The sequence below is a fragment of the Rhizobium sp. RU20A genome (assembly GCF_900155885.1).
Classification (GTDB): Bacteria; Pseudomonadota; Alphaproteobacteria; order Rhizobiales; family Rhizobiaceae; genus RU20A.
This window is the reverse complement of record NZ_FTMB01000007.1, coordinates 166566-212998: the sequence shown is the minus strand read 5'-3', so window position 1 is coordinate 212998 and position 46433 is coordinate 166566. Positions and strand designations below refer to the sequence as shown.

Annotated in this window: 38 protein-coding genes, 1 pseudogene and 1 CRISPR repeat array (1 of these 40 only partly in view); of the genes and pseudogenes, 12 read left to right on the top strand and 27 right to left on the bottom strand. The window is 63.7% G+C overall.

The features are described 5' to 3' along the window. Positions 1-667: 667 nt before the first annotated feature. Entirely contained in the window at positions 668-1213 is a 546-nt protein-coding gene (locus F3H41_RS16820; RefSeq protein ID WP_188129507.1) for an NYN domain-containing protein, read from the top strand. A gap of 79 nt (positions 1214-1292) precedes the next feature. After that, positions 1293-1478 (top strand): annotated as a pseudogene (locus tag F3H41_RS16815) (transposase); the annotation flags it as partial. 54 nt (positions 1479-1532) lie between these two features. On the opposite strand, the gene istB reads toward F3H41_RS16815, so the two are convergent. The 7 genes from istB to F3H41_RS16780 form a co-directional block, all read right to left on the bottom strand. Further along, positions 1533-2345 (bottom strand): IS21-like element helper ATPase IstB, encoded by an 813-nt coding sequence (gene istB, locus F3H41_RS16810; RefSeq protein ID WP_149739835.1) that lies wholly within the window; start codon positions 2343-2345, stop codon positions 1533-1535. Further along, positions 2335-3861, bottom strand: coding sequence for an IS21 family transposase (istA, locus tag F3H41_RS16805; protein WP_149739834.1), 1527 nt, complete (start codon positions 3859-3861; stop codon positions 2335-2337). The genes istB and istA overlap by 11 nt, the downstream gene beginning before the upstream one ends. A 192-nt stretch (positions 3862-4053) precedes the next feature. After that, positions 4054-4644 carry a hypothetical protein gene (locus F3H41_RS16800; RefSeq protein WP_149739833.1) on the bottom strand — a complete coding sequence of 197 codons (591 nt, stop codon included), beginning with the start codon at positions 4642-4644 and terminating at the stop codon, positions 4054-4056. Between the two features lie 26 nt (positions 4645-4670). Then, on the bottom strand, positions 4671-5432 hold the full coding sequence (locus F3H41_RS16795; protein WP_149739832.1) for a hypothetical protein: 762 nt from the start codon (positions 5430-5432) through the stop codon (positions 4671-4673). Then, complete coding sequence (locus F3H41_RS16790; protein ID WP_149739831.1) at positions 5429-5875, bottom strand: DUF2293 domain-containing protein; 447 nt, start codon at positions 5873-5875, stop codon at positions 5429-5431. Before F3H41_RS16790 ends, F3H41_RS16795 begins: the two co-directional genes overlap by 4 nt. Before the next feature lie 842 nt (positions 5876-6717). Next, positions 6718-7161 (bottom strand): hypothetical protein, encoded by a 444-nt coding sequence (locus F3H41_RS16785; protein ID WP_149739830.1) that lies wholly within the window; start codon positions 7159-7161, stop codon positions 6718-6720. Between the two features lie 227 nt (positions 7162-7388). Then, positions 7389-7766 carry a hypothetical protein gene (locus F3H41_RS16780; RefSeq protein WP_149739829.1) on the bottom strand — a complete coding sequence of 126 codons (378 nt, stop codon included), beginning with the start codon at positions 7764-7766 and terminating at the stop codon, positions 7389-7391. A gap of 175 nt (positions 7767-7941) precedes the next feature. Here F3H41_RS16780 and F3H41_RS16775 point away from each other — a divergent pair, with 175 nt between their 5' ends. Both F3H41_RS16775 and F3H41_RS16770 read left to right on the top strand, forming a co-directional pair. Continuing rightward, entirely contained in the window at positions 7942-9168 is a 1227-nt protein-coding gene (locus F3H41_RS16775) for a hypothetical protein (protein ID WP_149739828.1), read from the top strand. A 726-nt stretch (positions 9169-9894) separates the two neighbouring features. Further along, positions 9895-10788: a hypothetical protein gene (locus F3H41_RS16770; protein ID WP_149739827.1), complete on the top strand. Its 894-nt coding sequence runs from the start codon at positions 9895-9897 to the stop codon at positions 10786-10788. An 87-nt stretch (positions 10789-10875) separates the two neighbouring features. Here the strand turns inward: F3H41_RS16770 and F3H41_RS16765 are convergent, their stop codons facing one another. From F3H41_RS16765 to cas3, 9 genes are all read right to left on the bottom strand, one after another. Beyond that, the gene (locus F3H41_RS16765; RefSeq protein WP_210246669.1) at positions 10876-11130 is read right to left on the bottom strand and encodes a hypothetical protein; all 255 of its coding nucleotides are present in this window, start codon (positions 11128-11130) and stop codon (positions 10876-10878) included. Positions 11131-11146: 16 nt separating this feature from the next. Next, positions 11147-12517: a CRISPR direct-repeat array (repeat unit 29 nt; unit sequence GGGTCTATCCCCACGCCTGTGGGGGATCC). Between the two features lie 44 nt (positions 12518-12561). After that, positions 12562-12879 carry a type I-E CRISPR-associated endoribonuclease Cas2e gene (gene cas2e, locus F3H41_RS16760; RefSeq protein WP_149739826.1) on the bottom strand — a complete coding sequence of 106 codons (318 nt, stop codon included), beginning with the start codon at positions 12877-12879 and terminating at the stop codon, positions 12562-12564. Beyond that, positions 12879-13859 (bottom strand): type I-E CRISPR-associated endonuclease Cas1e, encoded by a 981-nt coding sequence (gene cas1e / locus F3H41_RS16755; protein ID WP_149739825.1) that lies wholly within the window; start codon positions 13857-13859, stop codon positions 12879-12881. Before cas1e ends, cas2e begins: the two co-directional genes overlap by 1 nt. 1 nt (position 13860) lies before the next feature. Then, positions 13861-14679 (bottom strand): type I-E CRISPR-associated protein Cas6/Cse3/CasE, encoded by an 819-nt coding sequence (locus F3H41_RS16750; protein ID WP_149739824.1) that lies wholly within the window; start codon positions 14677-14679, stop codon positions 13861-13863. Further along, complete coding sequence (gene cas5e, locus F3H41_RS16745) at positions 14676-15485, bottom strand: type I-E CRISPR-associated protein Cas5/CasD (RefSeq protein WP_149739823.1); 810 nt, start codon at positions 15483-15485, stop codon at positions 14676-14678. The genes F3H41_RS16750 and cas5e overlap by 4 nt, the downstream gene beginning before the upstream one ends. Beyond that, complete coding sequence (gene cas7e, locus F3H41_RS16740) at positions 15478-16605, bottom strand: type I-E CRISPR-associated protein Cas7/Cse4/CasC (RefSeq protein WP_149739822.1); 1128 nt, start codon at positions 16603-16605, stop codon at positions 15478-15480. The genes cas5e and cas7e overlap by 8 nt, the downstream gene beginning before the upstream one ends. Further along, positions 16602-17153, bottom strand: coding sequence for a hypothetical protein (locus tag F3H41_RS16735; protein WP_149739821.1), 552 nt, complete (start codon positions 17151-17153; stop codon positions 16602-16604). The genes cas7e and F3H41_RS16735 overlap by 4 nt, the downstream gene beginning before the upstream one ends. Next, positions 17146-18753, bottom strand: coding sequence for a CRISPR-associated protein Cse1 (locus F3H41_RS16730; protein WP_149739820.1), 1608 nt, complete (start codon positions 18751-18753; stop codon positions 17146-17148). The genes F3H41_RS16735 and F3H41_RS16730 overlap by 8 nt, the downstream gene beginning before the upstream one ends. 3 nt (positions 18754-18756) lie before the next feature. Next, positions 18757-21324: a CRISPR-associated helicase Cas3' gene (gene cas3 / locus F3H41_RS16725; protein WP_210246668.1), complete on the bottom strand. Its 2568-nt coding sequence runs from the start codon at positions 21322-21324 to the stop codon at positions 18757-18759. 325 nt (positions 21325-21649) lie between these two features. Here cas3 and F3H41_RS16720 point away from each other — a divergent pair, with 325 nt between their 5' ends. Continuing rightward, positions 21650-22519 (top strand): DUF3037 domain-containing protein, encoded by an 870-nt coding sequence (locus tag F3H41_RS16720; RefSeq protein ID WP_244616248.1) that lies wholly within the window; start codon positions 21650-21652, stop codon positions 22517-22519. A gap of 69 nt (positions 22520-22588) precedes the next feature. Here the strand turns inward: F3H41_RS16720 and F3H41_RS16715 are convergent, their stop codons facing one another. Next, positions 22589-24457: a DUF6538 domain-containing protein gene (locus F3H41_RS16715; RefSeq protein ID WP_149739817.1), complete on the bottom strand. Its 1869-nt coding sequence runs from the start codon at positions 24455-24457 to the stop codon at positions 22589-22591. Positions 24458-24766: 309 nt separating this feature from the next. On the opposite strand from F3H41_RS16715, the gene F3H41_RS16710 reads away from it, so the two are divergent. Both F3H41_RS16710 and F3H41_RS16705 read left to right on the top strand, forming a co-directional pair. Further along, entirely contained in the window at positions 24767-26278 is a 1512-nt protein-coding gene (locus F3H41_RS16710; RefSeq protein ID WP_149739816.1) for an FAD-dependent oxidoreductase, read from the top strand. Then, complete coding sequence (locus F3H41_RS16705; protein WP_149739815.1) at positions 26275-26892, top strand: CDP-alcohol phosphatidyltransferase family protein; 618 nt, start codon at positions 26275-26277, stop codon at positions 26890-26892. Before F3H41_RS16710 ends, F3H41_RS16705 begins: the two co-directional genes overlap by 4 nt. Positions 26893-26930: 38 nt before the next feature. Here the strand turns inward: F3H41_RS16705 and F3H41_RS16700 are convergent, their stop codons facing one another. Then, positions 26931-27539 (bottom strand): sigma-70 family RNA polymerase sigma factor, encoded by a 609-nt coding sequence (locus F3H41_RS16700; RefSeq protein WP_149739814.1) that lies wholly within the window; start codon positions 27537-27539, stop codon positions 26931-26933. A 229-nt stretch (positions 27540-27768) separates the two neighbouring features. On the opposite strand from F3H41_RS16700, the gene F3H41_RS16695 reads away from it, so the two are divergent. Then, on the top strand, positions 27769-28515 hold the full coding sequence (locus F3H41_RS16695) for a TVP38/TMEM64 family protein (RefSeq protein ID WP_149739813.1): 747 nt from the start codon (positions 27769-27771) through the stop codon (positions 28513-28515). 116 nt (positions 28516-28631) lie between these two features. Here the strand turns inward: F3H41_RS16695 and F3H41_RS21610 are convergent, their stop codons facing one another. Beyond that, positions 28632-28964 carry a hypothetical protein gene (locus tag F3H41_RS21610; protein WP_244616244.1) on the bottom strand — a complete coding sequence of 111 codons (333 nt, stop codon included), beginning with the start codon at positions 28962-28964 and terminating at the stop codon, positions 28632-28634. Between F3H41_RS21610 and F3H41_RS16685 the strand changes: the two genes are divergently transcribed. From F3H41_RS16685 to F3H41_RS16670, 4 genes are read left to right on the top strand one after another with little or no spacing between them, the layout of a single operon-like run. After that, complete coding sequence (locus F3H41_RS16685; protein ID WP_149739811.1) at positions 28954-30183, top strand: ABC transporter substrate-binding protein; 1230 nt, start codon at positions 28954-28956, stop codon at positions 30181-30183. The genes F3H41_RS21610 and F3H41_RS16685 overlap by 11 nt on opposite strands. Positions 30184-30200: 17 nt before the next feature. Further along, entirely contained in the window at positions 30201-31910 is a 1710-nt protein-coding gene (locus F3H41_RS16680) for an ABC transporter permease subunit (protein WP_149739810.1), read from the top strand. A 3-nt stretch (positions 31911-31913) separates the two neighbouring features. Further along, a complete protein-coding gene (locus F3H41_RS16675) occupies positions 31914-32585 on the top strand; it encodes an ATP-binding cassette domain-containing protein (protein WP_149739809.1) in 672 nt (223 codons plus the stop codon). Further along, positions 32578-33723 carry an FAD-dependent oxidoreductase gene (locus tag F3H41_RS16670; RefSeq protein WP_149739808.1) on the top strand — a complete coding sequence of 382 codons (1146 nt, stop codon included), beginning with the start codon at positions 32578-32580 and terminating at the stop codon, positions 33721-33723. The genes F3H41_RS16675 and F3H41_RS16670 overlap by 8 nt, the downstream gene beginning before the upstream one ends. 43 nt (positions 33724-33766) lie before the next feature. On the opposite strand, the gene F3H41_RS16665 is transcribed toward F3H41_RS16670, so the two are convergent. The 8 genes from F3H41_RS16665 to F3H41_RS16630 form a co-directional block, all read right to left on the bottom strand. Continuing rightward, a complete protein-coding gene (locus F3H41_RS16665) occupies positions 33767-34561 on the bottom strand; it encodes an ABC transporter permease (protein WP_149739807.1) in 795 nt (264 codons plus the stop codon). Continuing rightward, the gene (locus F3H41_RS16660) at positions 34558-35415 is read right to left on the bottom strand and encodes an ABC transporter permease (protein ID WP_149739806.1); all 858 of its coding nucleotides are present in this window, start codon (positions 35413-35415) and stop codon (positions 34558-34560) included. The genes F3H41_RS16665 and F3H41_RS16660 overlap by 4 nt, the downstream gene beginning before the upstream one ends. A gap of 228 nt (positions 35416-35643) precedes the next feature. After that, entirely contained in the window at positions 35644-36828 is a 1185-nt protein-coding gene (locus tag F3H41_RS16655) for an extracellular solute-binding protein (protein WP_149739805.1), read from the bottom strand. A 29-nt stretch (positions 36829-36857) separates the two neighbouring features. Next, positions 36858-37946: an ABC transporter ATP-binding protein gene (locus F3H41_RS16650; protein ID WP_149739804.1), complete on the bottom strand. Its 1089-nt coding sequence runs from the start codon at positions 37944-37946 to the stop codon at positions 36858-36860. A 1-nt stretch (position 37947) separates the two neighbouring features. Then, the gene (locus tag F3H41_RS16645; protein WP_149739803.1) at positions 37948-40023 is read right to left on the bottom strand and encodes a hydantoinase/oxoprolinase family protein; all 2076 of its coding nucleotides are present in this window, start codon (positions 40021-40023) and stop codon (positions 37948-37950) included. Then, entirely contained in the window at positions 40020-41708 is a 1689-nt protein-coding gene (locus tag F3H41_RS16640) for a hydantoinase B/oxoprolinase family protein (RefSeq protein WP_149739802.1), read from the bottom strand. The genes F3H41_RS16645 and F3H41_RS16640 overlap by 4 nt, the downstream gene beginning before the upstream one ends. 113 nt (positions 41709-41821) lie before the next feature. Further along, entirely contained in the window at positions 41822-44509 is a 2688-nt protein-coding gene (locus F3H41_RS16635) for a LuxR C-terminal-related transcriptional regulator (RefSeq protein WP_149739801.1), read from the bottom strand. 255 nt (positions 44510-44764) lie between these two features. After that, positions 44765-46433, bottom strand: partial view of a beta-galactosidase gene (locus F3H41_RS16630; RefSeq protein ID WP_149739800.1) — the 3' portion only. It continues 266 nt past the right edge of the window; only the last 1669 of its 1935 coding nucleotides appear in the window; its start codon lies beyond the right edge, outside the window — the gene reads right to left on this strand; the stop codon is at positions 44765-44767.

The window sequence follows — 46433 nt, the reverse complement described above, 5'->3', positions numbered from 1 at the left end:
GTGGTGAAGTGGGCGACCACGCCACAGACCGTCGCCAAGCGCTCGCTGGAAGCGCTGAAGGACAACATTGGCAGCAACACGCAGATTTACACGGTTCTCAACCAGCAGGACATGGCAAGCTTCTCGAAGAGCAACGTGTATTCGGAATATTACAACAGTTGACTCCCGCCGTCGGCAAATATGCATTTGTTAAATGTGCGCGGACACAACCAACCATGTTAACTATCAATTTTTGCGAGGAAATATAATTTATTAATTATGATTTTTTATTTTTTTAACAAAAATGTAGAGAATAACGGCAGAAATAGACAAAGGCCATAATACAATAGCCAATAAAGCTGGGATGTACTTTGCTCTGCAAACTTCATCATCCCTACTAAAGGCGACGGAGCAAAATAAGAACAGGAAACCTCCAATTGCCCACAGATAAAATATAATGTCAATTTTTGTCATATATTCCTCTCCAACATAAGGAGTTAAATTTAAATTATAAATATTAAAAATTTTTTATTGCAGGGTTATGCTGATTTTAGGAATTTACATAACGTGGCTTTAACGAATTTTTATCCGACCATTAATATGTTTGCTCAAGAGACGAGGCGATAGCAAACCTACGTTCTGTATCTTCATGCTGGACTGTAATATTCCGATTTTGAAAGGTCGTGCTATGTTTGACAATAGAGAAAAAGTCATTGTTTTTATTGATGGCGCACATTTCTACTTTGTAGCTAAAAGTCTAGATTTTGAGATTGATTTTCAAAAAGTATTGGCGTATTTTAAAAGTGAAGCTTACCTTGTTCGAGCAAATTATTACACGGCAATCGCCGAGGATCAAGAGTTCATCGGTTTGCGGCCCTTGGTGGACTGGCTCGACTACAATGGGTATCGAGTGGTCACGAAAGCCTATAAAGATCTGACCGACCCCTCGGGAAAAAAGAGAGTCAGGTCAAGCATGGAAATGGAATTAGCCTGCGATTTGTTCGAACAGATTGATACTGCGGATCATCTGATCATTATTGCGGGTGATAGCGATTTGGCGAGGCTTGTCCAGACGGCGCAACTTAAAGGGAAAAAAGTAACAGTAATGTCGACTCTGACTGGTCAGTTAGCATCTATTTCTGACGAGCTTCGTCGGAAGGCCGACCAGTTTGTTGATTTGAGTGGATTTAAGGAGAAATTTAGTCGATCTGGTCATTCAAAAAATAGAAGCTGATATCGATTCTCATGATCTCTTAAATAGTTTGCGATTTCGCTCTTCGTTTGATTCAGTGTATTGCACGAATGGAGCTGCGATGAGCGAATTTCTTTTATTATTCGAGGTGCAAATGCGCCGGATCGAACCCTATTTTCCGCTGTCACACGGTGTTCCGCGCGTTTATGACCGGCTAATCCTGAATGGCATCATCTTTGTCTCGCGCAATGCTTTGCGATGGCGCGACGCGCCGAGCGAATACAGTCTGCACAAGACGATCTATAATTGTTGATTTCCACTGAGAGCTGACCCGGTGTTTCCACCGAGAATTGACCCGCTTTTAGGTATCGTTCGTGTTTTTGGTCGGGGTCAAGTTCCTGCGTTTCTCCTTCGTTGTTTTGGGCTGATGAGCTGAGCTGTTTTTGAAGCGGAAGCTGTCGTTTCCTGTTTCGAGGATGTGGCAGTGGTGGGTAAGCCGGTCGAGCAGCGCGGTCGTCATCTTGGCGTCGCCGAAGACGCTGGCCCATTCGCTGAAGCTCAGGTTGGTCGTGATGATGACGCTGGTGTGCTCGTAAAGCTTGCTCAGCAAGTGGAAGAGCAGTGCGCCGCCTGAGGCGCTGAACGGCAAGTAGCCAAGCTCGTCGAGAATGACGAGATCGGAGTGTGTCAGACGGTTGGCGATCTGGCCTGGACGACCCTGAGCCTTCTCCTGTTCCAGAGCGTTGACCAGTTCCACGGTCGAGAAGAACCGGACCCGCTTATGGTGATGCTCGATGGCCTGCACACCGATCGCAGTAGCGATGTGCGTCTTGCCCGTGCCGGGACCGCCGACCAGGACGATGTTGTTGGCGTCGTCGAGAAAGTCGCAGCGATGGAGCTGCTGCACGAGGGCCTCGTTGATCTCGCTGCTGGCGAAGTCGAAGCCATTCAGATCACGATAGGCCGGGAAGCGCGCGGTTTTGAGCTGATAGGCCGTCGATCGGACCTCTCGTTCCGCGATCTCCGCCTTGAGGAGCTGGGACAGAATAGGAATGGCAGCCTCGAACGCCGGCGATCCCTGCTCGGTCAAATCGGCGACGGCATGGGCCATGCCGTGCATCTTCAACTGTCGCAATATGATGACGATCGCGCCGCTTGCCGGGTTATGACGCATGGCGAACCTCCGTCTTTCTCAAGGTATCGTATCGTTCGACATTGGCCTTGGGCTCATTGGTGAGCGTCAGTGCCTGAGGCGCGTCGAGGATTGGCGGCGTGAAGGATTTACCGTCGACGAGGCGATGCAGCAGGTTCAGCACATGCGTCTTGGTCGGAACGCCAGACTTCAGCGCCATGTCGACGGCTGAGAGCACTGCCTGTTCATCGTGCTGGAGAACGAGCGCCAGGATATCGACCATCTCGCGGTCGCCGCCGGGCTTCTTGAGCAGATATTGCTGCAAGGTCCGGAAGGCTTCGGGAAGCTCGACGAACGGTGCGCCGTTGCGAAGAGCTCCCGGCTTTCGCTGCACGACCGCCAGATAATGCCGCCAGTCGTAGATGGTCTGCCCCGGCCGGTCATGGGAACGATCGATGATGCGACGATGCTCACAAACGATCTGACCTTCTGCGGCGACCACGACACGATCCGGATAGACCCGAAGGCTTACCGGACGATTGGCGAAGGATGCAGGCACGCTATAGCGATTGCGCTCCAGATGCACGAGGCAGGTGGGCGTGACCCGCTTCGTATATTCGACGAACCCGTCGAACGGCCTGGAAACGGGCATGAGAGCTGGTTCTTCCTCGGCCCAAATGTCGGCAATGGTGCCGCGCATCTGACCATGCGGCGTCTTTGCCCAGAACTCCTTGCATCGAACCTCGAGCCAGTCGTTCAATGCCTCCAGCGAGGGAACACGAGGAACGGGTTGAAAGAAGCGATGCCGTGCGTCCTGCACATTCTTCTCGACCTGTCCCTTCTCCCAGCCGGACGCCGGATTGCAGAACTCGGGCTCGAACACGTAATGGCTGGCCATCGCCATGAAGCGGACGTTGACGTCGCGCTCCTTGCCACGGCCGACCTTGTCGATCGCCGTGCGCATGTTGTCGTAGATGCCGCGACCGGGAATGCCACCGAAGACGCGGAAGGCATGATTGTGGGCATCAAACAGCATCTCGTGCGTCTGCAGGAGATAGGCCCGGACGATAAACGCCCTGGAGTAGCTCAGCTTCGTGTGAGCGATCTGGAGCTTGGTGCGTTCATTGCCGATGATCGCCCAGTCTTCCGACCAATCGAACTGGAAGGCCTCGCCTGGCTCGAACGCCAAGGGGACAAACGTGCCACGGCCGGTCGTCTGCAGTTCCCGTTGTCGGTCATCGCGCCATTCCCGAGCAAATGCCGCCACGCGATTGTAGGACCCCTCGTAGCCCAAGCTGACCAAGTCAGCATGCAACTGCTTCATCGTCCGCTTCTGCTTGCGGCCCTTCTTGGATTCCGTCTTCAGCCAGGCCGATAACCGATCCGCAAAGGGGTCAAGCTTGCTCGGTCTTTCCGGAACCTGGAACTTCGGCTCTACGCCGTCAGCGCAAAGATATTTGCGAATGGTGTTCCGGGATAAGCCGGTTCTGCGGCAAATCTCCCGGATCGATAGATGCTCTCGAAAATGCCAGCGCCGGATCACGCTCAGTAACGCCATGTCGATCACTCCAGAGCCCCCGCTGAAAACACGCAGGGGACGGTTGAAACATGGGTCAATTCTCAATGGAAATATCAGGCTGCGCCGGGTCAGCTCTCAGTGGAAATCAACATGTACGCAACATGACGAGCGAGATGGTCCTCGCGCAGCGTCCGGGATTTGCGGCGCCGATGGCATCTGCGCCTAGGCGGCTCAGTCCTTCTGGGCGAGCATCGCGCGGACCATATTGCGGGCGAACCGCGTGGGTGGCGGGACCGCGCCAGCGGCCGCCGCACGGATCACCTTCAGCCAGGTTTCCTCTGCCGGCGTCAGCGCAGACGGCAGCGCCCGTTCGATCAGCGCGATGGCATCATCACTGAAGAACTGACGCAGCGCAGGCAGCATCAGCCTGTCCGCCTCGCAGCCAAGGAAGGCAGCGGCGTCGTCCACGCGATCGAGCGGAAGCTTTGCCTCGTCTTCGATGACGCGTGCCAGGACGGTGGCAATGCCGGTCTGATTGGCGGCGGGGGAGGCAAGGTCGATACCCGCCGCGGCGGCAGCTTCGAGGATCGCGTTACGCAAATCGATGTTGTTCATGTGTGTCTCTTTTCGTCTGTTGTCGATGTCTGATTTATAGCGTTGCTCACGTGGGATCGTTGCGGCGCGCGCAGGGGAGCGCAGCACGTGCGGCAGGTTTCCGACGCAGGATCGATGGCGCCAGGCCGCCTTGAGGGCGGGGTCAGGCGGCAATGGGGAATGGCTGCGTTTGACGGGACCGAGCGTATGCCGGCTTCTCAGGGGCATCCGGTTGCACCGCCCGGTGACAGGCTCTATTTCGGCGTCTCTGCAAGGATCTTTGCGACAACCTCGCTGCCGGCCCTCCCGTGGAATTGCTCGATCGCCAGCACCAGGAGATCCGTGCGGGGCATCCTCAAGAGCGGTGCCAGGTCAGCAACCATCTCGATCGGCAGGAGGCTGGTTCCGGCGACCACGGCCTTGAGTAGCTCGATCGTTTCCTCCCGCACGTCATCCCGAAGGCTCGGCTCGAACTCCCTGTCGTCGAGTGCAAGCCGGATTAGCAAGCGAAGGTGGAGGTTGACTGAACTGACCACCGGCGGCAGCAGCCCGCCCTCGGTGGTGGGCATGCCAAACAATGCCCGTATCCAGTGCGCCATCTGTTTCGCCGACCAGGCCATGAGATTCCATGGGGCCAATGGTGCCGGGAGTGCACCTGATTGACTGCCAGCATCATCGGCTCGCTCGCGGGCGCGCCTGTGGGCCTGTAGAAGGCGCAGCTCCTCTTCCGTCGGCGTCAATGCCTCAAAATGGGCGGCATCCTCCGGGTTCATGGCGGACGCCGCGGCGAGAAGCATAAGCTGCCCGGGTTCGATCTCCAGGCATTCGGCAAGACGCGGCACATGCCGTGGATGTAGCGGTGCGTCGCCCCGGAGCAGTTGCATCATGGCCGGACCTGGCGTGTAGCCGCTGAGCGTTCTAAGTTCCGCACCGGTCAAATCCATCTCGCTCATGCGCAGCCGCAGGATGGACACCAGTTTGCAGCGCGCCGGGTGGGGTGGGCGGGATGACCTCATTGCTGGTCCTCCTCATGACGGCTGTCCATGGGCGATGTCACCAGCCCATCCCGGAGGTCTTGCTCGATTAGCGTGCCGGTGTCCTGGCACTCGTCTGTCGAGGGGGTCGCATCTGCGGGACGTCGTGCTTGCGTGTTCGACGCCTTGGAGCGCCGCTTCTTTCGCTTTTTGCGCTTCCACGTCTTCAGCATTGCTGCAACACGCGGCTGGACGCGGCGCAGTGCTTCTTCGCGGTCCACGCCGGTGAGCAGGAGGGTCTCGTATTCGGTGAGGTTATGCCGCAGATAGGTCTGCAGGGTGATGCCGACAGCCATGCCGAGGCTGGCGTTGCGCCACTCCCGCTCACTGATGGAAGTCGCGAAGTAGTTGACGGCGAATTCCGGGCAACCAGGGTGTTCTTTCCTGAGATGCTGGGCGACGTCTTCGAAACTGTATCTGACCATGATGTGCTCCCGCGTGTTGCATGGAGCCCACTAACGATCACACTGATGGTCACTTAAGCAAACGCTTAAGTGTCTGTTTTCTGTGGGTAAGTCGGCGTTTGCGAAAATAATTTTCGCGTATGTGCTCCGGACGCAACAGATGGAGCCGTCCTGGTCGTGGACACGACGTCCTAGGTTTTCCGAGGAATGTCGATGGGGATGCCTTTTGGCGCCACCGACTTCCGGGGCGCGGAACCTCCCATGTGAAGCCCGAACAACCTATGGGCGACAATCCCAGTTGACGTTCCCGTTGACACTGTCAACTTACGCTCAGGTCATTCTCGCCGTTCGTCAACATTTCTCGCTTAGGCCGTTGACATATATTGATCGAGCGGACCAGCAAAGGCAACGAAATGTTGTCGGAGCTTTCCAAGAAGTTGTCGTTTTGATGTGGAAATCGCTGTTTTTCCGATGCTGTCAACTTTCGTGAGGGCTCGTAGGGTGGGAGATACCGCAAGCAATATCAAGCTTTCCGGAGGGAGCGGTAGGACAACCGGCAGTGTATCCGCTTGTCGGCGTTCGCCAGGTCGAGCATCTTCGGAAACCCTTGCTGGCCAGCGTCGAAAACATATTCGATCAGTGGTCTTTCGTGTGTGGCCGAGGGCCGTAAGAGAGCCTCTGGAAGAGCGCTTCGTGTTGTCACTGGACCGATCCACTCGCATCACCGGAATACATGGAGCGCTCGACAGTGGAGGACAGGCGGAGCGCCGGCGCCTTGTTTGCCGCACCTGGTTCACACGGAACCTGCCATGCCGGCTCCAGGCTGAAGGGGTGCGGCGAAGGACCGCCGCACCCGCTTTCGGTCACCTCATCGAGAGGGGCTCGACAAGTTCGTTGAGCGCACGACGGATCGTGTCGACCTCCTGCTTACGGGCGATATCGTCATCCATCGTCTCAAGGTGGAAGCGCAGCCGGTCAAGGAGAGCGATGGCTGAGCCACGGTTACCGCGCAGCCGCTGCTGCGCGGCGGTGAGTTCATCCCAGTCGTCATAGTCGATCAGCATATTCCCCTGGCTGTCCCGGTCGACCTCGTAACCCTTCGAATCGCAGTCGGGGTAATGGGAGGCGACCTCCCGGAAAAACGCCGCGCTCTTCGGGTCGTCGTTTTCGACGTCGCGTGCGAGGGTCAGGTAAAGCTCGCGCTTCGGAAGCGTCAGGCCGTGTGTGCCGGTCTTGGCAAGGATCTCCTGCGGGTAGTCGAAGCAATAGCAGCCCGAGTTTCCACCGACATTCTCAAAATCACTCATATTCGTCTCCTTCAATGAAGGTCCGGCGAAAAGCCGGGCCTATATGATCAGGAGGCGTGTTTCGATCGCGTGCATTTCTTCGTTCCTTTTCTTATACTTACTTTATAGCGCGTTCTCGTCCGCGATGCAGAAGATTGTCGGCGCCGCAGCCATTTTTTTTCATCCTCAGCGTGGCTTGCGCTCACGCGGCCGGGCTGCGGCCACCCTGACGACCGGGGTGATCGTCCTCACCGCCAGCCTGGCCCGGCATGCCTGTCCATAAGGGCGATGACATGCTCCGAGGCGGCCTCGTCTTCCGGTGCAACTTGCCCATCCAGCAGGTAGTCCAGGAAGCCGTAGGACACCTTGCGGCAGGTCAGCCCGAGACGATCTGCTACCTCAGGCGCGAAGATGAACGCGCATTCCTCGGCATCCGGAGCGATGAAGTCATCACCGGCTTCATACCTCCAGAACGGATCATTGTCGTTTGCGGCGGTGATCATCAGTCTCTCATTATTCATTGGCTGCATCTGTTCGTTTCCTCTTGCTAAGGGCTGCCGGGGTGGCAGCGTCCTTTCCAGGCCGGAGAGGATGCCGTGAGCCGTTGCGCGGCCGATGAGATGCATGAAGTCGTCATTGCGGACCTCCGTTTTTATTCATGACTTCTGTTATAGCGACGGCGTCGTGGAGATGCTGATGTGACGTAAAAAAAATCCGCTCGAGCCATGGACATTCTTCCGGCGGTGGTGGAACAGCCGGACGAGCGGCCTGGTGACGGCTCGCGTCGAACCGGACAAAAAGATGATCGCCACTCACACTGTCATTCTTCATCGGGACCGGGAGCTTCGCGATCCCGTGACGCTGGAATACGTCGAGGAGACTCTCAGGGGCTCACAGAGGCGTTTGCTCGGCCGGACTGTTGTCCGGCCGCTGATTGAGCTTGGCGCTTACCGGTGGGCTTCTGTGGTCGATTGGATCGATGTCGAGTTTGAACTTGGCCGGCCGTCGCAGCACTGGCACCTGAACGACCGGATCGAGGCGCTCACTGGCCGGAAGGAATATCCGGAGGCGCTGGACGTCGGGCCTGGTGGAACAGCGACGCGCTACCGCTTGCGGGTGCAGGAGCCTGACTTCGGGCAGCTTAGGGGCGTGTTGACGGATATCCGGTCCGAGTATGGATTTGCCGCGCCGGCGCTCGTGGTCGGTATCGAGGTGTGCATTGACGCCTATCCGCTGCGACCAAGCGAGGAGGCAAGGGCGCGGCTCCACGGTGTCCTGGTCAGGCACTTCTTTCCGACGACGTCCTTTCTTAAGGAGCCCGAGCAGTGGCCGCGGGCCTTTCCTGGCCGGAGGCGCGGCAGGAAGATCGACTACATCGTCGCGCGTCGGGAGGGCGATCCGGAAGGTGATTTCATGGCCCGTATGACGCCGGGACACGATCGACCGCCGTTCTACGATGCAACAGTGTATGTCGGACGAAAAGACGATCCACTGGCCTCCTGGCGCATTCAAAACAAGGTCATCGACAAGCAGAATCTCAAGGCGGGAACGCAGCAGATCCTGAGCGAGGCGGAGAAGCGGATCCGGATCGAAGTCTCCCTTGGCCCTGAGGGTTGCCGGAAGGCTGGATTGGGGACGTTCGATGCTCTCGGCGCCTTCAGGTTCACGCGAATGCAGAAGATGTTCTTCCAGTTCATGAAGCCGACGTTCGCAGCGAAGAGGATCAAGTCCAGGGAAACATTCATGCCTGCGATCCGGAATGCCGTTGATGATCTCGGACGGCAGCGCTTCCTGAATGCCGGTGTGCTCGGTGTCCAGATCCGGGAGGACGCGAGGGATGAGATGGCGCGCCTCCATCGCCCACGGTTGAGGAACTGGCATCTGAAGCGTGGCTCCGGGATACCCGGAAGGTCGAGAACGGGCGCCGGAGCATACGGAAGGCTGGTTGCCTATCAAGAGCTGGCGCGGGCCGTCGAGCGTGCTCTTGCCGGCCTGCAGAGGCGGATAGAGGCTGAGATGAAACGGTAAGCGGCGGCCGCGACCTGTCTATGTCCGGGGATGCCACAAGCATGAGGAGCCATCGGAGGAGGAGCCGATGTTGCAACAGCTTTAAAGCTGTTGCAAGCAATGGACCACCACTTTGCAGACCTTGCCTGGTGTAGCGACAAGTTGCTCGTGCTTGCTGCCGGCTGCAACAGCTTTAAAGCGCTGGCCCATTGCTTGCTGCTGGCCGCAACAGCTTTAAAGCGCTGGCCCATCGCTTGCTGCTTATGGCTTGTGGTCGCTGGCAGTGGGTAGGGACAGGTCGTGGTTGGCGGCGCCGGCTACCGCTGGCTTCCGATCGCTTCTGGGTATTGTCAGTTGTAGCAGTGTGTAGGGGAAGAGGGGCAGGTAGGGGAGGAAGCGCGTAAGAAGCAAGTTATCAGGCGGACAAGGCACGACCTGGACGCAGGGCCGGGAAATAAGCGAGTTGCTGCCGCCGCCGCGTCGATGGCGTTCGGGAAAAACCTGCACAGGACGTGTGTCGAGCAGCGCCTGGCGCCTGCCGCAAGACTGGAGACGCCTTTCACAGGCGCCGCGCCCGGAACGCGCTGAACAATCCTGCGGTAACGAATCAATGACTTGGAGGAAATCTACGGCGGGGCTGTTGATATTCATGTTGGCGTGTGAGCAATGGGACGTCCCTGCAGCAGGGACAGCGTCATGGTGCCGCTTCGTCCCTGTCTAACGGATGGACAGAACCAGGAGGACGAAATGAACCCAGTCGATTTTGAAGTCATGCTCGCGGTTGATCGCGCGCTCGCAGCTTTCGATTTTTCAATGGTCGCTTCTGATGAAGGCCCGACGTGCCCGAGGGTCGAGATCACTGTGCCGCACGTCTCGCTGGCGGCCCGCGAATGCGAAGCCTTTTACCTTTCGTTGAATCCTGACACGGCCGCCGATCTGAAGGCAACGGCCGCCCGCATCAAGGCGCGCGAGGCAACTGTCCGTGCCGGCATCATTCAGACCGGCCTTGAACTGATCCAGATCAAGGACAGCCTTCCTGGCCAGTTCGATCGGTGGCTGAAGCTGGAGTTCGACATGTCGAAGTCGACGGCCTGGAACTACATCAACGTCGCCGAGAAGTTCGCCGCCGCCCCGAAAGTCGTCGAGATCCTGCCGCCTGCCACGGTTTACAAGCTCGCGGCCAAGGCAACGCCGGACGCAGTCCGAACCGCGGTGGTTGACGAAATCAACGCGGGTGCGGTGCCGACGAAGAAGGAAGTTGAGACGCGGATCCGAAGGGCGAGGGGCGGCGGGTCAACGGGTGGTGTTGCAACTGAACGTGAAGCCGACGAGCGAACGGAGGCGCAGGAGAAATTGCGGACGCCGGTGCCTTCCGATCATTGCGGCAACTCGTCTTCGACCGTCCCAAGTCAGACGACACCAAGCAAGGTCACAGGCGACAAGACGACGGCGGAGCCTGGCGGGGGTGCGGCGAGCCGTGAAGCAGGCGCTTTGTCGCCGACGCAAGCAGCCGTTTCCGCCGCTGACTTTCTCCGGCGACAGCTTGGCGGTGAGTTTACTGTTCTCCGGTCATTCATCGAAAGCGCTGATATGGACCAGTTTCGGCTGGAAATGCTGAAGGTCGAACATTCGCCTGGCTGACCAGGCCGAGCGCGGCGCATTTCCATCTGTGTACGTTATCTCAGATGCCTGCGCCGCGCGTGTCCCATCGACCCCATCGGAGTTCTTTCATGCCCGCCTTACGACATCCATCAGTCTTGCGTAATCGGTGACGACGTCGTAGCTGACCTTGTCGGCGGCGGCGAAACTCCTGATCTTCTCGAAGAAGCGCCGTGCACATTCGATTTTCTTGTTTTCGAGATCGCGCAGCTTGAGGGACGACAAGGTGCCTTTCGTCTCCGCCACGAAGTAGATGTGGTGGACCGATCCTTGCCGGAACGAGATGGCCCAGTCGGGGTTGTAGTCGCCGACGGGCGCCAGCATTTCCTGCACCCGTGGCGGGTCTATCCCCACGCCTGTGGGGGATCCTACGGACCACGGAAGCGCAGGTGCTCAGAAAGGAGTCTATCCCCACGCCTGTGGGGGATCCATTCCCAACATCAGCGACAATGCCTCCCAGGAGGGTCTATCCCCACGCCTGTGGGGGATCCTACGCCTCGTGGTGCGTGAAGCATGGCTTCATGGGTCTATCCCCACGCCTGTGGGGGATCCGGCGAAGAGCGCGGAACGCTCGATTATTGGAGGGGTCTATCCCCACGCCTGTGGGGGATCCAGGTTGGCCGAAGCACGCTGCGGCCGGAGATGGGGTCTATCCCCACGCCTGTGGGGGATCCCGCTGCGGGACAAGCCTGTCAGCCGGCGTGCAGGGTCTATCCCCACGCCTGTGGGGGATCCCGGAAGATGAGGTAACGATGCTCGGCCCGCTGGGGTCTATCCCCACGCCTGTGGGGGATCCGGGCAATAGAGGGCGAGGAGCTGGCGCTGGGCGGGTCTATCCCCACGCCTGTGGGGGATCCCGAGAGGTCGCACATATGGCACGCCCGGCCGCGGGTCTATCCCCACGCCTGTGGGGGATCCGTCCACTGTGCGCCGTGGTAGTAGCGCCGGGCGGGTCTATCCCCACGCCTGTGGGGGATCCTCATGACCAGTTTCACCATGTCATTTCTCCAGGGGTCTATCCCCACGCCTGTGGGGGATCCATATCCGCCGCGTAGGCAGCAGCCCCTCGCGAGGGTCTATCCCCACGCCTGTGGGGGATCCGCGCTCAATGAAGCCAGACTTCTCCGATGCTCGGGTCTATCCCCACGCCTGTGGGGGATCCTTCTGGCAACCATCTATGAAAACGAGCCGCGGGGGTCTATCCCCACGCCTGTGGGGGATCCATACTAAACACGCACCCAAGCGCATATCGATAAGGTCTATCCCCACGCCTGTGGGGGATCCTCCCAGCGTAGGGTGGTGGTCTTGCGAATATGGGGTCTATCCCCACGCCTGTGGGGGATCCGAAGCGCCGGCCGTCTTGAGCGAGGTCCACACGGGTCTATCCCCACGCCTGTGGGGGATCCAGGCGGAGGTTGGTGCGGTACTCGCCGTGCTCGGGTCTATCCCCACGCCTGTGGGGGATCCCTGAGCACCGGCAATCGCGACAGGGTCGGGCTGGGTCTATCCCCACGCCTGTGGGGGATCCGCAGCGCCCTTGCCAACGCGTCGTGGGTACGTGGGTCTATCCCCACGCCTGTGGGGGATCCAATCGAAATGCCGATCATGTTTCACCTCTCGGGGGTCTATCCCCACGCCTGTGGGGGATCCATTTCAGCACGCTGAGTCTCGGTGTCGGATTCGGGTCTATCCCCACGCCTGTGGGGGATCCTCTGCCTCTTAAATAGCTGAAAACTCTGCGATGTCAAAGAGCGGTCAACGGTTGGTGTCACCGTTGGCAAGGGGGCGGCGGACGAGGAGCATGGCGTCGTGGGGCACGATCTGCCGGGGTGGTTCGCCGAGGGTTGAGAGACCGAGGCCGCCATTGGCGGCGCTGTCGGCGTAAGTCATCACGATGCTGCCGCGCTGGAACTGGCCGTGCCAGTCTGAGAGCACGGACCAGATACGGCCGCGCACTCCGGCGCTCATGCGCGGATGGGCATAGACGCCGGCGGAAAGCTCCAGCATGGCCGAGCCGAGAAAGCCGCGATAGCGGTCCTCCACGTCGCGCGTCAGGATGACCACCATCGGCATCAGTCGATATCCTCCGATCCTGCGGTGTCGGGGTCCTCGTCGCTGGCTTGCTTCGTCCTCACGCTTCGGCTGCCGGCGGCGCGTCCAGCGCTCGAAGCGCCTTGGGTGTCGTCCTCTTCCGCGTCCGGACCCACCAGGCGCTTGATCCGGTCGATCATGGAGGCGATGACATCCTGCTGGCGAAAGAGCCGGGCCGCGCGCCGGCGCGTCAGGCGCTCCACGGGCTCCCCCGTCTTCACTGCTTCCCTGGCGGCGCCGAAGGCGATGTCGAGTGTCACGTCGTGCCGATAGAGATCGGCGACATCGAGCACGAAGGACTGGCCGGAATCCTCGTGCACGAAGCCGAGTTGCGGAATGGTGGCGGTGCTGGCGACGGCCACGGCAGCGGCGGCGCGCATGGCGCTGGCCGCGTGGTTGATCGCCTGGTTGGGAAGATCGCCGGCATTCGGGTTGGTCCGGTCGTAGTTTCGGCCCTTCCAGGGCACGCCGTGCCGCTCGGCGGCGAGCTGGTAGCTGCGCTTGATGCGGGCGCCCTCCTGGCCGCGCAGCACCTCGATGTCGCGGGTGCGCACGATCTCGTCGAAGCGGATCGCATACATGGCGCGCGCCACCTCCATGCGGGCTTTCGGGTCGGCCCAGCGGCGAACCTGTTCGCGCGCCAGAGCGGAGGTGTCCGGCATCAGCGGCGGGGCGGTGTAGAAGCGCACCGCCCCTTCGCCGATCGCCGCCAGCGCGCAGCCATGCCGGGCAAGAAGCCTCAGAGCATCATGCGTGACGCTGGAGCCCGGGCCGAGAAGGATGATCGACAGGCCCTGATGCGGGATCTGGTAGTTGCCGGGCGCAAGCTCTCCGCCTCCGGCCGTCACGAAGCGCAGGCACCCGTCCTCCACCTCCAGCCGCCCGCGGTCGAGCCAGACGAGACCGTGCCGGTCGGTGTGGGGAATGCGCGCCTTTTCCAGGCCGAGACGGCCGACCAGCATGTCAGGCGCTCCCGGGTCGCAGCAGCAGCATGCCGTAGCCATAGGCGGTGTGCCGTCCCACGCCGCGCGCCAGCAGCCGTGAGAAAGCCGCGCCGTCGGTGACCGTCAGTTCGCCGTGGAAGGTTGCATCCGGCCCTTCGGAACTGGCTTCGCCGCCCTCCTGATCGTGCCTGCGGGTGCGCACGCGGGCAAAACCGACCATGCGGGTGCGGGCGACATCGAGCGTTGCGGCGCCCGACAGGCGCTCCGCCAGCCAGTCGCGATAGACCGCCTCGCGGGAAAGGCCATCGTCCTCGGGATCATCGGGCATCCCGTCCGGAAAGCGGCGCAGCCGCGCCACGAGGAAGGCGTCGACCTCGGCCCCCTTGCGCATGGCGCCACTTACCGCCTTGCCCTTGAGATGCAGTCGATGCTCCTCCCGGCTCCATCCTTCCAGCGGCTTCAAGAGACGGCGCATGGGCCGCGCGCGCAGGTCGAAGGCCAGCCGCCGGCCCTCCCGCCAGGTCTCCGGCATGGTGCGCAGCGCCAGATGCGCGGTGCCAAGCGCCTGCAAGAGTTCGGGCGCGGCAATGTCCAGCGCCTCGCGAAGCGCGTCCTCCGTCGCTGTGCTGTAGGCATAGAGCGTCGCGTTGCGGGCGCCGGGCGCCGGCATCAGGCGGAAGGGTTGCAGCGCGCCCTTGCCGAAGGCCTCGCTGAGAAGGTGGTGCAGCGCGCGACCCTCATCATCGCCGGTGCCCCGCAAGGCCGCCAGACGGCGCAGGCTCTGGAGATCGACGGGAAGGCTGATCAGGGTGAGGGGGGGCTTGGTCTCCTCGCTCATACGGCCGGCCCTCCGGCCATCACCACGCCCTCGACAACGGGGCGCGCCCCGCCATGCAGGCCGGAGCGCCAGTTGCGCAGATCCGGCAGGTCGTGAATGTGGTGGACGGCCGCGCCATCGTCCGGCCCTTCGCCGAGCGGCCAGAAGGCGCGTAGCGGCGCGGGCGTTTCTGAAGCCGCAGCGGTCCGTTTCGATGATACCCGGATCGCAGGCGAGGCGGGCCAGGGCACGCGTGCGAGCGCCTCATAGGCATCCGGGGCCTCGACGAACCAGTCTTCCCGCCGCGCCGGCAGCAGCGGACGCGAGGGCAGGCAGGTCTTGCGGCCGATGAACAGGGGCCGGGCCGGCCGGTGGAGCGCGGTGGCCAGGGTGTCGAGGTCGGGAGTGGCACCTTCGCCGTGGTCGCCTGCGGGCGGCGCAAGGGTCACGGCCATGACCACGCGCGCATCCATATGGTAGTCGCGCCGGCGGCGGTGCGGCGCGCCGTAGCTCGCCCCGTCGCGCCCCTCGACGATGCCCCAGGTCGTCCAGCCGCGATCCTTCTTGTCGAGCTGCGCATTCTGCATGTCCGTCAGAAGTCCGGTGGGGCTCTCCCGGTCGAGACGCGCCGCGAAGATCAGCCGGTCCTGCAGCGCCTGATGCCTGTCGCAGTCGGTGCGCTGCCAGCCGAGCGCATTGGCGAACAAGCCGGTCAGCATGGAGGCGGCCGGAAAGTCGCGGGTCACGCCCACATGGTCGATCGCCACGCCGCCGAAGGCGATCAGCGGCGCTTCGATCTCGAGGATCAGCCAGCGGCGATCAGGCATCGGGGGCATCCTTCACGGTCTTCGCAGCCCAAGTCGCGAGATCGGCGAGCGACGCCGGGGTCATGTCGGGCAGGGCGCCCCGGGTGCAGAGATGTTGCCGGTCCTCGCCGGTGGCATAGGCCTGGTCGAAGGCTTTGAGCTGTGCGGCGAGAGCATTGAGCGCCACCGGAAAGCTGTGGGGCAGGGCCTCCCGAAAGGCAGCCGCCAGCGAACGCGGCTGCCGGTCGCCGGCCTCCACCAGCAGGAGTTCGGCACGGCCATAGGGCGCGGTCGAGCCGAGCTTGGCGCCGGGCGAAACTTCCGCGATCAGGTAAAGCAGGTTGTGCACGACGCGACCAGCCAACTCGCGATCCTCGCCGCAGTTCTGAATCAGGCCGGGCAGGTCGATCACGACATAGCCGTAATAGAGGCCGGAGGTCAGCTCCGTCTCCTGGATCGTGTCGGCGCCGTTGGCGTCTTCCTCGCGCTTCAGGTCGTCGACGGCGGTGAAGTAATCGTCCTCGCTTTCGGCCGGATGCACGGTGAAGGCATGGGCGACATGCACGGGCGCATCGATATTTGCCTCGGGATCGGAGGTCACCATGCGGCCGAAGAGGGCCGCCGTCAGGCCGCCCGGCAGCTTGCTGTTTTCGCTCATAGCCTTGAAGGTCTTGTCCTTAGCCCACTCGTCCACGGCCTTCTCGGCCGCCTTCGCATCGCCGGCCGCGGCCGCGATCGCCTCGGCGCCGGCTGCGAGGAAGGCAAGCTCGGGTGCGCCGAGCAGCAGGGTCTGCCGGCTCTGCTTGCCCTTGTCGCCGCTCTTGCCATAGACGAGCCGCTGGAAGGCCGGCTCCAGCGCATTTACGATCTCGTCGGCATACCGGCCGCGCAAGGGGCGGATCACCTTTTCCGTCACCAGTTCGCGCGAGCGGAAACTGTCGACATAGCCGGCGAGCGTCTGCAGGGAATGCGGGTCCTTCTCGGCCAGGCGCCAGTGCCGCTTCAGGCTCTGCGAGGAAATGCGCGTGCGCGTCGTGCCGCCATAGACGAGCCGCTTGGCCTGCCCCGTATCGTCACGGTTGAGCAGCGCCGCCGTATAGGCATGAAGCGTGTGGATCTGCAGGAAACGGGGCGTGGTCATTTTGTCTCTCCCTTTTTCGCGGCATAGGCGGCGCGATCGAATGCGTCGTAATAGGTGTTGGCAAGGCGGCGCAGCGGCCAGACATCGTCGATCAACAGGAGGTTACGGATGTCGTCGCAGTTCACGCCGTTGCTCATGTTGGCGAACAGGAAGCGGGCGATGCGTTCCAGCGCCTCGCCACGCCAGTCGAAGGGCAGGGCCATGAAGCTGGCCAGCCGCTTTTCCGAAAAGCCGGCCTCGGCAAGCACCTTGCCGAGCGGCTGGTCGAGCCTGTGAAAGGGCGCGCGCGAGCGCACCTCGCCGCGCGGCGTCAGGAGCGCGAGGATCTTCACGAACTGTATGCCGCGGGCATCGCCTGACACGGGATGCTGCTTTTCCGTCGCCAATTGCCAGAAGGCGATCTCGCCGGGCCCCAGCGGGTCCATGCGGCGCAGACGCGCAACCGAGCCGGGGTCAAGCCGCATCAGGGCGCCGACAAGAGCGGCGGTCGTCGTCTTCGGGCTCGCATCCGTGCGGTCCTCATCCGTTGCTTGGGACGTTTCAGCCATGATCGGCCACCTCCTTCTGGTCCTGACGTTCAAACAGGTGCGGGTAACCTTCCCGCAGCTCCCGGGACAGGAGGGCGCGGCGCGCCCTGACGTCGGCGCGGTGCCGGTAAAGGGAATGGCAGGGCATATCGGGCAGCGACTGCTCGAAGAGTGCCTGCGTGCTTGCCCAGAGCTCCCTGGCAAAGGCGGTCTTTGCTGCCGTCCGCGCCGCCTCGTCCTGTGCCTCCGCCGCGAAGCGTCGCCAGAGATGGTCGAAGAAAATCGTATCGGCAAAGCGTCCCAACTGGTTGCGCGCCGCGCGCGTCAGTCTGTAGCTGTCGCGACTGATGCGTTCGGCCTCGCCGGAGGCGGCCGCAAGCACCAGCGCATAGCCGAGCGCCTTGTCAAACGAGCGGATCGTCGCGACCTGCTCCTGCGCAAGACGGCGAAGCGTTTCCTGGGAGACGGCATCGCCCCATTCGGCGGTGAGCCGCCGCCCCTCGATGGGGACAATGCGGGAGCGGTAGCCGCCGGTCTTGGAATTGCCGCGCGCCAGCGCCTGCGCCACTATCGCCAGCGGCGTATCCGCCCCCTCGAAACGGGCGCGCCGCGCCAGAAGCGGCAGCGTCCACTCGCCGGAAAACAACAGCCGCGTCAGCATCTCGTAATCGAAATCGCCCTCGTCGCCGATTGTCAGGCTCTTGCCTTCGGTCGTGTGCGCCGGTGCCCAGGGGTCCTCCAGATTGCCCTTGTTCATCTTGGCCGCGATCCGCGTCTCGCGCGAGGTGCCCTTGGTCGCGCGGAGGCGGCCATCACGGATATCGAGCCGCACGCGCCGGCACACTTCGATGAACCAGATGTCGAGCTGTTGAAGCGTCAGTTGCGCGCCCTCCGGCCAAGGCTCCAGCCATGTCAGCCCGATCCCGTCATCGGCATAGGGCAGGCTTGTTTCATCCAGAACCCGGTCGCGCGTCTCCAGCAGCACCCGCAGGTCGCGGCGAAACCATGCTCCGGGCCTCACCCGCATCGCCCTGCCTTTACCGGGCGACAGCGGCGCCAGCGTGACCATCGCCCGGGAAGAAGAGCCGCCGTTCATCCGCACGACACCTTGATTACCCGCCCCGCCATAGCCTTCGCCCGTTTGCAGCGAGACGAGCGCATAGATCCAGTCTTCGGCGGCACCCGCGCGGGCGATCATCTGCTTCAGATCGTGATTGCGCGAGGTGATCAGGAGGTCGAGCCCGTCGGCCGTCTCCACCGGATTGGCAAGCGTCACGCCCTCGGGAATGGCCGGCTGAAGAAAGGCCGGCTTCGATGTATCCTCGACAACGAGGCACCACGGCTCGTCGCGCGCAAAGCCCGGCGTCAGCCCGCGCAGCAGCGCCGCCCAGTCCGCCTCGTTCTCGGGAATGTCGCTACGCCCGGCCCGGTGAAGGGCAAGGCCCGCAAGCTGCACCAGAAACATATGCCAGCTCGCCGCCTGATGCGGCCGCAGCGCCACAAACCCATCGACCCCGTCACGCGCCAGCGCCGCGAGCACCCCTGGCAGGGTCAGCCGCGCCGGTGGAGAGATGGTGAGGAGGGGATCGCTGAGGAGATTCGTATCTTTTGTCCCGGTCATCCTTTATCCCGCCCGTTCCAGCCCACGCCGCCCATACACAAACCCCGCCTCCATCACCGAAAACCGTACCGTCTCGCCGTCGCTCTCCGCCGGCACCGGGTCTTTCGAAAACACGCCTCCCCAGTGGGCGGGCAGGGTGATGCCGGTGACGGGGGCGCCGAAGGGGCCGGTGACCGGGAGGGTGAAGGTGATTAGCGCCCCTTCCGCGCCGAGACGGGTACGGACCGTCATCTCCTCGTCGGCGAAAGGTTTTAGCTCCATGAAGTCATCCGTGACGGGAAGCCGCACATGCCTGGCCCCCTGGGCATCCGCGATGTCGCGGCCATACTCCGTACTGCGGTAGGCGGGCCAGCGGCCTCCCAGCTCGGCGTCCAGCGCATCCAGCCTGTCGTTATGCAGCGCGCTTTCCACCAGCAGCCGGTTCATGTCGGGGATCGCCCAGGCAGGATGGGACAGAACGAGCCGCCGCGTCAGTTCCGCCGCATGCAGGTTGCGATAGACCCCGCCGCCGTCGCGAAAGGCCCCGAGCCCGTTGTCGAAGGATGGTGCCGTCAGCCGGTCCAGCCCGCCCTCCGGCGTCAGGACCATGCAGCGCGCCACCTCGAAACCCGCCGGGCGCGGCAGCACATGCCGATGCAGGCGGCCGATGCGTTGGAGCAGCACATCCACCGGGCAGAGGTCGGTGATGAGGAGATCCGCATCGATATCCAGGCTCTGTTCGAGTGTCTGGGTTCCCACCACGATCGACCCGCCGACCGGGCGATACATCTCTTTGGGACTGAGCGCCGCCTCGACCGCCGCGTCCAGCAGCGCGCGATCCTCGGCGGCAAAGCGCGAATGGTGCAGCGCCGGGCCATCCGCCACTTGCAGCAGCCGATCCCCGGCACCGAGCGTTTCGATCGCATCGAATGTCTCGAGCGCAGCGCGCACCGTGTTGCGGATCACGAGCACCTTGGCGCCCGCCCGTGCTGCGGCGACCGCAGGGATGGCCGCTTCGGCGCCGGACCACCCGGCGACGAGCGTCATCGCCACATCTTTTTGCCGCTGGTCGGCCGTCCCGACGCTCCTGACCCCGCCCTTGTGCCCCCAGACGGCCGGGTAGGGCGCGGCGACGGCGGTGTCGAAGTCCGGCGCGCGCCGGGTGCGGCGGTCGGTGCCGAGCCAGAGCGCCCGCGCTTCCGCCGCCAGCGTCGCAGACATCAGCATGGCGTGCCCGCCGCGCGACAGGTGAAGATTGAGAAGATGGCTCTGGATGTTTGTCATATAGGCGTCGGACGCATGAACCTCGTCGATCACCAGCAGTGCCCGCGACAGGGCGGCCGCGCGCAGATGCGCGTGTTTCACCTGCAGCGCCGCGAGCATGGCCTGGTCCACCGTGCCGACCGCCACGGTCGCCGCCAGCATACGCCGCCCGCTTTCCGCCGCCCAGCGCGCAAGGCGTAGGGGCTCGTCGGGATCGTCGTCCCACAGCACGCGAAAGCCCGGCAGGCGCTGGCCTGAAACCGTGCCGGCCTTGAGATAGCCCGGTACGGCCAGCGCCGCCTCCGGCGCCCCGGCGCCCATCAGGCGAACGAGCGCATCATTCACCCGTTGATGGATCTGCCGGGCTGCGGCCCGGGTCGGCAGCGCGAAATAGAGACTGTCCACCAGCCCGGCCTCGAAAAGCTGCGCGAAGCGATAGAGCGCAGCCTCCGTCTTTCCCGAGCCCGTCTCGGCTTCCAGAATGAGAAGCGGATCGTCGAGCGGCCATGCCGCGGTCACCGTCTGAGCCGGGCGCGGGGGATGTCCGCCGGAAACCGTCTCGAAACACACTTTCCCGGCCATGGCGGCGCGAAACCGGCTGGCATCGAGGCCAATGTCCGCCACGGCCAGCGCCGCCTGATGGCGGGCATGATCCATATAGGCCGCATCCGCCTCGGCCACGTAGGGAAAAACCGCTTCCGTCGAGCCCAGCCAATCGGCCAGCGACACGAGCCCGCAGAATAGATGCTGGAAGGATGGCGCCGACGGCAGCGGGTCGCCGCCGGGCGCGAAGGCCGCGTCAAACCAGCCTCGCATCAACCCGCCCAGGGCCTGTGCCGCTGCAAGTGGATCGTAGCCCGCCGCCGCCACGCTCGCCCATCCCTCTCGGTCCCTACCGGTGAAGGTGAAGGGACGACCGTGATGGGCAAATGCTGCCTGCCGCAGGCCCGGGGCGACGCCCCAGGCCTTGAGCGCGGAAACATGCAGCGCCTTGGCATAAGCCCAGTCGGCAACGCCGTCAAAAAGTGCAGCGCCTTCCGCCACGTGCCCGCGCGGACAAATGCCCGGCCAGCCGGCGCCCGGCGGCAGGGCGCGGACCTGAAAGCCCGGATGCAGTTTACCGCAATCATGCAGGAAAACGACCATCGCCAGCCGCGCCACATCCTGTTCCGTCAAGGCCCGCCCGGCCGCCGTTTCCAGCCGCCGCCGCACCACTGGCAGCCCGCTGAGCGTGTCGAAACAGGCTGCGACATCGGCACAGTGATGCGCCAGATGGTGGCTGCCATTCTCCCCCAGTTTGCCCCAGGGTAACGTTAGTACTGCCGACAACGACTCTCCCCTCGTCTGCTGCAACCAAGGAGAATTATTTGCTGCTGATTCGCAACTTTAAAGCCGCTTTTATAGGTATAATTTTGTGTGCCTTTTTAAAACTGCGGGCCTGCATCAGGCTAAAATGCGGGACAGATTACACAGTCGACTGAAACGCAAAGCTGAGGTCCACTGTTGGCGAAGGCGGATTACACGCTGCCAAACCGACACGCGTATGTTAGCGTGGTGCAGTATTTGACTCGCGATACCCCGAAAGTTCGTTTATACGATCATGGTGAAATTTTCGAGTGTCGTAAGATTAAGGTTTGGATTTTAATATTTGAAGATGAAAAAGCATGCGGTGAGCTATGCGATTATCCGCTTCCAGCCTCATGTTGAAACGGAAGAATTCGCCAATGTCGGAATCGTCCTAGTCGCACCGCGTCTGGGCTATCTAGATTTCCGGATCGAAACCAAGCGTCTTGCCCGCCTGACGAAATTTTTCGACAGCATGGACGCGAGAATGGTCCGTGGTGTGCTGAGAAGCTACAACACCGAGTTGACGCGGATCCGTGATCTCGCTGGGCATAAGGGCGACGGGCAGGGGCGGTTCGAGTTCGAATTGCGCGACAATGCGGAGCATCTATTCCATGCCCTCACCAAGGACCGCGAGGGCATGATCCGGTTCAGCGATGTTCGTTTCGCGATGACCGACAGCCCGACGACAAAGCTTCAGGACCTCTTCGACTATTACGTACGGCGCAATTTCGCGGGCGCCGTTTATCGTGAGGGCCTCCTGGAGAAGCATGTTCGGGGTCTGCTGAAGATGCGCGATCTCGGCCAGAACTTTAAGCCCATGTCGTTCAGCGACGGGCTCTACTCGGCCAAATTTCCCTTTGTGGAAGTCGTTGGCGAGAAGCCGCTCAAAGTTCTCAAGCCGATCTTTCTCGGGCAGGACGAACCGACCCGCATCCTCGATCACGGCAATAAGTGGTTGTTCACGATCCAGCGCTTGAAAGACAGGCTACCGCCCGACGTCGTTATGGCGGTCGAGGGGCCAACTGATAACGGTAAGCCCAGACAGGCCTTCCGCCAGGCCGTGAAACTCTTTCAGGACCACAAGATCCGCGTGATCGATGTGCAGAATGAGGACGAACTGATCAAGGTGGCCGAAGGGACGCCTACCGGCCGAGCGCCCGCCCCACTCTTGGTTTAAATGTGGCGCTGAATGCGGGCTCCGTGGCGGGGACAGTAGAGTGAGCGCAAGACCTTATTGCTGAAATCCTCAAGCCGGCGCCTTGCTTTTCGCCGGCGTGCCACGCTTGTCATCGACTGTCGCGACCCCAACCAGGTGCTCCAGATCCAACCCCGGATAGGCGATCGCGTTCACCAGCTCCGCGCGCTTGTCGAGCATCCCCTGGCTTAAGACGCCGTAGCCGCGCGTCACCCGGCTGCCGTTTCCATGGCCGAAGATGAAGTTGAAGTCGTCATCGAGGTAGCCGGCGCGGCGCAAAGCGTCGAAGGCCCCGTGGCGAAAGGAATAGAGCGACAGTCCCTTTCCATCTTTGATGCCGATTTTTTCAAGATACCGCCCGAAGGCGCGGCTGAAGTCGGCCATCATCTGACCCCGCACGTTACGTACAGCCAGCGGGAAGAGGCGCGTGTGTCCCGCGGCTTTGATGTCTGCGATGTAGTCGAGAAGGCCGAGCCGGATGAGTTCACGATGGATTGGCACCTGTCGTCGGGAACTGGCGGTCTTCAGCGTTTTCCGCTCCTCGGCAGTGTCATCGTCATCATCGGTTTCGGTGATGTCCATGAACCAGATCTCTTCCATCTGCCGGATGTCTGACAGCATGAGCTGGGCGACTTCGGCAGGCCGGGCCCCGGAGTAGAGCATGATCAACGGCACCCAGTAGCGGTGATCCCGGATCCTGATCGATCCCGGCTTGTGCCAGAAGCGCGGTGCCTCATCGCCTTCGCAGCCCGTGAACAGCGGAGACCGGAAGAGAAGATTGAGCTGGTCGGTGTTGAAGGGAAACACCTTCTTGCGCTTGTCCTTGGCGAGCGCCATGCCTTCGGTCGGATTGGCGTCAACGTAGCCGTGCGCGACGAGCCAGCTGCAAAAGGCGCCAAGGCTGGCCAGGTGGCGGTTCACGGTGCGTGGCGTGATCACCGGTTTGCCGACCTCCGCATTGTGCTTGACGATCTGGGCGATCTTCATGCCCACAAACGCCTTGGTCTCTGCCGCCTTGACCGGATACTCCATGAGCAGCGCTTTCCACTCGCGTACGGCGCGCTTGTCGATTTTTGAGGCGGGGTAGGTGGTTCCGACATGGTCGACGAAGAGCCCGACATCCCGCCGGGCCTGAGCAAGAGTATCGAGGGTAATGCGGCGCGGGTTCTCGCGGGCGTAGACGTCGAAGAGCTCCATGATGGATTGGCCCGGCGCTGCCGTTTCGCGCGGCGCAGCGAAGGCAGGCTTGACGATCGGGTCCGTCGGGCGACCGGAATAATCGCCGACGTCCCGTTCCAGCGTGCGTTCAAGAACCTGAATGTCCGCTCGCATCAGGAGCTCCTCGAGCTCCCGGAAGGGCGCAGAGTCGTCCTCGACCAAGAGGCGATGGCGTCGGATAAAACCGCGGACAGCCTCCTTGATCAACACGAACCGCCCGTTCGCCAGGTCGCGGCGCAACGCTGCCAGACGACGGGAGCGGAGATTTGCGTCATCCTGCCGGGCTCGCTTCAGGAGCTCAAGATCGGCATATCCGTTGATCATGCTGACCATGTCGTCCGAGCGGATTTCGCCGTTGTCGATGCGTTGCCAGACCCGGGCAGCTTCGCGCTCGAAATCTGCATCGGTCGGCATCGCGCGCCGTCGTTCGGCGTCCTCCTGGAGCTTCGCTTCGTAATGCTCCCAGACGGCGACGGCCTTGTCCCGATTGGTCAGATGGCGCCGGGCCAGCATGTCCTCAAACGTCGCGTCCCATTTCTGAAGCTCGGCGTTCAGTCGGCGCTTCGCGGTCGCCTCGTCCTTCGTCCGCAGCGAGATTTTCTTGTCCTCGCTCGGGAAGTGGTCGCGAAGGTCGGCCGGGATGTAGATGCGGGCATAGTAGGTGCCGCCTTCGCGTCGAATGAGGTTGGATCGTCGTGTCATGAGAGGCTCCCGGAACAGCTTACCGGAACAGTAAACCGGAACACCTCTAGACCAGAAAGCTATTTTATGGCAATAGGTTGTGGCGTTTCAAGGGCTTGAATAAGTTTGGATTATGTTCCTGGCGCCCCAGCCATCGTCTCACAATCTCCACGCTGTCTCTGCGTGATGGCATGCGCGGGGAGCAACGGGACGATCGTCGCCGGCAAAAGGTCCCTGGCGACTATTTTTCTCTCCACGTGTAACGGATCGGGTATTCGATCGTACTATATGCATACGGCCGCATGGGGCGGAGTATGGGAAGGAGCCCGCATGGCATCGACCGATCAGGAGCCCGCAGCGGTCAGCCGTGACTGGACGCGGCCGAAGCGGTTCGACCGGAATCTGATCGTCATCGGTGGCGGATCGGCCGGTTTGGTGTCGGCCTATATCGCGGCGGCGGCCAAGGCGAAGGTGACGCTGGTCGAGGCGAACGCGATGGGGGGCGACTGCCTGAATTTCGGTTGCGTGCCGTCCAAGGCGCTGATCAAGAGCGCCAGGATCGTCCACCAGATGCGCCATGCCGATCGATACGGCCTGGAGCCGGTCGAGCCCACCGTGCCGTTCTCCGCCGTGATGGAGCGGGTACACCGGGTGATCGCCGACATCGCGCCGCATGACAGCGTCGAGCGTTACAGGGCGCTGGGGGTCGACGTCCTTCAAGGCTATGCGAAGCTGATCGACCCGTGGACGGTGGAAATTGCCCTGAACGACGGGGCAAGCCTGCGCCTGACCACGCGCGCGATCATCATCGCGACCGGCGCGCAACCCGTCGTGCCGCCGATCCCCGGCATCGAGGCGGTCGGCTATCTCACCTCCGATACGATGTGGGAGCGATTGCGCGACCGGGCGCAGGCGCCGCGGCGGCTGGTGGTGCTGGGCGGCGGGCCGATCGGCTGCGAACTGGCGCAGGCCTTTGCCCGGCTCGGCTCCGAGGTCACCCAGATCGAGATGGCGCCGCGCCTGATGATGCGCGAAGACGAGGATGCGGCGCGCCTGGTCGAGGCTTCGCTGAAGGCCGACGGTGTCACGGTCCTGACGGATCACAAGGCGGTGGCCTGCGGGGTCGAGGCCGGCGAAAAGTGGATCGATGTCGATCATGCCGGCGAGAGGCGGCGGATTGCCTTTGACGACATGATCGCGGCCGTCGGGCGCGCGCCGCGCCTCAAGGGCTTCGGGCTGGAGGAGCTGGGCATCAAGGTCGATCGCGTGGTCGAGACCAATGCGTATCTGCAGACGCTGCACCCGAACATCCTGGCCGCCGGTGACGTGGCCGGTCCCTACCAGTTTACCCATGTGGCGGCACATCAGGCCTGGTTTGCCACCATCAATGCCCTCTTCGGCGATCTCAAGCGCTTCAAGGTCGATTATTCGCTCATTCCCTGGGCCACGTTCACCGATCCGGAAGTGGCCCGTGTCGGCCTTTCGGAGGCCGAGGCCCGGCAGAAGAACATTCCCCACGAGGTGACGCGCTACGGGATCGATGATCTCGACCGGGCGATCGCCGACGGGGCCGACCGGGGCTTCGTCAAGGTGCTGACCGTGCCTGGCAAGGACAGGATCCTCGGTGCGACGATTGTCGGCGAGCATGCGGCCGACCTGCTGGCCGAATTCGTCTTCGCCATGAAGCACGGGCATGGCCTCGGCAAGGTGCTCGGCACGATCCACATCTATCCAACGCTTGCCGAAGCCAACAAGATGGTTGCCGGCCAGTGGCGGCGCAACCACATCAATGCCGTCCTCCTGTCGCTGCTCGAACGCTTCCAGACCTGGAGACGCGGATGATCGATGCGCGCCTCCTGCCGCTGCAACGCGTCCTCCTCCAGCCGCTCGCCCGGTTCCTGGCCGATCGCGGCGTCCGGGCAGACATGATCAGCCTGACGGGGTTCGTCGCCGGCCTTTGTGCCTTCATCGCCCTGTGCCTCGGGCAATGGCCGGCCGCACTTATCCTCATCCTCCTCAATCGCCTTTTCGACGGTCTTGACGGCGCTGTCGCGCGGATCGCGGGGCCGACGGATCGCGGTGCCTATCTCGACATCGCCTTCGACATGGTTTTCTACGCGCTCATCCCGCTCGGTTTTGCGCTCCAGGCACCCGAAACCCACGCGCTGCCTGCCGCGGTGCTGATCGTGTCTTTCGTCGGGACGGGCTCTTCCTTTCTCGCCTTCTCCGCCGTTGCGGCAAAACGGGGCAGCAAGGCCGCCGATTTTCCGACCAAAGGCATCTATTACGCCGGGGGCCTGGCGGAAGGCTTCGAGACCATCGCCGTCTTCGTCGCCATGTGCCTGTTTCCGGCGCAGTTTCCGGTGATCGCCTACGGATTCGCAGCGCTCTGCGCCGTCACCACGCTCATCCGCTGGCGGCAGGGATGGATCGCCTTTTCCGGGGGTGAGCGATGACGCGGCAGAGCATCGCACCCCTTCCGAACCGCGCCGGTTCAAACATCCGTGGCGAGCCGATCGAGCGCGTTGCGCACGGTCACACGGGCCCTATGCAGAAGCACGCGCATGTTGCCTTCGCTGATGTCGAGAAGCGCGCAGACCTCCCTGGGGTCGAGGTCCTGGTGAGCGCGCAGGATCAGCACCGCGCGCTGCGCCACTGGCAGCGCCTCCATCGCCGCCTCGACGTGCTGAAGGATGCTGCGTCCCTCGACATGTCGATCCGGCGTCAACGCGTCCCACAGGTCGGGCATCTGGCGCCAGCGTCCGCGCCCGTCGAAGGCCTCGGCAAGGCCGTCGCCATCGCCCGCATCGTCGAAGAAGACGATGCGACCGTCGCGCTTGGCCCGGCTGCGGGCATTGTTGACGAGGATGGCGTGGATCCAGCTCGCCAGAGAGCTTCGTGCCTCGAAGAGCTCGATCCGGCTGATCACCGAAATCCAGGTGTCCTGGACCACGTCTTCGGCCGCGGCACGGTTGCGGACGATCGCTCTCGCAAAGCGGATCATGCCGGCATTGTGGCGTCGAAACAGCTGCTCGAAGGCTGTCCGATCCCCTTCGACCAGACGCTGCAGCAGAGCCTGCTCATCCCGTTCCGCTCTGCCCACAGCCCCTCCGATCGGTGTTCGCGCGGTATCAACGGAACAATCCTGGCGGAAGTCCAGCGCGATTTCAGCGGTTCAAGCCATCGTGACCCTGAAACCGGCGCAAGCGGCGCGCTGAGGGCGCGCTGGAAATCCCCTGCAAAGGCCGAACGCGCGCGACATCTCCAAAGGGCCGCCGCCAGTTTCTCTGTCCATGACGGGTTCCCCAACGATGTCTGACGAAAACAGCAGCATGCCCACGTCCGGCAAGACCGCCTCTTCGCGCGCGCGTCTTGTGCGGTTCGCCCCTGTCGGGATCGTCGTGCTGGGCCTTGCGCTGGGTTACGCCCTCGGCCTGCAGGACTATCTCAGTCTCGGCTATCTCGCCGAGCAAAGACAGTCGCTGAGGGCAATGGTGGATGCCAACAGGGTCTGGTCCGCTGCCGTGTTCGTCGGGGTCTACATCCTTGCCGTCGCCTTCTCGTTTCCGGCCGCCTCCGTGCTGACGATCTTCGGGGGCTTCCTGTTCGGCTGGCTGCTGGGCGGCGCGCTCGTCGCCGTTGCGGCGACCGTCGGGGCGTCCATCCTGTTCCTGGCGACCCGCTCCGCGTTCGGCAGTTTCCTGCGCCAGAGGGTCGACGGGAAAGTGAAATCGCTTGCCGAGGGCTTCCGCAAAAATGCCTTCGGCTATCTCTTCGTCATTCGCCTCGCGCCCGTCTTCCCCTTCTTCGTGGTCAATATCGCCGCCGCGCTCTTCGACATCAGCCTCGGCCGCTTCGTCGCTGCCACCTTTTTCGGGATCTTGCCCGGCACATTCGCCTATGCCTATCTCGGTCAGGGCGTGGACAGCGTGCTGGTCGCCGCCCGGGCCGCCGGACGCGAGGCACATCTGTCGGATCTGGTGACGCCGCAGATCACGCTCGCATTCTTTGCGCTCGCCATCGTGGCCCTGATCCCGACCATTGTCCGGCAGGTCCGCCAGCGCGGGAGTGACGTTTGACCGCATGCCACCACCCCGCCCCATCTCGAATCCGCAGCAAAAAGCGCACCACGCTGTAACGGATCGTGCCGGAAGCAGTCCTGTCACAGAGGTCCAGAAAAAGGATTGATCCGATGTTAAAGTGCCGGGAAGTCGCAGCGCGCGCCAGCCGTCTGATCGACGGTGAACTCGGACCATGGCAACGGTTCCGCATGGAATTGCACCTCGCCATGTGCCGCCGCTGCCGCAATTTCGTCGAACAGATGAAAAGGACGCGCGACCTGACGCGGATGACGGTATCGCCGGAAGATCAAGAGATGAGCGCCGAAATCGAGGCCGCCCTTGCGCAGCGCCGATCGCGGTCGACGGGCAGAAGCTGAGCATCCGGGACGGTCGATCACAGGAATACGGGCGCCGGGCAGTGGCTCGCTCCGCTCCGAACACGGGAGACGAAACAGCATGCGTTTCATGAAAGCCATCCTGGCAGCAGGGCTCATCGCCGGAATATCCGGCCTTCAGGCGATAGCGGCGGATGCCGTGCCGAAGGACTGGCCGGCGATCGAGAAGGCCGCCTCCGGCCAGACGGTCTACTTCAACGCCTGGGGCGGATCGGAAAACATCAACGCCTATCTCGAATGGGTGGGCGGCGAAATGCAGGCCCGCTACGGGGTCACGGTGGTGCAGGTGAAGCTCGACGATACGGCCAGCGCCGTGGCGAAGGTCATCGCCGAGAAGGCCGCCGGCAAGAATGCGGGCGGCTCCGTCGATCTCATCTGGATCAATGGCGAGAACTTCGTCTCGATGAAGCAGCAGGGCCTGCTGATGACGCCCGGCTGGGCGACGTCGCTTCCCAATTGGCGCTATGTCGACGTCGAGAACCAACCGACCATTCTCACCGACTTCACCGAACCGACCGAAGGGCTGGAGAGCCCGTGGGGCGGGGCAAAGATGGTCTTCTTCTACGACAGCGCGCGCACGGATGCGGCATCCCTGCCGGACAATGCCGTGCAGCTTCTTGACTGGGCGAAGGCGCATCCCGGTCGGTTCTCCTATCCCGCCCCGCCGGATTTTGTCGGTTCGTCCTTCCTCAAGCAGGTCCTCAGCGAGGTGATCGACGATCCCGCAAGGCTCGCAAGGCCTGTCGATGAACAACGCTTCGAGCGCGACGTCGAGCCGTTGTTTGCCTATCTCGACCAGTTGCATGCCGTTGCCTGGCGCTCTGGCAAGGCCTTCCCGCAGAACTATCCGGACATGAAGCAGAAGCTCGCCGACGGCGAACTCGACATCATCTTCGCCTTCAATCCGGCTGAGGCATCGGCGGGGATCAGGGCGGGCGAGCTTCCCGACACCGTCCGGTCCTTCACCTTTTCGGGTGGCACGCTCGGAAACACGCATTTCGTGGCAATCCCCTACAATGCCAATGCCAGGGAAGGGGCGCTGCTGACGGCCAATTTCCTCCTGTCGCCGGAAGCCCAGCTGCGCAAGCAGGACCCGGCCCATTGGGGGGATCCGACCGTCCTTGCCATGTCGAAGCTGCCGCAAGCCGATCGTGCGGCTTTCGCGGCCCTTGATCTCGGCGTCGCGACCCTCACCCCGGACAAGCTCGGTCCGGTGATTGCCGAGCCGCATGCAAGCTGGATGGAGCGGATCGAGGCCGAATGGCGCCGGCGCTACGCCAGCGGCAATTGACCATGGCGGGCAGGCGGATGAACCGCGCAGCCGGGCAGGACGCCGTCGCGATCCTTGCGAGGGTGGCCGTTGTCCTGACCTTGGCCTTCCTGCTGCTGCCCATCGCCTTCGGCCTGCTGGGAACGGTGCTGCCCGCCTTCGGCTACCTGCCGGCGCTGGGCGGCACCACCTTCGGCCTCGAGATTTTCCGCGCCCTCTTCGCGACGCCGGGTCTTGCCGCGGCGATCCTGCTGAGTTTCGTGACCGGGCTCGTGGCCACGGCCCTTTCGCTCGGCCTGACGCTCGTGTTCGTCGCGGGTTTTGCCGGAACGCCCGTCATGGCCCGCCTCCAGCATCTGCTCTCCCCGCTGCTTGCCGTGCCACATGCGGCGGCAGCCTTCGGGCTGACCTTCCTGATCGCCCCATCCGGCTATCTGATCCGCCTTGTCGCGCCGCTGTCGGGCATCGACCGTCCGCCGGATATCCTCATCCTCAACGATCCCCTGGGTCTCTCGATGATCGCCGGCCTTGTCATCAAGGAAACCCCGTTTCTGTTCCTGGTGACGCTCGCCGCCCTGCCGCAGGTCGACCTCGCCTCCGCCCGCCGCCTTGCGGCATCCTTCGGCTACGGCCCCATCGCGGGCTTTGTCTATCTGCTCTGGCCGGCGCTCTACCGGCAGATCCGCTTTGCCGTCTACGCCGTCATCGCCTATTCGACCGCGGTGGTGGATGTCGCCCTGATCCTCGGCCCCAATCTTCCCGGCACGCTGGCGACACGGCTGGTGCAGTGGATGAACGATCCCGACCTTTCGGCGCGGTTCCTGGCCTCGGCAGGCGCGGTGCTGCAACTTACGGTGACGCTGTCCGTTCTCATCCTTTGGAGGGGAGCGGAACGAGCGGGCGGGCGCCTGCTGCGGTTCTGCCGGGACGGCGGGTTCCGGTTCGCGCACGACGGCGCCCTCAGCATCCTCTCCCTGATCTCGGTTGGCGCCATCGGCGGTACCTTCTTTGCCGGCATCGGCCTTCTGGCCCTCTGGTCGGTGGCCGGTCTGTGGCAGTTTCCCGATCTCCTGCCGCAGTCCCTGACCCTTCGGAGCTGGATGAGCGCCCTGCCGCGCATCCGTGATCCCCTGCTGACAACACTCGCCATCGGTCTCATCTCGACGCTGGCAGCCGTCCTGCTGTCGATCGGCTGCCTCGAGCGCGAAACGGCAACGGGGCGAAGCGGCGGCGAGCGAAGCCTGCTGCTTCTCTACCTGCCGCTCATCGTGCCGCAGATCACCTTCGTCTTCGGACTGCAACTGCTGGTCATCGGCAGCGGCAGCCAGAACCGCTTCCTTGCCCTCGTCATGGTGCATCTGGTCTTCGTCCTGCCCTATGTCTATCTCTCCCTTGCAGAGCCGTGGCGGGCGCTCGACCGGCGCTACGAGACCATCGCCACGGCGCTGGGAAGGACGCGCCTCATGGTCCTTTTGTCGATCCGGCTGCCGATGCTGCTGCGCCCCATCATGACGGCGGCCGCCGTTGGCTTTGCCGTCTCGCTTGGTCAATATCTGCCGACGCTGCTGATCGGGGAGGGGCGCATCGAGACGATCACCACCGAGGCCGTCGCCCTTGCTTCGGGAAACAACCGGCGGGTGATCGGCGTCTATGCGATGGTGCAGACGCTGCTGCCCTTCCTCGCGTTCACCTTTGCTGCGCTGCTGCCGGCCTTCCTTCACCGCAACCGGCGCGACATGGGGCTCTGATCGATGCTTGACGACAACGAAGCCGCAGGGCTGACCCTAGAGGCGGTCGATATCAGACTTGGGGACCGGAGGCTGATCGCGATCTCGCACAGCATCGCTCCGGGCGAGGTGCTGACCGTCATGGGCCCCTCCGGCTCCGGCAAGTCGACCTTGCTCTCCTTCATCGGCGGCTTCCTCGATCCGGCCTTCACCGCGCGGGGAGGGGTTTGTGCCGCCGGTGTCGACCTGCTCGCGCTGCCACCGGCCGAAAGGCGGGCCGGCATTCTGTTTCAGGATCCCTTGCTGTTCCCGCATATGTCGGTCGGTGCCAATGTGGCCTTCGCCATCCCGCCCGATATTGGGGACCGGCGCGAGCGTCGGCGCATGGCGGCCGACATTCTCGCCGACATGGATCTTGCCGGGTTCGACGATCGCGATCCGGCTACACTGTCGGGTGGACAGAAGGCGCGTGTTGCGCTGGCCCGCGTGCTGGTCTCGCGACCCCGCGTGCTGCTGCTCGACGAGCCATTTTCCAAACTGGACATGGCGTTGCGCGTGCAGATGCGCAGCCTGGTTTTCGGAAGGGCCCGGGCCGCCCGGCTGCCCGTCATCCTGGTCACCCATGACGATGCCGATGCCGAGGCGGCCGGCGATGCCGTGCATCGCATCGTGACGGACGGAGGCGGGAATGGCTGAGGCGACGGACATGCCGATCCTTCTCGTCGGCGGCGGTCACGCGCATGTCGAGGTTGTCAGGCGCCTCGGGCGCGGTCCTGTCGGCCGCAAGATCATCCTCATCTCACCCGCGCGACACGCGCCCTATTCCGGCATGCTGCCCGGCTATGTGAGCGGCCGGTATGGTTTTGCGGATTTCCATATCGATCTCGATGCCCTGTGCGCCCGCTGCAACGTCACCTTCCTGGCCACCTCCGCCGGCGGGATCGATCCGGACAGGCGCCAGGTCAGCCTCGCGGACGGGCAGGTTCTCGACTATTGCCTGCTGTCGATCGATATCGGCTCCACGCCGCAGCTGCCCGCCGATGTGTCGGGCGGACTTTCGGTCAAGCCGATCGCCAGCTTCACGCAGCGCCTCGCACACCTCGATGCGCGCGTCGCGCAAAGCACGGGACGGCTCCGGCTGGCCGTCGTCGGTCAGGGCGTCGCCGGGGTGGAGATGGCCTTTGCCCTGCAAAGGCGCTTCGGCGCAGGCCGGGTCGACATGCTGCTGGTCGGGCGCGCCGACGCGGTCATTGCCGAGCGCAGCCGCCTTGCCCGCGCGATGGTGCGGCGGGAACTGGCGCGCGCCGGCATAGCCCATCATCAAGGTTTTGACGTCATCGGCTTCGACGCCGGAACGCTGCTTGCCCGCGACGGGCGGACCTTGTCCGTCGACGACGTGGTCTGGACGACCTCGAGCGGGGCACCGGCCTGGCTTGGCGGGACGGGTCTTGCGCTCGATGCGGGCGGTTTCATCCGCGTCGACCAGGCCTTGCGGTCGGTCTCCCATCCCGATGTTTTCGCCGCCGGTGACGTCGCCAGCCTGCCCGATCCACGCCCCAAGGCCGGCGTCTTCGCCGTACGGCAGGGGCCGGTGCTGGCCGACAACCTCCGCCGCTGCCTCGCCGGAGAAGATCCGCGTCCCTTTCGGCCCCAACGCCAATGGCTGGCATTGATCGCGCTGGCCAACGGACGGGCCATCGCCGACAAGTGGTGCCTGGCCGCCTCGGGACGCTGGGTCGCCAGGTGGAAGCACTGGAACGACAGCCGGTTTGTCCGGCTGTATCAGGATCCGGACGGGCAGTTGAGCGGATCGGCGGGAAACAAGCAGCGATGAGAGCCTGAGCGCCCGCAACACGCATCGCGATCGCCGCCGCCGTTCACTGTGCTCTGGCGCGCCCGACCTTCTGCAGCACACCGACGACGATCAGCACGGAGAGCAGGAAAATCGCGCCGGAAATGGCGTAGATCACCGGTGAGGCGCCGGAATTCATCTTGCCGAAGAGCACGACGGGCAGGGTGTTCTGTCGGCCGGACAGATAAAAGGCGCGGGTGAATTCGTTGAGCGACAGCAGAAAGGCGAAAATGAAGGCGCTTGTCAGGCCCGGCCGGATCAGCGGCAGGGTGATGTCGCGAAACTGCCGCCAGCGGCTGGCGCCGAGGTCGTCGGCCGCCATCAGATAGGACGATTTGACCGCCGAAAAGCTCGTGAGGATGACGATGAACGCAAAGGGCATGGCCCAGAGCAGATGCCCCGCGATAACGGTCATGGCCGAACTCTTCACGCCCGACTGCGTGAAGATTGCCGACAGCGCCAGCCCCTGGATGACGCCGGGCACGAACATCGGCAGCACCATGGCGAGGAACCAGACGCTGCGCGCCCGCTTCAGCTCGAAGTAGGACAGCGCTGCCAGAAGCGAGAGCAGCGTTGCCAGGATTGCCGTGAAAAAGGCGATGATGAGCGATTGCCAGAGCGCCTTGATCAAGGCGGTTTCATGGGGCAGCGCCGCATACCAGCGCAGCGTCAGGTCCGAAAAACCGGGCACGCCCGGCTGCAGCGAGGCGTTGAAGGAGATGGCGACGAGATAGAGCGGCGGCGCGTAGATCACCAGAAGCGCGAGGATCGCAAGCGTCCAGATGAAGAGGCGGTTGAAAAGACCTTCATTGACCATCATTCCGCATCCTCCCCGAAGAGGCCGGACAGCTTGAAGAAGGCATTTCCGATCAGCACCATGCAGAAGATCGTGATGAGCATGACCACCGAAATGGCGAAGGCGAGCGGATAGTTGGCCACGCGCATCACGTCGTTGATCATGACCGAGACGATCGACGCGCCGGCGCCGCCCAGCATCTGCACCTCGGTCGAGGAGCCTGCCACCATCACGAAGACGAAGAGAAAGCCGGCAAAGAGGCCCGCATAGGTGAGCGGCACGAGGATGGTGAAGAAGGCACGCCAGAAGCCGGCGCCGAGATCGCGCGCCGCCGCCATCAGTTCCGGCGGGATACGCCGCATGGAGAGCAGCAGCGGAAAGACGGCAAAGGGCAGGTAGGAGGCGATGAAGCCGATGAAGACGGCGAAATTGCTGAAGAGCAGCCAGTCGAGCGGCGCGCTGGTGATGTGCAGCGCCTGCAGCGTTTCATTGATGACACCGGTCCGCCCCAGCACCAGCCGCCAGGAAAAGGAGCGGATGAGGTAGGAGGTGAAGAAGGGGATCGTCATCAGCGCCAGGAGCAGCATCTGGACGCGCGGTCCGGCCATGACGTGAATGGCATAGGACAGGGGGTAGGCGAGCAGCACACACAGGAGCGCAGCCCCGAAGGATTTGGCCAGCGTCGAGAGGATCACCGTCCAGCGGCCGGCGTCCAGGATGCCGGCATAGCCGGCAAGGCTTAGATCCGGCTTGATCCAGTATGTGGCGGGATCCCAGGTCCAGAAGCTCCAGAGAACGACCAGCGCCAGCGGAACGACGCCGATGAGGGCGACGACGGCAAGTGGGGGCGCGATGAGGAGCGTTCGTCGGAAGGGCATGGCAGGTGTCCCGTGCTAGTGGAATGAATTTGACATTTGATACCCAACTGCAGCGAACTCGCGGATCAAATGTCAAATTCAAAAATTCCACTAGAATCAAATAGTTGCTAGTGGTCTTTTGAGATTTTGACATTTGCTCTCAAGGGCGCCGCGGACGGTAGCAAATGTCAAAATCAGACCACTAGGTGGCTTGGCGGGCGACGGAAACCGCCGCCCGCTGTCGTTCATTCAGGCATTGCGCAGCTTCTGCCACCATTCCTCATAGAGCTGGAAATTGTCCGGCCGGGTGTTCTGCCAGTACACCTTGCCGGCAAACTTGGCCTGCACGTGACTTGCGAGCTTTTCGACCTCGTCCGCCTTGTATTCGTCGGGATGGGCCTTGGCGTATTCGAGGTTCTTGTCGGTCGGGACCATGTAGCCGCGCGTGGCGCCCAGTTCGCAGCCGTAGAAGCCGCCGAGCAGCCCGTTGACGAAAGCGTGGGCCGCATCGGACGTGCCGCGATCGACCGCGCCCTTCAGGAGCACCGTATTGTTGCCCCAGCCCTCATAGCCTTCCACAGGGGCGGCGTATTCGACCTGAAGCCCGCGCTTGCGGCCCTCATAGACGATCGGCTCCCAGCCGGTCATGGCGTCCACTTCTTCGTTGGCAACGAGCTGCACGCCCTGTTCCCAGCCGTTCCAGAAGGTGCGGAACTGGCCGTCCGTCTTGTGCTTGATGAGGAATTCCATGACGAGGCCGAGTTCGGACTCGCTGAGGTTGCCGGGATCCTTGATCGGCTGGTTCTCGGCTTCCTTCAGATACATGGCCGTGAAGATCGCGCTGTTGATCCACGCATCCTCCATGGCGACGCGGCCCTTGAGCTTGGGATCGAAGATGACGCCGTAGCTGTCGACCTTGCCGAGCTTGTCGGGGCGGTAGATGATGGAGTCGGCATTCACGACGGTGGGAATGCCGATCTGTTTGCCGTCGAGCTGCAAATAGGGAATGTCCTTCGCCCACTGCCAGACGCTGGCATAGTTCGGGATCTTGGAAAGGTCCCAGGCGGCGATGTGACCCTGCCGGGCCAGTTCCTTTTCCGCGCCGCCCTGGAAGCCGCCGACGTCGAAAAGATCGTTGGCATTGCCGGCGGCCAGACGCGCAACGACCGGGCCGATATCATTGCCGTTGTCGGTGAACTCGGGCGTGACGCCCGTCAGTTCGGCGAATGTCTGCCACTTGTCGGCGATGTCGAGCGTCGCCGTCGCCCAGAAGGCGACGGACATCTCCTGTGCCATGGCCCGGCCGCCGAAGCCGAGGCTTCCGAGGCCGAGTGCCGCGCCGCCAAGCCCCACCCCGCCAAGCCCCATGAGCTTGAGCATGTCGCGGCGGCTTGCATTGCTGGAGAGAGGGTTCGATGTCTGCTGTCGTTGCATGGTTTCATTCCCCTTTTTGATCCGCCGCGTTATGCGACCGCGGTCGGTATGGTCGAATTCGGAATTGCCATGGCCGCGCCCTCGGCCAGCGCGAGCGATACGGTGCTGCCCACGGCACTTCGGGCAGCCGGTGCGTCGCTCGGCACGGAAAGCACGACCTCCTGCCCGTCGGCGAAGCCGAGCCTGAGATCCGTGGTCAGGCCGCGGAAGGTCACGTCCCGCAGCGTCAGCGTCAGATCCCCCGGCCCGTCGGGCACGCTGACGGAGAGCCGGTCCGGACGAAGGGCGACCACGAGGTCAGCGCCGCCGGCCGGAACGATGCCGGCGAGCGGAACCGGCTGGCCGGCGACGATGGCGAGGGAACCCGCCGCCGCCGTTTCGATCCGCTCGGGCTTCAGCAGCGTTTCGATACCGATGAAGCGGGCAACGAAGGCATTGGCAGGCCGCTCGAAGAAGCGGGCGGGTGCATCGACCTGTTCGATCCGCCCGCGATGCATCACGGCCATGCGGTCCGAAAGGCTCAAGGCCTCGTCCTGGTTGTGCGTGACGAGAATGAAGGTCGTGCCGGTCCGTTTGTGCAGTCGACCGAATTCGTCGCGCATCTGCTGGCGCAGCCGTTCGTCAAGACCGGTCAACGGCTCGTCGAGGAGCAGGATGCCTGGCTCCATCACGAGCGCACGGGCAAGCGCAACGCGCTGGCGCTGGCCGCCGGACATCATGCCGATCTTTCGCGGGCCGAAGCCGCCGAGTTCGACGAGATCGAGGGCATCCTCGACCTTCTTCGTGAGAACCGCACCGCTGAGGCCACGCAGTTTGAGGCCATAGCCGATATTCTCGGCCACCGTCATATGCGGAAACAGGGCAAGGTTCTGGAAGACCGTGTTGACGGGACGGCGGTTGGCGGGCACGTCGAGCACGCTCTTGCCGTCAAAGGCGATATCGCCCGTGGTGGGCCGGTCAAAGCCGCCGATGAGCTTCAACAGCGTGCTCTTGCCGCACCCGGACGAGCCGAGCAGCGTGAAAAATTCGCCGGCGGCGATGGAAAGATCGATGCCGCCAAGACCGGCGACGGGCCCGAACATGCGCGTGACGCCTTTGATGTCGATGGCGATCGCCATGTCAGCGGCCCTCCTGTCCGGTGGCGGCGGGCGTATCGCGCAGAACCATGATGCCTTCGGCTGTCACCGTCATGGTCTGTCCGATCTGGACGAGGCTCGTCGTGGTCGGTTCTTCGACAAGGGCGGGGCCGGCTATTTCCTCCTCGAGCGGCAGACGGTCGCGCTCATAGACCGGGCAGTCGCGCCAGCCGATCTGTGACCCGAAATAGACGGTGCGCTGGCCCTTTTGTGCGGCTTCGAGGGACTTTCCATCCCGGTCGAGCGCCGGCAGCGTAATGACAGGGCCGTTCAGAACGGCTTCGAGATGCAGCGTCGTGATCTCGATGGCGGCGGAGGGCAGGCGGAAGGTGTAGGCCTTCTCGTGGGCGGCATGGAACCGTTCCGAGAAGGTCTCGACCGTATCGGCCGGTTCGAAATCGGCCACGACCCCGTGTTCCTGCCCGCGATAGCGCGCTTCCAGCCGATGGGTCAGGCGGATCGGCGCCGCATCGCCCTTGCCGAAATAGGCGACGGCCTGCCGTCCGAGGGTCGCAAAACGGCGCTGCGCCTCGGGGAGGGCGGTAGGCGAGAGGGCGGAAAACCAGGTGGCGCGGAAGTCGGCACGCGGCTCGGCAGCCAGCATGCCCCAGGCGGAGAAGATGCCGGAATGCGGGGGAACGATGGTCGCCTTGACCGAGAGTTCGCGCCCGAGCCGGGCGGCAAGCGCCGGCCCCGCGCCGCCGCTGATGACGAAGACGGCGTCGCGCGGATCGTGGCCGCGCTGCACGGTCACGAGCTTCAGCGCGTTGATCATGCTGGCATGGGCGATTTCGACGATGGCGAGGGCGGCATCCTCGACGCTCATCCCGAGACGGTCGCCGACCGTGCGGATGGCGGCGGCGGCCTTTTCTTTGTCGAGCTGCATGGAGCCGCCAGCAAAGCTCTTCGGATCGAAGATGCCGAGCGTCAGCAGCGCATCGGTGATCGTCGGCTGCGTACCGCCGCGGCCGTAGCACGCGGGGCCCGGCGTTGAGCCGGCGCTCTGCGGACCGACGCGCAGCGCGCCGCGCTCGTCCATCCAGGCGATCGACCCGCCGCCCGAACCGATCTCCACGATATCCACGACCGGGACCTGAACCGGATAGCCCGGCGCGATGCGGGAGTGTTCCAGCTTGTATTCGACGTTGAGCGTCGGCCGGCCGTCGTGGATCAGCGAGCATTTCGCCGTCGTGCCGCCGACATCGAGATGCAGCACTTCGCCCTCGCCGAGGGCAAGACCGATGCGCGCCGCGCCCGCCACGCCGCCGGCCGGGCCGGATTCGACCAGTGTCAGCGGGCTGGCGGTCGCCTGATCGAAGGTGGAGATGCCGCCATTCGACTGCATGGCGTAATAGGGGCAGGTCAGATCACGCCGGGCCAGCGCCGCCTCCAACCGCTCGAAGTAGCGGCGGATGATCGGCTGCACATAGGCATTGAGGACGACCGTGTTGGACCGCTCATATTCCCGCCATTGCCGCGAGACCTCATGGCTGGCGCAGACGGTCGCCTCCGGCAGCGCTTCGGCGACCAGCCGGGCGCAGCGCTCTTCATGGGCGGGATTGGCATAGGCATGCAGGAAGAGAATGGCGACGGCCTCGATCTTCTCGGCCTTGCAAGCGGCGATGATGGCGGCGACATCCTCTTCGTGAAGCGGGGTGACCACCTCGCCGGCCGCAGTCAGGCGCTCGCGCACCTCGAAGCGCAGACGGCGCGGCACGAAGGGTTCGGGGCTGTGGAATTGCAGATTGTAGAGGTCCGGCCGGTTGCCGCGACCGATCTCCAAGACGTCGCGGAAGCCGGCCGTGGTGATAAGGGCGGTGCGAACGCCCTTGCGCTCGGTGATCGCATTGATGACCGTGGTCCCGCCATGGGCGAAGAAGGTCACATTGCGCGTGGCGAGGCCATCGGCCGCTTCCGAGGCGGCGATGGCGTTCAGCACGCCTTCCGACTGGTCGTGGACCGTCGTCAGGCTTTTGGCGGTAAAGAGCGCGCCATTGCGTTCGTCATAGCCGACAAGATCGGTAAAAGTGCCGCCGACATCGGTTGCGAGTCTGATCATGCGGCGTCTCCTGCTGTGCCGTAAACCTCCCTGGCGCGGGCCTCCGTCAGGAACCCGTTGCGAATATCCTCGGCAATGCGTGCCGGCTCGCGCTGCTTCGGGTCGCCCCAGCCACCGCCGCCGCCGCTGACGATGCGCACGACATCGCCGCTCACGAGATCGAGATGCGCGATCCGGCCATGACGTTCGACCGCTCCGCCGGCGCGGGCGATTTCCAGCACGTTGACCGTACCTTCGCTGCCGCCATCCATGCCCCAGGGGGCGACCTTCGTGCGGCCGAAACTGCCATAGGCCGTGGTGTCCGCGCCAAGGATTTCGTATTCGCGAAGGACGCCATAGCCGCCACGCCGCCGGCCGGCCCCGACGCCACCCTCCACATTGAAGCCGTAGCGGCGCACGCGCAGCGGAAAGCGCGCCTCGATCACCTCGACGGAATAATTATAAGTGTCGCCATCCGTCAACGCGATGATCGCGCCCGCGCCATCCTGCGTCGGGGTCGCGCCCCAGCCGCCATGCTGCGGCTCGATGTGAATGAAGGGTTCGCCATGCGCATCCTTGCCGGCGATATAGACCACGCAGAGGCTGGAATAGGAGCCGGCCGAAAAGCGCTCCGGCTTCAGCGGCGCCAGCGCTTTCCACATGAGTTCGGAGGCATGCACCGAGCCTTCGTAATACCAGCCGGTCGGCGAGGGCTTTTCGGCGGTGAAGATCGTGCCGGGTGGGCAGATCACCGTCAGCGGCCGGAACCAGCCTTCGTTGGAGGGCGCCTGTGGGCCGACAAGCGCCTTGACGATCGTCTTGACGGCCGATTGCAGTGCGCCGCGCGCGCAGTTGATCGGCCCGGCGACCGTGGGCGGGCAGCCGGTGAAGTCGGCGACCAGCCGGTCGCCCTCGATGGTGACGGCCACCTGGATGGCGATCGGATCGTCGCTCACCCCGTCGCCGTCGATGATGTCGCTGGCTTCATATCGCCCGTCGGGCAGGGCAGCGATGGCCGCGCGGGCCTGCTTTTCGCTGGCGTCGAGCAAGTTCGCGAAGGCCGCCAGAACCGTTTGCGCCCCGTATTTCGCCGCAAGCTCGCCGACGCGCCGGTCCGCGACGCGGACGGTGGCGATCTGCGCATTGAGGTCGCCCAGCGCGATCTCCGGCATGCGGACGTTTTCGGCGATGATATGCAGGATGTCGTCGTCAAAGGCGCCGGCCCTGACGACCCTCACGCCCGCCAGCCGCAGCCCTTCCTGAAAGACGGAGGTCGCGTTCGGCGCGAGGCTGCCCGGAACGGAGCCGCCGACATCGAGATAGTGGGCCACGTTGATGGCATAAGCGACGATCCGTCCGTTAACGAAGATCGGCTTGACGATCGCGAAGTCGCACGAATGCGTGCCGCCGGCATAAGGATCGTTGGACAGGAGTATGTCGCCCTCGACGAGGCGCGGCCCGAAGCGGTCGATCAGCGCGCGGACCTGAAAACCGAAGGTGCCGGTAAACAGCGTGATGCCGTTCATCTGCGCCACGAGCTCGCCCTCTGCCGTCAGCAGGCCGCAGGCAAAGTCGAGAATTTCGTAGATGACCGGGCTCATGCTGGTACGCGCCATGACGAGACCCATCTCATCGACGGTCGCCATCAGCTTGCCTTCAATGATCTCCTGCGTGACGGGATCGACGGTGCGGGTACCGGACAGCATGCATTACCCCTCTTTTTATAGGGGCACTATGCGGCGAGATCGGTGGGGGGTGAAGCTGACCAGATGGGTGGGATGGGGCGTCCCATGACCTACCCGATCGGGTAGGTCTCTCCTCAGGCAAGGATGCCGGACTGGCGCGCCGCGCTGACCGCCGCGGTGCGGGTTGTGACTTTCAGCTTGGCGAAGATGTTGCGCAGGTGAAACTTCACCGTGTTGTCGCTCAGCGACAGCCGGCGGCCGATCTCCTTGTTGGCGAGCCCTTCGCTGAGAAGGCGCATGACCGCCTCTTCGCGATCCGTCAGTGCGCTGGCTGACGGGGCACCGGTACCCGCAGCGCCGCTGCCATCCAGGGTATCGGCAAGCACCAGGTCCAGCCGTTTGCGGATCAGGTCCGGCAGATCGTGATCGCGCGCCAGCGCTGTCAAGCCTGCGATGAAAGCCTGGCCCTCCAGCGTCACCAGGGCACGGTAATCGGCCAGCGGTTGCGTCAGCAGCAGGTCGCAGAGCCTCTCCGCCGCCGCCACGCTCCGCCCCTCCGCCAGCGAGAGGCGGATATCGACGAGATCAAGTTCCATAGCACGGACCGCATGGGGCTTCTGCCTCTGCTGGGTGATCAGCCGGGTGAAGGTCGCGCGTGATTTCAGGAGATCGCCGGTCTCAAGGTGGATACGCGTCCACAGGAGCGCCGGGACACCCCCCCGCAGGCGGATCGAAAGATCGTTGGCTGGTCCGTCGCCGGCAAACCGCGCCCCCAGCCCGTTGGCTTCCGCAAACCGCACCGCCTCCTCAAGGTCACCAGTGACAAGCAGCAGGCCTGCCCGTTCGGCATCGATTAATCGCGTCAGGCGGTCGAACCCCCGGCGGCGCGCGACGGCGCGGGCACGATCCATGGCCTCATGGGCAGCGATGATGTCGCCTTTTAGCCGCAGCATGCGCTGTTGGGCGGTAAAGCCGGCCGCCAGGAGATCATGCCAGGCATCGTGGCGTTCCACATGGGGCAGGGCCCAGTTCAGCAGCGCCTCCGCGGCCGGAATATTCCCCCTTGCGGTCAGCAGCTCTGCCTTGAGAACATTCGCCATGGCGTCGAGGTCGCTTCCCCGGCCCATGAGCCGCACGGCCTCGTCAGCGAGGGCGTCATAACACTCCTGTGCGGAGATCACGTCGCCGTCGAAATATGCGGCCTGCCCGACATGAAGGTAAAGGTGGATTGCCCCGAATTCCGCCCCACCGTCGCGAAAGGTCTGCATGGCGAGCCGCCCGTAATGCTGGGCACGCTCGAGGTCGGAGCGGATCAGGAAATTGTAGGAGAGCATGTTGAGCGACAGACCGCGATGCACGAGCGTCAACCCGCCCTCCCGCAGGAGATCGGCCTCCAGCGCGGCAAGTTCGGCGGCGCTCACCCAGCGGTCGGTGTAAAGCGCCAGGAGAACACCGATCACGCGCAGCGCCTGGGCCACCCCTTCATTCCCGACATCAGGCGTCTTGCGTGCCAGTGCCATATAGTGATCGGCCGCATCCAACTGGCCGGTCTTGGCGCTGACGACCGCAAGGCCGAGGGTCGTCAGCGGGTAGCGCTGCAGATCGACCTCTTCGGCCATGTCTGCCAGCCGGCGAAACAGGCCCGGCCCGCCACGCTTCGTCATGTAGACCCGCTGCCAGCCGCCGCCGGCCTCAATGATCTCGGCGGCCAGCGCGGCGGCGCCGGCAAGGAAGGCATGGTCCACGGCGGAAAGAAGATCGCCCTCCTTTTCGAACCAGCGCGCGGCCCGAACCAGCCGCTCGCGCGCCGGCCGCCCGGCCTGTTCCGCCGCCTCGCGCAGATAGGCATTGAACACGGGATGGCAGCGCATCCAGTGGCCGTCACGATCCAGTACGGCGAAGGGCAGCGCGGAATCGCGCAGCATGCCGAAGGCGTCTGCCGTGTCAAAGTCGCAAACGGCGGCGACAAGATCCCGGCTGATGGCCGGCAGGCAGGCGGTTTCCATGAGCAGGCGGCGCAGCGCTTCGGGCAGGCCGGAAAAGGCCTGTTCGGCGAGGTAGCGGCCCATGTCCTCGTTATGACCGTCGAAAGCTTCGAGAATGGACCTGCCATCGGCGCCATCGTCCTCGACCAGAAGCCGCATCATCTGCAGCGCCACGGCCCAGCCTTCGGCGCGGCGGTTGAGTTCGATGAGGTCCTCGCCGTTGAGCCGCGCCCCGCTGCCCGCAAACAGCGCCTCAGCCTCCCCATCGGAAAAGGCGAGCTCGGCGACCCCGATCTGCCGGAATTCATCGACAAGTCTGAGAGCGGACCGTGGCAGATGCGGCGCACTGCGCGAAACGATGATGAATTTGATATGCGAAAGCTCGGGCCGGGCCAGAAGCCGCGCCAGCACACTCTCGTTCGCATCGGTCTGCGCGAGGTGGTAATCGTCGATGAAGAGAGCGACAGGGCCGGGCAGGCGCTCCAGCCGGGTCACAAGAACGGCAAGCATCGTGGCGACCGACAGAGATCCGCGATCGGACTCCACCGCCGCGTCCGTCGTCACCGCGTCAAGCATTTCGATCAGCGCCAGAAGAAATCCCGTCTGGTCATTGTCATCGGGATCGAGCGAGACCCACAGCACCGTCAGCCCCGCTTGCGCCAGATGCGCGTACCACTGCGCCGCAAGCGAGGTCTTGCCGTAGCCGGCCGGCGCGACGATGAGGTTCAGGCGCCGCAGTCGCGTCTGTGACAAGGTCTCCAGCAATGCACGCCGCGCGATCTTTCCCTCATCGAGCGGCGGCCTGAACCGGATCTGCTTGCGGTGCGACGTGTGCATGGGGATGTCTTAGAGCATAATCGGACCGGAATGAAACGAGGATCGACCAGATTATGATTCAAACAGAACTGCCTGGAGCACCGATCGCATTCCATCAGATATGTGCTCCAACACCTATGCGCGAAAAGACGAATGGACGCGATCAGGGCGGCCTTCGCCGGTTGCGGTCGCCTCACCGGATACCGCCGAGGCCATGATCGCGGCCGGCAAACGGGACCATCCGATGACGGACAAGGCCCGTCATCCATCGTTCCATCACAGGCCCCGAAAAACTGCCACGTCCTGCGGCTTCAGCGGCGAGGTGCCGAGCACGGTTTCGGCGCCTTCCGGCAGCGGCCAGTCTTGCGTACCGTAGTTGAAGGCGAAGGTGAGGTTGCCGCGCCGGCGCAGGCGGATGAAGTCCGGTACCGGCATCGTCGCAAGTCCCGCAGCCTCGGCCGCCAGGGCCATCGTCGCGCCGAGCAGCGCCTCGTCCGGCCAGCAGGCAAGGTAAAGGCGGTTGCCGGACCGGACCAGCGCGGGATCGCCGTTCTCGAAGCGCGCAAGCGTCTCGGCCGTCGCCTCGACATGCTCGCGCCAGCGTACGGCGGCGCCGGAAACGGACCCCGTCACCGCATCGGAGAGGCCCGGCCGCAACGTCGCGACCTCGATGACGCGAACGCCGGTGAGCGCCGCGAGCGGGCCGGGCGGCAGATTGTCGGGAATAGCGAAATCGCGGGTGCGCGAGCCGCTGCGCGGGCCGATCAGCACGGTACCGGTGGCGGACGCCAGCGCCCGCTCGGCATCCGGCGTCACCTCCGTCATGGTGGGCACGACGACGAGAGCGTAAGCGGAGAGATCATCGCCGGGGCGCACGAAATCGATGTCGAGGCCGAGGCGGCGCAGCGCCTCGTACCAGCGGAAGCAAAGTTCCTCGAAGCGGAAGTCCTTGCCCTGCGGCTGGATCATCGTCGCCCAGTAGCTCTGGTAGTCGTAGACGAGCGCGACGCGGGCCGGGCCGTTGGCCGGTAGCGGCCCGAGGGCGGCGATCTCGCGCCCGGTCTTCTCGGCCTCGCGGCCGCCGGGCGAGAGTTCGTCAAGGCCCGGCAGGTTGAGGCCGGCATGCATCTGCTCCTGCGCGAATGGCGCCTGCCGCCAGCGGAAATAGCTGACGACCTCGGCGCCGTGCGCCAGCGCCTCCCAGGTCCACAGCCGCACCATGCCGGGCTTCGGCACCGGGTTCCACGGCGCCCAGTTCACCGGCCCCGGCTGCTGCTCCATCACCCAGAACCGCCCGCGGCCGACGGCGCGGTAGAGGTCGTGGTGGTAGGGCGCAATGTCGGGGTGCGAGGTCTCGGCCCAGCGGGTGCGCTCGGCCTCTGAGAAGGGAAACTTCTCCACGAAGCCGATCGGGTAGCTATCCCAGGAGGCGAGGTCGAGATTGTCGCCGACCTGGAAATGATCGAAATCGGTGACGAAACCCATGAAGTTGTGGGTGACGAAGCGGTCCGGCGAGTGGCGGCGGATGATCTCGACCTGCATCCGGTCATAGGCCGCGACCTGATCGGAATGGAAGCGCCAGAAATCGAGGCGGGTCGCCGGGTTCGGCTCCGTTACCGTCAGCATTGGCAGGGCGACGTCGTCGAAGCTGTCGAGTTCCATCGACCAGAAGACCGTGCCCCAGGCCGCATTCAGCTGGTCGGGCGACTGGTAGCGCAGCCGAAGCCAGCGCTTGAAGGCCTTCAGATCCTCCGGCCCCCAGGAGAGCGTCGTGTCGTGGCAGCCATATTCATTGTCCGTCTGCCAGCCGACGAGGCCGGGATGCGCGCCGTACCGCCTGGCGATGATCTCCACGATGCGGGCGCTTTCGCGGTGCCAGGTCGCGGACGAAAACGTGTAGTGGCGGCGCGAGCCGAAGCCGCGCACGCGGCCATGCTCGTCATAG

Excerpts from the sequence above, each read along its gene's own strand:
- F3H41_RS16820 (WP_188129507.1), top strand. The coding sequence starts at position 668 with ATGTTTGACAATAGAGAAAAAGTCATTGTTTTTATTGATGGCGCACAT.
- istB (WP_149739835.1), bottom strand. The coding sequence starts at position 2,345 with ATGCGTCATAACCCGGCAAGCGGCGCGATCGTCATCATATTGCGACAG.
- istA (WP_149739834.1), bottom strand. The coding sequence starts at position 3,861 with ATGGCGTTACTGAGCGTGATCCGGCGCTGGCATTTTCGAGAGCATCTA.
- F3H41_RS16800 (WP_149739833.1), bottom strand. The coding sequence starts at position 4,644 with ATGCCCCTGAGAAGCCGGCATACGCTCGGTCCCGTCAAACGCAGCCAT.
- F3H41_RS16795 (WP_149739832.1), bottom strand. The coding sequence starts at position 5,432 with ATGAGGTCATCCCGCCCACCCCACCCGGCGCGCTGCAAACTGGTGTCC.
- F3H41_RS16790 (WP_149739831.1), bottom strand. The coding sequence starts at position 5,875 with ATGGTCAGATACAGTTTCGAAGACGTCGCCCAGCATCTCAGGAAAGAA.
- F3H41_RS16785 (WP_149739830.1), bottom strand. The coding sequence starts at position 7,161 with ATGAGTGATTTTGAGAATGTCGGTGGAAACTCGGGCTGCTATTGCTTC.
- F3H41_RS16780 (WP_149739829.1), bottom strand. The coding sequence starts at position 7,766 with ATGCATCTCATCGGCCGCGCAACGGCTCACGGCATCCTCTCCGGCCTG.
- F3H41_RS16775 (WP_149739828.1), top strand. The coding sequence starts at position 7,942 with ATGATCGCCACTCACACTGTCATTCTTCATCGGGACCGGGAGCTTCGC.
- F3H41_RS16770 (WP_149739827.1), top strand. The coding sequence starts at position 9,895 with ATGAACCCAGTCGATTTTGAAGTCATGCTCGCGGTTGATCGCGCGCTC.
- F3H41_RS16765 (WP_210246669.1), bottom strand. The coding sequence starts at position 11,130 with ATGCTGGCGCCCGTCGGCGACTACAACCCCGACTGGGCCATCTCGTTC.
- cas2e (WP_149739826.1), bottom strand. The coding sequence starts at position 12,879 with ATGCCGATGGTGGTCATCCTGACGCGCGACGTGGAGGACCGCTATCGC.
- cas1e (WP_149739825.1), bottom strand. The coding sequence starts at position 13,859 with ATGCTGGTCGGCCGTCTCGGCCTGGAAAAGGCGCGCATTCCCCACACC.
- F3H41_RS16750 (WP_149739824.1), bottom strand. The coding sequence starts at position 14,679 with ATGAGCGAGGAGACCAAGCCCCCCCTCACCCTGATCAGCCTTCCCGTC.
- cas5e (WP_149739823.1), bottom strand. The coding sequence starts at position 15,485 with ATGCCTGATCGCCGCTGGCTGATCCTCGAGATCGAAGCGCCGCTGATC.
- cas7e (WP_149739822.1), bottom strand. The coding sequence starts at position 16,605 with ATGACCACGCCCCGTTTCCTGCAGATCCACACGCTTCATGCCTATACG.
- F3H41_RS16735 (WP_149739821.1), bottom strand. The coding sequence starts at position 17,153 with ATGGCTGAAACGTCCCAAGCAACGGATGAGGACCGCACGGATGCGAGC.
- F3H41_RS16730 (WP_149739820.1), bottom strand. The coding sequence starts at position 18,753 with ATGACCGGGACAAAAGATACGAATCTCCTCAGCGATCCCCTCCTCACC.
- F3H41_RS16720 (WP_244616248.1), top strand. The coding sequence starts at position 21,650 with ATGAAAAAGCATGCGGTGAGCTATGCGATTATCCGCTTCCAGCCTCAT.
- F3H41_RS16715 (WP_149739817.1), bottom strand. The coding sequence starts at position 24,457 with ATGACACGACGATCCAACCTCATTCGACGCGAAGGCGGCACCTACTAT.
- F3H41_RS16710 (WP_149739816.1), top strand. The coding sequence starts at position 24,767 with ATGGCATCGACCGATCAGGAGCCCGCAGCGGTCAGCCGTGACTGGACG.
- F3H41_RS16705 (WP_149739815.1), top strand. The coding sequence starts at position 26,275 with ATGATCGATGCGCGCCTCCTGCCGCTGCAACGCGTCCTCCTCCAGCCG.
- F3H41_RS16695 (WP_149739813.1), top strand. The coding sequence starts at position 27,769 with ATGCCCACGTCCGGCAAGACCGCCTCTTCGCGCGCGCGTCTTGTGCGG.
- F3H41_RS16685 (WP_149739811.1), top strand. The coding sequence starts at position 28,954 with ATGCGTTTCATGAAAGCCATCCTGGCAGCAGGGCTCATCGCCGGAATA.
- F3H41_RS21610 (WP_244616244.1), bottom strand. The coding sequence starts at position 28,964 with ATGAAACGCATGCTGTTTCGTCTCCCGTGTTCGGAGCGGAGCGAGCCA.
- F3H41_RS16680 (WP_149739810.1), top strand. The coding sequence starts at position 30,201 with ATGAACCGCGCAGCCGGGCAGGACGCCGTCGCGATCCTTGCGAGGGTG.
- F3H41_RS16675 (WP_149739809.1), top strand. The coding sequence starts at position 31,914 with ATGCTTGACGACAACGAAGCCGCAGGGCTGACCCTAGAGGCGGTCGAT.
- F3H41_RS16670 (WP_149739808.1), top strand. The coding sequence starts at position 32,578 with ATGGCTGAGGCGACGGACATGCCGATCCTTCTCGTCGGCGGCGGTCAC.
- F3H41_RS16665 (WP_149739807.1), bottom strand. The coding sequence starts at position 34,561 with ATGATGGTCAATGAAGGTCTTTTCAACCGCCTCTTCATCTGGACGCTT.
- F3H41_RS16660 (WP_149739806.1), bottom strand. The coding sequence starts at position 35,415 with ATGCCCTTCCGACGAACGCTCCTCATCGCGCCCCCACTTGCCGTCGTC.
- F3H41_RS16655 (WP_149739805.1), bottom strand. The coding sequence starts at position 36,828 with ATGCAACGACAGCAGACATCGAACCCTCTCTCCAGCAATGCAAGCCGC.
- F3H41_RS16650 (WP_149739804.1), bottom strand. The coding sequence starts at position 37,946 with ATGGCGATCGCCATCGACATCAAAGGCGTCACGCGCATGTTCGGGCCC.
- F3H41_RS16645 (WP_149739803.1), bottom strand. The coding sequence starts at position 40,023 with ATGATCAGACTCGCAACCGATGTCGGCGGCACTTTTACCGATCTTGTC.
- F3H41_RS16640 (WP_149739802.1), bottom strand. The coding sequence starts at position 41,708 with ATGCTGTCCGGTACCCGCACCGTCGATCCCGTCACGCAGGAGATCATT.
- F3H41_RS16635 (WP_149739801.1), bottom strand. The coding sequence starts at position 44,509 with ATGCACACGTCGCACCGCAAGCAGATCCGGTTCAGGCCGCCGCTCGAT.